The organism is Pantoea sp. PNA 14-12 (genome assembly GCF_004364735.1).
GTDB lineage: Bacteria > Pseudomonadota > Gammaproteobacteria > Enterobacterales > Enterobacteriaceae > Pantoea > Pantoea stewartii.
In genome coordinates, this window is record NZ_SOAJ01000001.1 from 1494657 (window position 1) to 1551407 (window position 56751).

General features: G+C 54.8%; 54 protein-coding genes and 1 pseudogene (2 of these 55 running past the window's edge). 24 read left to right on the forward strand and 31 right to left on the reverse strand.

All coding sequences use genetic code 11. From position 1 onward, the window contains the following. Both C7434_RS07080 and C7434_RS07085 read left to right on the forward strand, forming a co-directional pair. Positions 1 to 784 carry the 3' portion of a PTS mannose transporter subunit IID gene (locus C7434_RS07080; protein WP_033741920.1) on the forward strand. It extends 62 nt beyond the left edge of the window, so 784 of the gene's 846 nt are visible here — the last part of the coding sequence; its start codon lies beyond the left edge, outside the window; the stop codon is at positions 782 to 784. Positions 785 to 857: 73 nt separating this feature from the next. Beyond that, on the forward strand, positions 858 to 1316 hold the full coding sequence (locus C7434_RS07085; protein WP_033741922.1) for a DUF986 family protein: 459 nt from the start codon (positions 858 to 860) through the stop codon (positions 1314 to 1316). Here the strand turns inward: C7434_RS07085 and rlmA are convergent. The 5 genes and pseudogenes from rlmA to C7434_RS07110 all read right to left on the reverse strand — a co-directional run bounded on the left by rlmA (position 1313) and on the right by C7434_RS07110 (position 4447). After that, the gene (gene rlmA / locus C7434_RS07090; protein WP_033741923.1) at positions 1313 to 2122 is read right to left on the reverse strand and encodes a 23S rRNA (guanine(745)-N(1))-methyltransferase; all 810 of its coding nucleotides are present in this window, start codon (positions 2120 to 2122) and stop codon (positions 1313 to 1315) included. The two genes, C7434_RS07085 and rlmA, sit on opposite strands and share 4 nt — an antisense overlap. Before the next feature lie 136 nt (positions 2123 to 2258). Next, complete coding sequence (gene cspE / locus C7434_RS07095) at positions 2259 to 2468, reverse strand: transcription antiterminator/RNA stability regulator CspE (protein WP_001062678.1); 210 nt, start codon at positions 2466 to 2468, stop codon at positions 2259 to 2261. Between the two features lie 36 nt (positions 2469 to 2504). Beyond that, positions 2505 to 2623: pseudogene (locus C7434_RS07100) on the reverse strand (DUF2627 domain-containing protein). Positions 2624 to 3152: 529 nt separating this feature from the next. After that, positions 3153 to 4157, reverse strand: coding sequence for an MBL fold metallo-hydrolase (locus C7434_RS07105; RefSeq protein WP_033741929.1), 1005 nt, complete (start codon positions 4155 to 4157; stop codon positions 3153 to 3155). A gap of 17 nt (positions 4158 to 4174) precedes the next feature. Beyond that, positions 4175 to 4447 carry a YebO family protein gene (locus tag C7434_RS07110; RefSeq protein WP_006119471.1) on the reverse strand — a complete coding sequence of 91 codons (273 nt, stop codon included), beginning with the start codon at positions 4445 to 4447 and terminating at the stop codon, positions 4175 to 4177. A 218-nt stretch (positions 4448 to 4665) separates the two neighbouring features. On the opposite strand from C7434_RS07110, the gene C7434_RS07115 reads away from it, so the two are divergent. Next, positions 4666 to 4905, forward strand: coding sequence for a YobH family protein (locus C7434_RS07115; protein WP_033741931.1), 240 nt, complete (start codon positions 4666 to 4668; stop codon positions 4903 to 4905). Positions 4906 to 4936: 31 nt separating this feature from the next. Here the strand turns inward: C7434_RS07115 and kdgR are convergent, their stop codons facing one another. Continuing rightward, on the reverse strand, positions 4937 to 5731 hold the full coding sequence (gene kdgR / locus C7434_RS07120) for a DNA-binding transcriptional regulator KdgR (protein WP_133745266.1): 795 nt from the start codon (positions 5729 to 5731) through the stop codon (positions 4937 to 4939). Between the two features lie 184 nt (positions 5732 to 5915). Between kdgR and C7434_RS07125 the strand changes: the two genes are divergently transcribed. Continuing rightward, positions 5916 to 7289, forward strand: coding sequence for an MFS transporter (locus C7434_RS07125; protein ID WP_033741933.1), 1374 nt, complete (start codon positions 5916 to 5918; stop codon positions 7287 to 7289). Between the two features lie 37 nt (positions 7290 to 7326). Here C7434_RS07125 and htpX read toward each other — a convergent pair whose 3' ends face one another. From htpX to C7434_RS07145, 4 genes are all read right to left on the reverse strand, one after another. Next, positions 7327 to 8208, reverse strand: a complete 882-nt coding sequence (gene htpX / locus C7434_RS07130) for a protease HtpX (protein WP_033741934.1) — start codon at positions 8206 to 8208, stop codon at positions 7327 to 7329. A gap of 245 nt (positions 8209 to 8453) precedes the next feature. Beyond that, complete coding sequence (gene prc, locus C7434_RS07135) at positions 8454 to 10499, reverse strand: carboxy terminal-processing peptidase (protein WP_033741935.1); 2046 nt, start codon at positions 10497 to 10499, stop codon at positions 8454 to 8456. 19 nt (positions 10500 to 10518) lie between these two features. Beyond that, positions 10519 to 11223 carry an RNA chaperone ProQ gene (proQ, locus tag C7434_RS07140; protein ID WP_033741938.1) on the reverse strand — a complete coding sequence of 235 codons (705 nt, stop codon included), beginning with the start codon at positions 11221 to 11223 and terminating at the stop codon, positions 10519 to 10521. A gap of 96 nt (positions 11224 to 11319) precedes the next feature. Then, complete coding sequence (locus C7434_RS07145; RefSeq protein ID WP_033741940.1) at positions 11320 to 11820, reverse strand: GAF domain-containing protein; 501 nt, start codon at positions 11818 to 11820, stop codon at positions 11320 to 11322. 209 nt (positions 11821 to 12029) lie between these two features. Here C7434_RS07145 and yebS point away from each other — a divergent pair, with 209 nt between their 5' ends. The 3 genes from yebS to rsmF all read left to right on the forward strand — a co-directional run bounded on the left by yebS (position 12030) and on the right by rsmF (position 17391). Then, positions 12030 to 13274: a membrane integrity lipid transport subunit YebS gene (gene yebS, locus C7434_RS07150; RefSeq protein WP_033741942.1), complete on the forward strand. Its 1245-nt coding sequence runs from the start codon at positions 12030 to 12032 to the stop codon at positions 13272 to 13274. Continuing rightward, a complete protein-coding gene (locus tag C7434_RS07155) occupies positions 13243 to 15882 on the forward strand; it encodes a PqiB family protein (RefSeq protein WP_033741944.1) in 2640 nt (879 codons plus the stop codon). The genes yebS and C7434_RS07155 overlap by 32 nt, the downstream gene beginning before the upstream one ends. Positions 15883 to 15963: 81 nt before the next feature. Continuing rightward, positions 15964 to 17391 (forward strand): 16S rRNA (cytosine(1407)-C(5))-methyltransferase RsmF, encoded by a 1428-nt coding sequence (rsmF, locus tag C7434_RS07160; RefSeq protein WP_033741946.1) that lies wholly within the window; start codon positions 15964 to 15966, stop codon positions 17389 to 17391. Between the two features lie 144 nt (positions 17392 to 17535). On the opposite strand, the gene C7434_RS07165 is transcribed toward rsmF, so the two are convergent. The 3 genes from C7434_RS07165 to C7434_RS07175 form a co-directional block, all read right to left on the reverse strand. Then, positions 17536 to 17754 carry a DUF1272 domain-containing protein gene (locus C7434_RS07165; protein ID WP_033742218.1) on the reverse strand — a complete coding sequence of 73 codons (219 nt, stop codon included), beginning with the start codon at positions 17752 to 17754 and terminating at the stop codon, positions 17536 to 17538. A 79-nt stretch (positions 17755 to 17833) separates the two neighbouring features. Beyond that, the gene (locus C7434_RS07170) at positions 17834 to 19213 is read right to left on the reverse strand and encodes an MFS transporter (RefSeq protein ID WP_033741947.1); all 1380 of its coding nucleotides are present in this window, start codon (positions 19211 to 19213) and stop codon (positions 17834 to 17836) included. Between the two features lie 255 nt (positions 19214 to 19468). Next, positions 19469 to 21499 (reverse strand): choline transporter, encoded by a 2031-nt coding sequence (locus tag C7434_RS07175; RefSeq protein WP_033741948.1) that lies wholly within the window; start codon positions 21497 to 21499, stop codon positions 19469 to 19471. A gap of 258 nt (positions 21500 to 21757) precedes the next feature. Here C7434_RS07175 and betI point away from each other — a divergent pair, with 258 nt between their 5' ends. The 6 genes from betI (at position 21758) to C7434_RS07205 (ending at position 28056) form a co-directional block, all read left to right on the forward strand. Then, a complete protein-coding gene (gene betI, locus C7434_RS07180; protein ID WP_006120302.1) occupies positions 21758 to 22351 on the forward strand; it encodes a transcriptional regulator BetI in 594 nt (197 codons plus the stop codon). Positions 22352 to 22368: 17 nt separating this feature from the next. After that, on the forward strand, positions 22369 to 23841 hold the full coding sequence (gene betB, locus C7434_RS07185; RefSeq protein WP_006120301.1) for a betaine-aldehyde dehydrogenase: 1473 nt from the start codon (positions 22369 to 22371) through the stop codon (positions 23839 to 23841). A 23-nt stretch (positions 23842 to 23864) separates the two neighbouring features. Further along, positions 23865 to 25547 carry a choline dehydrogenase gene (gene betA / locus C7434_RS07190; RefSeq protein WP_033741949.1) on the forward strand — a complete coding sequence of 561 codons (1683 nt, stop codon included), beginning with the start codon at positions 23865 to 23867 and terminating at the stop codon, positions 25545 to 25547. A 405-nt stretch (positions 25548 to 25952) separates the two neighbouring features. Then, entirely contained in the window at positions 25953 to 26297 is a 345-nt protein-coding gene (gene mdtJ / locus C7434_RS07195; protein ID WP_006120299.1) for a multidrug/spermidine efflux SMR transporter subunit MdtJ, read from the forward strand. Beyond that, the gene (mdtI, locus tag C7434_RS07200) at positions 26284 to 26613 is read left to right on the forward strand and encodes a multidrug/spermidine efflux SMR transporter subunit MdtI (RefSeq protein WP_033741950.1); all 330 of its coding nucleotides are present in this window, start codon (positions 26284 to 26286) and stop codon (positions 26611 to 26613) included. The genes mdtJ and mdtI overlap by 14 nt, the downstream gene beginning before the upstream one ends. A 309-nt stretch (positions 26614 to 26922) precedes the next feature. Then, positions 26923 to 28056, forward strand: coding sequence for an acyltransferase (locus C7434_RS07205; RefSeq protein WP_033741951.1), 1134 nt, complete (start codon positions 26923 to 26925; stop codon positions 28054 to 28056). Positions 28057 to 28098: 42 nt separating this feature from the next. Here the strand turns inward: C7434_RS07205 and C7434_RS07210 are convergent, their stop codons facing one another. After that, a complete protein-coding gene (locus C7434_RS07210) occupies positions 28099 to 28293 on the reverse strand; it encodes a hypothetical protein (protein WP_006120296.1) in 195 nt (64 codons plus the stop codon). Positions 28294 to 28841: 548 nt separating this feature from the next. On the opposite strand from C7434_RS07210, the gene C7434_RS07215 reads away from it, so the two are divergent. Further along, positions 28842 to 30386, forward strand: coding sequence for a methyl-accepting chemotaxis protein (locus tag C7434_RS07215; protein ID WP_033741952.1), 1545 nt, complete (start codon positions 28842 to 28844; stop codon positions 30384 to 30386). Between the two features lie 56 nt (positions 30387 to 30442). Here the strand turns inward: C7434_RS07215 and C7434_RS07220 are convergent, their stop codons facing one another. The 4 genes from C7434_RS07220 to copC form a co-directional block, all read right to left on the reverse strand. After that, positions 30443 to 30901, reverse strand: a complete 459-nt coding sequence (locus C7434_RS07220; RefSeq protein WP_033741953.1) for an MEKHLA domain-containing protein — start codon at positions 30899 to 30901, stop codon at positions 30443 to 30445. 357 nt (positions 30902 to 31258) lie between these two features. Further along, positions 31259 to 31606: a YebY family protein gene (locus tag C7434_RS07225; RefSeq protein WP_033741954.1), complete on the reverse strand. Its 348-nt coding sequence runs from the start codon at positions 31604 to 31606 to the stop codon at positions 31259 to 31261. Between the two features lie 28 nt (positions 31607 to 31634). Beyond that, positions 31635 to 32510, reverse strand: a complete 876-nt coding sequence (copD, locus tag C7434_RS07230; RefSeq protein ID WP_033741956.1) for a copper homeostasis membrane protein CopD — start codon at positions 32508 to 32510, stop codon at positions 31635 to 31637. A 4-nt stretch (positions 32511 to 32514) separates the two neighbouring features. After that, on the reverse strand, positions 32515 to 32889 hold the full coding sequence (copC, locus tag C7434_RS07235; RefSeq protein WP_033741957.1) for a copper homeostasis periplasmic binding protein CopC: 375 nt from the start codon (positions 32887 to 32889) through the stop codon (positions 32515 to 32517). 150 nt (positions 32890 to 33039) lie between these two features. On the opposite strand from copC, the gene C7434_RS07240 reads away from it, so the two are divergent. Further along, positions 33040 to 33270, forward strand: coding sequence for a DNA polymerase III subunit theta (locus C7434_RS07240; RefSeq protein ID WP_006120290.1), 231 nt, complete (start codon positions 33040 to 33042; stop codon positions 33268 to 33270). Then, positions 33270 to 33938 carry an exodeoxyribonuclease X gene (exoX, locus tag C7434_RS07245; RefSeq protein ID WP_033741958.1) on the forward strand — a complete coding sequence of 223 codons (669 nt, stop codon included), beginning with the start codon at positions 33270 to 33272 and terminating at the stop codon, positions 33936 to 33938. Before C7434_RS07240 ends, exoX begins: the two co-directional genes overlap by 1 nt. Here exoX and C7434_RS07250 read toward each other — a convergent pair. Then, positions 33922 to 35994 (reverse strand): prolyl oligopeptidase family serine peptidase, encoded by a 2073-nt coding sequence (locus tag C7434_RS07250; RefSeq protein ID WP_133745267.1) that lies wholly within the window; start codon positions 35992 to 35994, stop codon positions 33922 to 33924. The two genes, exoX and C7434_RS07250, sit on opposite strands and share 17 nt — an antisense overlap. A gap of 117 nt (positions 35995 to 36111) precedes the next feature. Continuing rightward, complete coding sequence (locus tag C7434_RS07255; protein ID WP_033741961.1) at positions 36112 to 36756, reverse strand: DUF533 domain-containing protein; 645 nt, start codon at positions 36754 to 36756, stop codon at positions 36112 to 36114. Between the two features lie 172 nt (positions 36757 to 36928). Here C7434_RS07255 and purT point away from each other — a divergent pair, with 172 nt between their 5' ends. Then, positions 36929 to 38107 carry a formate-dependent phosphoribosylglycinamide formyltransferase gene (gene purT / locus C7434_RS07260; RefSeq protein ID WP_133745319.1) on the forward strand — a complete coding sequence of 393 codons (1179 nt, stop codon included), beginning with the start codon at positions 36929 to 36931 and terminating at the stop codon, positions 38105 to 38107. A gap of 37 nt (positions 38108 to 38144) precedes the next feature. Here purT and C7434_RS07265 read toward each other — a convergent pair whose 3' ends face one another. Both C7434_RS07265 and zwf read right to left on the reverse strand, forming a co-directional pair. Beyond that, a complete protein-coding gene (locus tag C7434_RS07265) occupies positions 38145 to 38783 on the reverse strand; it encodes a bifunctional 4-hydroxy-2-oxoglutarate aldolase/2-dehydro-3-deoxy-phosphogluconate aldolase (protein WP_033741962.1) in 639 nt (212 codons plus the stop codon). A gap of 189 nt (positions 38784 to 38972) precedes the next feature. Further along, positions 38973 to 40448 (reverse strand): glucose-6-phosphate dehydrogenase, encoded by a 1476-nt coding sequence (gene zwf, locus C7434_RS07270; protein WP_006120280.1) that lies wholly within the window; start codon positions 40446 to 40448, stop codon positions 38973 to 38975. An 802-nt stretch (positions 40449 to 41250) separates the two neighbouring features. Here zwf and pyk point away from each other — a divergent pair. Together pyk and C7434_RS07280 are read left to right on the forward strand one after the other, a co-directional pair. After that, complete coding sequence (pyk, locus tag C7434_RS07275; RefSeq protein ID WP_033741964.1) at positions 41251 to 42693, forward strand: pyruvate kinase; 1443 nt, start codon at positions 41251 to 41253, stop codon at positions 42691 to 42693. Positions 42694 to 42777: 84 nt separating this feature from the next. Beyond that, positions 42778 to 44010: an MFS transporter gene (locus tag C7434_RS07280; RefSeq protein WP_033741967.1), complete on the forward strand. Its 1233-nt coding sequence runs from the start codon at positions 42778 to 42780 to the stop codon at positions 44008 to 44010. 28 nt (positions 44011 to 44038) lie between these two features. Here the strand turns inward: C7434_RS07280 and lpxM are convergent, their stop codons facing one another. From lpxM to znuA, 3 genes are all read right to left on the reverse strand, one after another. After that, positions 44039 to 45013: a lauroyl-Kdo(2)-lipid IV(A) myristoyltransferase gene (gene lpxM, locus C7434_RS07285; protein WP_054687677.1), complete on the reverse strand. Its 975-nt coding sequence runs from the start codon at positions 45011 to 45013 to the stop codon at positions 44039 to 44041. A 113-nt stretch (positions 45014 to 45126) separates the two neighbouring features. Continuing rightward, positions 45127 to 46458 carry a murein DD-endopeptidase MepM gene (mepM, locus tag C7434_RS07290; protein WP_033741971.1) on the reverse strand — a complete coding sequence of 444 codons (1332 nt, stop codon included), beginning with the start codon at positions 46456 to 46458 and terminating at the stop codon, positions 45127 to 45129. Positions 46459 to 46472: 14 nt separating this feature from the next. Beyond that, entirely contained in the window at positions 46473 to 47420 is a 948-nt protein-coding gene (gene znuA, locus C7434_RS07295) for a zinc ABC transporter substrate-binding protein ZnuA (protein ID WP_039343147.1), read from the reverse strand. A gap of 77 nt (positions 47421 to 47497) precedes the next feature. Between znuA and znuC the strand changes: the two genes are divergently transcribed. Both znuC and znuB read left to right on the forward strand, forming a co-directional pair. Continuing rightward, positions 47498 to 48253 (forward strand): zinc ABC transporter ATP-binding protein ZnuC, encoded by a 756-nt coding sequence (gene znuC / locus C7434_RS07300; protein WP_033741975.1) that lies wholly within the window; start codon positions 47498 to 47500, stop codon positions 48251 to 48253. Next, complete coding sequence (gene znuB, locus C7434_RS07305) at positions 48250 to 49035, forward strand: zinc ABC transporter permease subunit ZnuB (RefSeq protein WP_033741977.1); 786 nt, start codon at positions 48250 to 48252, stop codon at positions 49033 to 49035. Before znuC ends, znuB begins: the two co-directional genes overlap by 4 nt. Here the strand turns inward: znuB and ruvB are convergent, their stop codons facing one another. The 6 genes from ruvB to aspS all read right to left on the reverse strand — a co-directional run bounded on the left by ruvB (position 49036) and on the right by aspS (position 54548). After that, positions 49036 to 50040, reverse strand: a complete 1005-nt coding sequence (gene ruvB, locus C7434_RS07310; RefSeq protein WP_006120271.1) for a Holliday junction branch migration DNA helicase RuvB — start codon at positions 50038 to 50040, stop codon at positions 49036 to 49038. 8 nt (positions 50041 to 50048) lie between these two features. Continuing rightward, complete coding sequence (gene ruvA / locus C7434_RS07315; protein ID WP_006120270.1) at positions 50049 to 50663, reverse strand: Holliday junction branch migration protein RuvA; 615 nt, start codon at positions 50661 to 50663, stop codon at positions 50049 to 50051. A 96-nt stretch (positions 50664 to 50759) separates the two neighbouring features. After that, positions 50760 to 51287, reverse strand: coding sequence for a crossover junction endodeoxyribonuclease RuvC (gene ruvC / locus C7434_RS07320; RefSeq protein ID WP_033741979.1), 528 nt, complete (start codon positions 51285 to 51287; stop codon positions 50760 to 50762). Positions 51288 to 51323: 36 nt separating this feature from the next. Further along, positions 51324 to 52067 (reverse strand): YebC/PmpR family DNA-binding transcriptional regulator, encoded by a 744-nt coding sequence (locus C7434_RS07325; protein WP_058701783.1) that lies wholly within the window; start codon positions 52065 to 52067, stop codon positions 51324 to 51326. A gap of 268 nt (positions 52068 to 52335) precedes the next feature. Continuing rightward, a complete protein-coding gene (nudB, locus tag C7434_RS07330; RefSeq protein ID WP_006120266.1) occupies positions 52336 to 52767 on the reverse strand; it encodes a dihydroneopterin triphosphate diphosphatase in 432 nt (143 codons plus the stop codon). After that, positions 52767 to 54548: an aspartate--tRNA ligase gene (gene aspS, locus C7434_RS07335; protein ID WP_033741983.1), complete on the reverse strand. Its 1782-nt coding sequence runs from the start codon at positions 54546 to 54548 to the stop codon at positions 52767 to 52769. Before aspS ends, nudB begins: the two co-directional genes overlap by 1 nt. Before the next feature lie 220 nt (positions 54549 to 54768). On the opposite strand from aspS, the gene C7434_RS07340 reads away from it, so the two are divergent. The 3 genes from C7434_RS07340 to cmoA all read left to right on the forward strand — a co-directional run. Continuing rightward, positions 54769 to 55590, forward strand: coding sequence for a DUF72 domain-containing protein (locus C7434_RS07340; protein ID WP_006120264.1), 822 nt, complete (start codon positions 54769 to 54771; stop codon positions 55588 to 55590). A gap of 52 nt (positions 55591 to 55642) precedes the next feature. Next, entirely contained in the window at positions 55643 to 56038 is a 396-nt protein-coding gene (locus tag C7434_RS07345) for an MAPEG family protein (RefSeq protein WP_058701780.1), read from the forward strand. An 80-nt stretch (positions 56039 to 56118) separates the two neighbouring features. Then, positions 56119 to 56751 carry the 5' portion of a carboxy-S-adenosyl-L-methionine synthase CmoA gene (gene cmoA / locus C7434_RS07350; protein ID WP_039343163.1) on the forward strand. 96 nt of this gene lie beyond the right edge of the window, so 633 of the gene's 729 nt are visible here — the first part of the coding sequence; it begins with the start codon at positions 56119 to 56121; the stop codon falls past the right edge of the window.

A 56751-nucleotide genomic window follows, 5' to 3' on the forward strand; every position in this document is an offset into this window, starting at 1 on the left:
ACGCTCAAACCTGTTCCAGGGTTCCTGGAACTTCGAACGTATGCAGGCGCTGGGATTCTGTTTTTCTATGGTGCCGGTGATTCGCCGTCTCTATCCTAAAAACAACGATGACCGCAAGCAGGCGATAAAACGTCACCTTGAGTTCTTTAACACACATCCTTATGTTGCGGCCCCGGTCCTGGGCGTGACCATGGCGATGGAAGAGCAGCGCGCCAATGGTGCCGCAATTGATGATGGTGCAATAAACGGCATCAAAGTGGGCCTGATGGGGCCGCTGGCTGGCGTAGGTGACCCGATTTTCTGGGGAACGGTTCGTCCGGTGTTTGCCGCCCTGGGTGCGGGCATCGCAATGAGCGGCAGTTTGCTCGGTCCATTGCTGTTCTTCATCCTGTTTAACCTGGCCCGTCTGCTCACCCGTTATTACGGTGTGGCCTACGGTTACCGTAAAGGGATTGATATCGTCAGCGATATGGGCGGTGGCTTCCTGCAAAAACTGACCGAAGGTGCCTCTATCCTTGGGCTGTTTGTCATGGGCGCGCTGGTCAATAAGTGGACGCACGTCAATATTCCGCTGGTGGTGTCACGCATTACCGACCAGACCGGCAAGACCACAGTCACTACCGTCCAGTCGATTCTGGATCAGTTAATGCCCGGCATCGTCCCGCTCCTGTTGACCTTTGCCTGTATGTGGCTGCTGCGGCGTAAGGTCAATGCCCTGTGGATCATCGTTGGTTTCTTTGCTATCGGTATCTTCGGCTACTGGATCGGCCTGCTTGGGCTGTAATCCTGACGCAATCGGGAGCAAGGCTCCCGATTTTTTTGGCGGTAACATCCACTGAAGCTCGAAAGGAAGCCCCATGTCATTGACGGACATCATCATCGCTCTCTGCATCGCTGCTCTGCTGGTGTTTGCGATCTACGACGAGGCGATTCTGCCACGACGTAAAGGCCCGACGTTGTTACGTGTGCCGCTGCAGCGCCGTCATAAAGCCGACAGCCTGATTTTTATTGGTTTACTGGTCATCCTGCTCTGGAACAACGTCACGCATCAGGGACCCGTGCTGACCACCACACTCTTGATGATGCTGTGCTTTTTGTCCTTCTGGCTGTTCTGGCTCCGCCGCCCCACGCTGGTCATGAAACGGGAGGGATTGTTCTTCGCGGGTATCTGGATCGCCTATTCCCGTATCCAGAGCATGAATCTGTCTGAAGACGGCATTTTAGTCATCCAGCTTGAACAGCGGCGCTTACTGATCGCCGTGCAGCAGCTTGACGATCTTGAACGGATTTATCAAACCCTGGTCGAGGCACGTTAGTCGCGTTGCCACAGGGTTATCACAAAATCCGCTTCGCACTGAAACTGTGTGCTTTCGGCTAACGTCTGCCAGACGTCCGGCCGCGCGCGCCAGGCAAAGGGCGTCATCTGCAATAACGTGGTGGCGGCCTGTCCGGTAAGGGCCATCGGATAGGTTAACGCATGCCGGGCACGTTGCTGAAAGCCCTGATACACTTTCCCTTCCGGTGCGTGCAGCTGAACATCGCGATAGATCAGCGCTTTGAACTGCGCCAGATGGTGCGGGCCCGGCGTAACCGTTAACAGGTATCCACCGGGTTTGATGACGCGATTAAGCTCCGCTTCATTACAGGGCGCATAGATGCGAACCACTGCATCAAGGGAATGGTCCGCAAACGGCAGACGCTGACTGGAGGCGACACAGAACAGGACCTGCGGATAGCGCTTCGCCGCGAGCCGAATGGCCATTTTGGCCACGTCCAGGCCAAAGACCTTGCCCGCTGGCGCAAAGTTATCCGCCAGCGCACCGGTGTAGTACCCTTCCCCACAGCCTGTATCCAGGATCTGAGCGGCCGGTACCTGCAGATGCTGATTCAGCACGTCAACCACCTTGTCCCGCAGGGGCTGATAGTAACCGGCCTGCAGAAAGTCACGTCGCGCCTGCATCATCTCCGCGCTGTCGCCCGGCTCGCGGGAGCCTTTATGTTGAACGGGCAGCAAATTGACATAGCCCTCTTTCGCCTGATCGAACTGATGGCGATTTTCGCAACACCAGCTGCGTTCGGTCAGGTTCAGGGAAGAGTGACAAAGTGGGCAAATCAAGGACATAAGGCGCTCCGGCATCTATCGACGCGCAGCAGTGTACTCGACAGGGAACCCGAGCGAAAGCGTAAAAAAAGCCTCGGCCAGAAGGCCAAGGCTTTAATATCTGAGACCGGGCGCAGGGCACCCGTCTGAGGCGAAATCAGATAGCAGTAACGTTAACAGCTGCCGGGCCTTTCTGGCCGTCCTGAATTTCGAACTCAACGTTTTGGCCTTCGGCCAGCGTTTTGAAGCCGTTGCCCTGAATAGCAGAGAAGTGTACGAACACGTCTTTGCTACCGTCAGCTGGAGTGATAAAACCGAAGCCTTTAGACTCGTTGAACCACTTAACCTGACCTTTAATCTTTGCCATTTTACTAATTCCTTAAAGTGTTTATTTGCCCGGAGGCTAACCTACAGATAAAACAGAGACATTACTGAATGAGGCACTGATTAAAGTTCGGCAAGGAAGCGGTATTCAACGTCAACGTCTTTACTCGTAACTTCTTTACTGAAGATGCCATACATAAACAGAACTGTACCTCGTTTAACCCACGAATTGTTATCACATATCCGCTAAATAATGGCAAGCCATTTTTAATATGTCGATCGTTAGTTTTTGCATAATTGCAGGGTAGCTCCCAGAGAATGTACTTTATGGTACAAAATGCTGCGAACCGAAACCCAGCGACCGTCATAACTTCACGATAAAATAAAGGCTTCCTGCATCCCGGATGGGATAACGTACTACTTTTCCTGCTTTTATCATGATGTATGACAATAAATAAATTACATTGCACTAATATGGCAATAATGCACCAAATAAAGGAATGGATAAGGGGAACGGTAAACCCGGACGGCTTCAGCTTGTACAGCTTTTATTATTTCGTACAAATATAAAAATTATTATTAGTAAAATCAAAAGTTGAGACTTCCCCTCCGCACTAATCATTTTCTTGACAGCTGACGTTTGAATTACCCCGAGCGCGTAAAAGAAATAAAAAGCGAATACGCCGGGGCCTTGCCGCTTCACAAACACAGGGCCCCGTATTTCGGATTAGGTCGGATTGAGATCGCTCAGACTGTGGCTCGCCCCAATTTTCCAGGGCGCAAAATTTTGCTGACCCTCGCCGCTCTGCGCGAGTGCTCGCTGGAGTTCAGCCGGGGGCGCATCCAGTGACTCATCCGCCAGTTCGAAAACGCCCCAGTGAATGGGAAGGGTCAGTGGCTGACCTATCGCGCGCCACAACGCCACCGCCTGCTGGGGATCCATGTGTTGTGCCCCCATAAACCAGCGCGGAGCATAAGCGCCTATCGGCAAAGCGGCCAGATTAAAGGGGCCATAATGCTGCGCAATCGCCAGAAGACTGTCGCTGTAGCCGCTGTCACCGGAAAACCAAAATCGCAGCGAAGCGGTCCTGATTACCCAACCGCACCACAGGGTTCGGTTGCGATTAGTAACGGTGCGCATGCTCCAGTGGCGCGCAGGGACCGCATCAAACTGTATTCCCGCAAACACTTTCTGTTGCCACCAGTCAAGCTCATGCACCTGTTTGACCCCATGACGTTTACACCACTCCGCCAGCCCCAGCGGCACCAGAAAAATAGTGTCCGGAAAGCGGCGCACAATCTGTTTGATGGTGGGCTTATCCAGATGATCGTAATGATTATGGGATATCAGGACGTAATCCAGCCGCGGTAACTGGTCAATGGCCAGCGGAGACGGCGTTTTACGTTCAGGTCCGATAAACGGCAAAGGGGAAGCCCGCCGGGACAGCGCGGGATCAATCAGAATATAGTGTTGGTTTATGCGCATCAGCAGCGCCGCATGGCCCAGCCACCAGAGACGGTCATCCTCCCCGTTCAGATCGGCAGGTTGCCACCACTGCGTAATAAACTGGTCATAGCCCTGACGAGGCGGATGGGGTAATCCCTGGGCTTTGCGTTCACGTCGCCAGCGCTGCAGGTCACCTTGCTGGCGGCTGTCGGGCTCAGGGTTACGAAACCCCTCAGCGGTGTGATGGGGTTTACTGCTGTCATACCAGGGATTTTTCCAGGCCATCCGGCCTCCATGCAGGGTTAACGTTCCGGGATTAAACGAATCAGTCCGTCGTTTTCCGACGGCGCTTCGGGGGACGGCTCATCTGCACCATTCTGCGCCTCAATCATCCGCCGCAGCAGTGCATTCTGTTTCTTTTGCTCTTCTAACAATGACGTCAATAACGCAACCTGTTCGTTCGCCCGAACGCTGGCGCGATTAACGTAAAACCACAGCATTAATGCCACAATCAGCGCCAGCAGAAAAACGCCGTAACTGATTACCGGTCCCGCATTCGCGGCTAACTCATTCATAACTGCCTCAAGATACCTGATGAAATCACAAAAAAAGAACGACCGTCTATTCTACTCCGCGCCGCCGCAAAAGATAATGGTGACGTCAGCGATATAGCGCTTTCTGCGCTTTCAGTTATCTCTGATCGCATCCTGCCTGAAAGCGAGGCATGCTAATCCTGTACATCATGTTAAGCAGCAGTCACTGGAACGCTGCGTGGGTATCATAAGGAGATACAATGAAACTCTTCATTCGGGCGATTATCGTTATCGGCATCCTCTGGCTGGCTATGCTGTTCACGGGTTACGGCGTGCTGGCGGGCAGCAACAAGAATGCCGCGGGACTGGGGCTGAAATGTAACTATCTGACCGCCAGAGGGATGGTGACCGCGCAATATCTGCATACAGACAGCGGCGTGGTGGGCGTGACGGATTGCCCGCTGCTAAAGAAAAGTAGCGAAGTGGTCGACAACGGATAACGGAGGAGCGGGCCAACTGGCCCGCTTTTTTTTAACCCCCGTCATTGCCGGTATAGCCCAGCTCTGACGAAAGACGTTGGCCCGCTTCACGTAACAGCGTCACATACTGTTGCTTGTTCGCGGCAGAAAAGCGCAGCGTGGGAAAGGAAAGGCTCAGTCCGGCGACGGCAACACCAAAGCGATCAAAAACGGGCACGGCGATGCAGCGCACGCCCACTTCCTGTTCTTCGTTATCCTCACCATAACCCTGCGCCCTGACCTGACCCAGTGCTTCGCGTAACGCGCCTGCGTCCGGTAAGGTGTTAGCGGTGTTAATAGTGAACGTCATACGCTCCAGAATGGCATTCACCTCCTCCCGACTGCGCCAGGCCAACAACACTTTTCCCAGTGCGGTGGAGTGCAGTGGATTGCGGTGACCAATACGTGAGGCCATACGCAGGTTATACAGCGAGTCAATTTTATGCACATAGACCACGCTGTCATCATCCAGCGCGCCCAGATGGGTTGTCTCTTTGGTCAGACGCGATAACTCGCGCATGTGTACATCGGCGCTGCGGATAAGATCGCTATGCTGCAACGCGTTGGATCCCACCTCAAACAGTTTCAAGGTCAGCGAATATTTCTCACTTTCCCCTTCCTGCGCGACATAACCTAATGCTTTCATGGTTTGCAGGAATCGGTAGACCGTACTTTTGGACATCATCAGCCGTTGTGCCAGCTCGGTAATACCGTGATCGCGCTCTTCGCTTAACGCCTGCAAAATCCCGAATACTTTTTGCACCGAAGAGACGGCATCCGGCTGTTTATCCTTTTCGTCAGCGGCCATTTGTCACCCTGAATACGTGTTTCAAAAAAACTGGAACAGAGTTGCAGTATAGAGTGACAGCGCCGATCCCGGCAATCTTCCGGGTTTGAAACATCTCTAAAATATATTTTTTCCGTGGGTACGATGCAATTTGGCGGCCAATTGATTAGCATGATGATATTCACACTCTTTAATATTAGCCTCTATGTCACTTTCCTCTTCTGACGGCGGACTCGCAGTACCCCAACGCTACTGGGCTATTCTGACGATCGCCATCGGCCTTATCATGGCGGTACTGGATGGATCGATTGCCAATGTCGCGCTGCCAACCATCTCACGTGAGCTACAGGCCAGTCCGGCCCAGTCAGTCTGGGTGATTAATGCTTATCAGATTGCCATTGTCGCCTCGCTACTGTCGTTGTCCTTTTTAGGCGATATCGTCGGCTACCGCCGCGTGTACCAGGCAGGGCTGGTGGTGTTTGCCATCACGTCGGTGTTTTGCGCCCTTTCGCCCTCCCTTCCCCTGCTTACGCTGGGCCGGGTGCTTCAGGGCCTGGGGGGTGCGGCGATCATGAGCGTTAACACCGCTCTGATTCGTATCATTTATCCCCCACGTTATCTGGGCCGCGGCATCGCGATCAACGCCCTGCTGGTGGCGATCTCGACGGCAGCCGGCCCCACGGTTGCGGCAGCCATCCTCTCATTTGCCAGCTGGCGCTGGTTGTTCCTGATCAACCTGCCACTGGGCGTTGTCACGCTCTGGCTGGCGTTACGTTATCTGCCGGATAACCCGCAACGGGCCAAAACACAGAAGTTTGATGTCACCAGTGCGGTAATGAATGCGCTCTTTTTCGGCCTGCTTATTTCGGCGCTGGGTGGCTTTGCCCAGGGACAATCGATCTGGCTTATCGCAGGAGAACTTATCACGCTGATTGTGGTGGGCTACTTTTTTATCCGACGCCAGCTGACGATGGCCGTGCCGTTGCTGCCAGTTGATTTGCTGCGCATCCCTATTTTTGCCCTGTCGATGTGCACCTCCGTCTGCTCTTTCTGCGCACAGATGCTGGCGATGGTATCACTGCCCTTCTACCTGCAAAGCGTGCTGGGGCGTACAGAGGTCGAAACCGGTTTATTGCTTACGCCGTGGCCGCTGGCCACCATGCTGCTCTCGCCGGTCGCGGGACGTTTAATTGAACGAGTGCATGCGGGCTTACTCGGGGGATTAGGGCTGGCCCTGTTTGCCATCGGGCTTTTTCTGCTGGCTCACTTACCTGCGAAGCCAGACGACATGGACATTATCTGGCGCATGATGCTGTGCGGGGCGGGCTTTGGCCTGTTTCAGTCCCCGAATAACCACACCATTATTACCTCCGCTCCGCGTCAACGCAGCGGTGGTGCCAGCGGTATGCTGGGCACGGCACGGTTGCTGGGTCAGAGCAGCGGTGCCGCACTGGTAGCGCTGATGTTCAACTGGCTGGGCAATGACGGCACCCATGCGGCGCTGTTACTGGCGGCTGGATTCTCAACCGCAGCGGCCCTGCTCAGTCTGTCGCGCATAAAAACACCGCGCGTACAGTGATAAAAAAAGGCGACTTCTCAGTCGCCTTTTTGCCGGGTTACTTCAGGTATTCGCCGCTACGCAGCGCTTCAATACGTTTATCTAACGGGGGATGCGACATAAACAGCTCGCTGAATGACTTCCCTTTACCGTTGATACAAAACGCCATCATGCTGCTGGGCTCCTGCGGCTCGTAGCTGGTTTTCAGGCGCTGCAGTGCCGCAATCATCTTCTCACGGCCCACCAGTTTCGCTGAACCGGCATCCGCATGGAACTCACGGTGACGAGAGAACCACATGGTAATGATGCTGGCAAGGATACCAAACACCAGTTCCAGCACCATAGAAACGGCAAAGTATACCAGCGGATTACCGTTGCTGCTTTCTTCCCCATCGCGGTTACCAGACATGAAGCCTGCCGCAATCTGCGCCAGAATACGCGAAACGAAAATCACGAAGGTGTTCACGACGCCCTGAATCAGGGTCATGGTGATCATATCGCCGTTGGCAATATGCGCGACTTCGTGCGCCAGCACCGCTTCAGCCTCGTCGCGGCTCATGTTTTGCAGCAGCCCGGTCGATACAGCCACCAGTGACGCATTACGGCGGGCACCGGTGGCAAAGGCGTTGATGTCAGGCGCGTGGTAAATCGCGACCTGCGGCATCGCAATACCGACCTGCCGGGCCTGCTGGCTAATGGTCTCTAACAACCAGCGCTCGGTTTCGTTGCGTGGTTGTTCAATCACTTCACCGCCGACCGAACGCAACGCCATCCACTTCGACATCAGCAGTGAGACAAACGCACCGCCGAAGCCAAACAGACCTGCCATAATCATCAGGCCCTGAACACTGCTTGACTGAATTCCTGTCAGGCTGAGAATCAGCCCGAATACCAACATCACTGCCAGGTTGGTCAGCAGGAAAAGAGCAATACGCATCATAACGGTTAATCATCCTCAGTAGTTCATGCGCTCATGCGCGGATACATATCCTATGAGCATTGTGCGGGTTTTCAAGCGACCTTAACGTTTAAGTGCCTAAAAAGACATAACTTTACAATATGACATAACCTTTACCGCAACCCTACTGAATGCGCGCAGTACAACACATTAACGTAACGCATCCTTGCCAGACTTATCATAAAAAAAGCACCGCAGTGCGGTGCTTTTTATTAAACCAGAACGTATCAGTTGCTTTTCGCTGCGGACGCGTCGGGAAGCGTCTTTTCCAGCTGCGCCAGATCGTTGGCAATCTTGACGGTTTCATCCAGATAAGGATCGGGTTCTTTGTAATCCTTAGGCAGGTCATCCAGGCTCTTCAGCGGCTTTTTGCCTTCGGCCTGATAGCGCGCATTAATGCGTTCCAGACGCAGCGCATCGTCTTCGTGGTTCTCTTTCTCGCGTTGAGCAAGATTGAGCGACACGATATTGCGCTTGTCCTTCATGGCATTAAAGCGGGCAATGTCCTTCATGATGTACTGGAACTCACGATCTTTCGCGATACGTTCATCATGTTCTTTCGTCAACTGCGGCACCAGCGCTTTCACATCCCCGGTTTTCGCGTAGGTGGCAGCCGTGATGCTGTCCCACGGTAAGGCGTTATCTTCAAACTTCTCGCCTGTCTCTGCCGCTTCAACGCCGGTAGGCATCAGCAGATCGGGGGTGACGCCTTTACGCTGTGTACTGCCACCGTTAATACGGTAGAACTTCTGAATCGTGTACTGAACCGATCCCAGCGCAGGCCATTCCGGACGCAGCATCTGATCGTAAATGCGGTTCAGCGAGCGATACTGCTGAACGGTGCCTTTACCAAAGGTCGGCTCGCCAACAATCAGCGCACGCCCATAGTCCTGCATTGCCGCCGCAAAGATTTCAGAGGCAGACGCACTGAAGCGGTCAACCAGCACCACCAGCGGCCCTTTATAGTACACAATGCCGTCGTTATCGCTGTCCTGACGGATGCGACCGTTATTGTCGCGCACCTGCACCACGGGGCCACTTGGGATAAACAGGCCAGACAGTGAGACCGCCTCGGTCAGTGCGCCACCGCCGTTGGTCCGCAGATCAATCACGATGCTGTCGACATTCTGCTTTTGCAGTTTCTGCAACTGCACTTTGACATCATCGGTCAGGCCCACGTAGAAGCCCGGAATATCCAGTACGCCGACTTTCTGTTTGCCCACATTGTGAATACTCATCTTAACGGCGCGATCTTCCAGACGGATTTTCTCACGCGTCAGTGTCACAATGCGGGTTTTAGTACCTTTACCGGCAGGCAGGATTTCAAGGCGAACCTTACTGCCTTTCGGTCCTTTAATTTTGGCGACGACATCATCCAGACGCCAGCCAATCACATCTTCCATTGGCTTGCCTGGCTCACCGACGCCGACAATACGATCGCCAACGGTGATGGCTTTACTTTTCGCCGCCGGGCCACCTGCGACCATAGAATTGATCACGGTATAATCGTCATCCATCTGCAGTACGGCGCCAATCCCTTCGAGCGACAGGCTCATTTCAGTATTGAACTGCTCGGTATTGCGCGGCGACAGATAGTTGGTGTGCGGATCGATTTCGTGGGCAAATGCATTCATTGCCAGCTGGAACACATCTTCGCTGTTGCTCTGTGCCAGGCGACGGATGGCGAAGTTATAGCGTTTGGTCAGCACGTCACGAATTTCTTTTTCGTCTTTTCCGGCCAGCTTCAGGCTCAACTCATCGTATTTCACCTTGGCATCCCACAGCGCATTTAATTCGTTCTGGTCTTTCGGCCAGGGCGCTTTGGAACGGTCAATATCGATGGTGTCATTACCGGTAAAGTTCATCGGGCGAGCCAGGACCGTGAGCGCGTACTGATAGCGTTCGAAGCGGCGTTTCTGGGCCAGATTATAAAGATCGTAAAAAATATCCAGCTTACCGCTACGCAGTTCGTCACCCAGCTGCGTTTTCTTGCTGGCAAACTGTGCTACATCCGACGCCAGCAGCACGTTGTGGCTGTAGTCGAGCATGTTGAGGTAGCGGTCAAAAATTTTGGCGGAAAACGCCCCGTCCAGATCGAACTGACGATAGTGAGAACGCGTGAACCGTGAGGTGACGCGCTCGCTGACGGTAGGATCCTGGGGATCTTCATGCAACTGAGGAATTTGATCGGCACGAGTGATGTTCTCGGCGGCAAAGGAAGGGCCTGACAACAGCAGGCCCGCGATCAATCCAACTTTTAACAAGGTGTTCATGCCGGGGTCAGCCTCCGTTTCAGAACTGCAGGTGTTCTGCGCGCACAATCATTGCCATGCCGGAAGCGAGCTGTACCCGGACGCCGTCTTTAGAAACTTCCAGAACGGTTGCGTCCATTGCACTTTTGCCTGCTTTAACTTTAATACTCTGGCCGGGTTGCAAAGTTGAGGTATCAGTGATGGGTTTAGCCTGCTGCTGCTCCGGACGGGGTGCCGGTTTGCGATGCTGCGATGCAGTAGGACGCTCAGCAGACTGCGGACGCGGCTTACGCGCGGCGTCACCCTCTGCGGATTTACGCGGAGCAGGTTTGCGTGGACGACGTGGCGCGCTGGCCCCTTCTTCGCCCTCACCGGCTTCACGACGCGCGGCCCGCTGCTGATCGCGTTGCGCCTGAACACGCGCTTTCGCGTCTTCCAGCTGCTTGCGGGCATGCTCAACGTGCTGCTCATCGAGAACACCGCACGGATTGCCGTCGAGATCCACGCGGGTCGCACCCGCTTTAATACCGTACAGATAGCGCCAGCTGGAGGTATAAAGACGTAATGCTGAACGTAACTGTGTTTTGCTCAGGTTCATTTCGCCCTGAACGCGCTCGACCAGATCCTGAAAGATACCGATTTTGAGCGGACGCGCTTCACCTTCAGCGCTAAAGCAGTGCGGAAAGCGCTCCGCCAGAAAGCTAATGACTTCTTTACTGCTATTCAACTTAGGTTGATTTTCCATGAAATTTCCTGATTACTACGGGTTTGCCGACCAGAGCAGGCATGAACAGGCGACATTATAATGACAACATCGCTAAATGCCATGCAATCCAGTCGATTAGCTACGCGTCAGCTGCAAATATTTTTCTAAGTCCGTGTTCGCGAGCACGTCGCAAAGCCCGTCAGTCAAGGCTACCAGCCCTTTTTCATCATCACTATCAAAGCGATTGTATTCCACACTGTCGATATCCAGCACGCCCACAACGTGACCGTTTACTTTCAGAGGAATCACAATTTCAGCATTACTGGCCGCATCGCAGGCGATGTGCCCCGGAAACGCATGCACATCATCTACACGCTGGACCTGATTTTGCGCCAGCGCTGTACCACAGACACCTTTACCCACGGGGATGCGCACACAGGCAATTTTACCCTGGAACGGGCCAAGCACCAGTGTGTCTGCTTCCGTCAGCAGGTAGAAGCCTGCCCAGTTCACGCCTTCGAGACGTTCATACAACAGCGCGCTAAAGTTACCCATCGCGGCGAGGAACGCCGTTTCTCCCGCCAGCAAGGCGCGCATATCGCGATCTAAATCGGCGTAAAAGGCAGTTTTGTTCATTATTCAACCGTTACCAGTGACATCCGGGCGGCTAACCACTCCGCCAGTTAAAAATAAGCACTAAAAATCCATAGCCATAAGGTGAATCATAGCGTTAGTTACTATAACCTTAATATTCTGTGGATCGAAGCGTGATACCCGAAACAGGTACACAGCAATGTCTTAACAACCCTTTGCGTAAATAACAATAAGCGAACCCTGCACTCTTTATGAAAATTCACGCGATTAGCGAGACATTGCCCCACGCACGTTATCAGCGTTGTCCGCAATGCGATACCCTTTTTTCCTTACCAGATGTGAAATCGCATCAGTCGGCACATTGCCCCCGTTGTAATGCACAAATTGTCAGCGGCTATGACTGGTCGATGACGCGTCTGCTGGCGATGGCGGCCACCATGCTGGTCCTGATGCCGTTCGCCTTCAGCATGCCGTTGATTGATATCCGGCTGCTGGGTATGCGCATTAACGCCAGCCTGCTGGAAGGCATTGTGCAGATGACGCTACAGGGCAACGTGTTAACGGCCTCCATGGTGGCGTTCTGCACTATCGGTGCGCCCGTCACGCTTGTGGCCGGCATTGGCTACCTGGCGCTGGGCCAGCGTTTGGGCATGAATCTGCGCCCGGTTCTGCTGATGCTGGAGAAGCTGAAAGAGTGGGTCATGCTGGACATTTTCCTGATTGGCATCGCGGTGGCGTCGATTAAAGTTCAGGAATACGCCGATCTCGAAATGGGCTACGGTCTGGTAGCCTACATTGCCCTGACCGTCCTGAGCGTGATGACGCTGATTCATCTCAATATTGAGCAGCTATGGGAACACTTTTATCCGCAACAGCCTCAGGTGACGCGACGGGAGGATCTGCAGGTTTGTCTCAACTGCCATTATACCGATGTTCCCGACGCACGAGGCCGTTGCCCCCGCTGCCATACACCGCTCGACTTCCGTCGCCGTCACAGCCTGCAAAAATCCTGGGCTGCGCTCATCGCCTCCATTGTGCTGCTGATCCCGGCCAATCTGCTGCCCATTTCGGTGGTGTACCTCAATGGCTCGCGGCGGGAAGACACGATCTTCTCCGGCATTCTTTCCCTGGCATCCGGTAATATTCCGGTCGCCGCCATCGTCTTTATCGCCAGTATCTTAGTGCCCTTTACCAAGGTTCTGGTCATGCTGGCGCTGCTTCTCAGCATTCATTTTCGCTGCGAGCAAGGCCTGAAAACCCGCATCCGTCTCCTGCGTTTTGTAACCTGGGTCGGTCGCTGGTCTATGCTGGATCTGTTTGTCATTTCGTTAACCATGTCACTGGTCAATCGTGACCAGTTACTGGCTTTTACCATGGGACCTGCCGCGTTTTACTTTGGCGCGGCTGTGATCCTGACCATTATGGCCGTTGAGTGGCTGGATAGCCGCCTGCTCTGGGATGCACATGCAACAGGAAACGCCGACTACACCGACTAATGCTACGCTGCGTAATAAGCGTAAAATTTCCCCTTTTTGGCTGCTGCCCGTTATCGCCATGCTGATTGCGGGCTGGCTGCTATGGACGAATTTTCAGGAGCGCGGCACCACAATCACCATTAATTTCCAGACGGCAGATGGGATTGTGCCCGGGCGCACGCCTGTGCGCTATCAGGGCGTGGAAGTCGGTACCGTGCAGGGCATCAACCTGAGCGACGACTATCGCAAGATCCAGATCAAAGCCAGCATCAAAAGTGATATGCGTGATGCGCTGCGTGAGAATACGCAATTCTGGCTGGTGACACCGAAAGCCTCGCTGGCCGGGGTTTCCGGCCTTGATGCGCTGGTCGGCGGTAACTACATCGGCATGATGCCGGGCGATGGTAAAGAGAGCGACACCTTCACCGCCCTGGATACGCAACCGAAATACCGTGTTAATACCGGCGAGCTGATGATTCACCTTCATGCACCGGATCTGGGCTCGCTGAATACCGGCTCACTGGTCTATTACCGCAAAATTCCGGTAGGCCGCGTGTACGACTACAGTATCAACGGTCAAAACAACGGCGTGTCAATTGACGTGCTTATCGAACGTCGCTTCGTCAACCTGGTGAAAACCAACAGCCGTTTCTGGAACGTGTCCGGCCTGAACGCCGATGTCAGCCTGAGCGGTGCCAAAGTGCAGCTGGAAAGCCTGGCGGCACTGGTCAATGGCGCGATTGCCTTTGACTCGCCCGAAGGCGCGGAAGCCGCAAAGAGCGACCAGAATTACACCCTCTATCCTGATCTGGCTCACAGCCAGCGCGGTGTGCTGATTAGCCTCGATCTGCCCAACGGCGATAACCTGTCGGCTAACCGAACGCCGCTGATGTACCAGGGTCTGGAAGTCGGTACGCTCACCAAACTGAATCTGCAGGACGGCGGCAAAGTCACCGGCGAGATGACGGTTGATCCGTCTGTGGTCGGCCTGATGCGCGAAGGCACACGCATTGAAATGCACAGTCCGAAACTCAGCCTGACTGACACCAGCCTGAGCAGTCTGCTGACCGGCAATACCTTTGAACTGGTGCCCGGCGACGGTCCACCCGTACAGCATTTTACCGTGGTTGCGCCTGACAAAACGCTGCTGCAGCAACCCAATGTGCTCACCGTAAAACTCAGCGCGCCGGAGAGCTATGGCATCGATGCGGGGCAACCGCTGATGTTATACGGTATGAAAATCGGCCAGGTCATCTCGCGCGATCTGGATGAAAATGGGGTGAATTTTGTTGTGGCAATCAATCCTGACCACCGGCAACTGGTGCACAGCGACAGTAAATTCATCGTGAACAGTCGTCTTGATGTGAAATTCGGTCTGGACGGCATGCAGGTGCTGGGAGCCAGCGCACGTGAATGGGTCGATGGCGGTATTCGTCTGGATCCCGGCAAGCGCGGCGCGCCAAAAGCCGCCTATCCGCTGTTTGCGGATGCGGAACGTGCGGAGGAAGGTATTGTGGGTGACGGTCCGTCGACCACGCTGATGCTGACCGCGAAAAGTCTGCCGGATGTTCAGGCGGGATCTGTCGTGCTGTACCGCAAGTTCCAGGTGGGCGAAATCACGAAAGTCACACCGCGCGCGGATGCGTTTGATATTGCCGTTCATATCAAACCGGAATACCGTAAGCTCCTCACCAACGAAAGTGTCTTCTGGGCGGAAGGCGGCGCACGCGTGCAGCTTAACGGCAGCGGATTAACGGTGCAGGCCTCCCCGCTGAACCGGGCTTTAAAAGGCGCGATCAGCTTTGACAACCTGACCGGGGCGAAAGTGGATAAAGGCGTAAAACGCGTGCTTTATCCGTCCGAAACGGCAGCTCGCGCGGTGGGCAGCCAGATTACCCTGCACACCTATGATGCCAGCAAACTGTCCGCGGGCATGCCGATTCGCTATCTGGGCATTAACGTGGGTCAGATCGAATCGCTGTCGCTGAGTGATGACAATAATCAGGTGGTGGCCAAAGCCGTACTTTACCCGGAATACGTGCAGAACTTCGCGCGCGTTGACAGTCGTTTCTCCGTGGTGTCGCCCGAGATTTCGGCCGCCGGGGTGAATCATCTGGAGACGATCCTGCAGCCTTACGTTAACGTTGACCCGGGTAAAGGACGCGGCGCGCGGACCTTTGAGCTGCAGGAAAGCACCATCACCGACTCGCGTTACCTCAACGGCCTGAACATCTATGTGGATGCCACCGAAGCGGGTTCTCTGTCATTAGGGACGCCGGTCCTGTTCCGGGGCGTCGAAGTCGGTACCGTGACCGGCACCTCGTTGGGTAATATGGCGGATCGCGTGCAAATCGCCCTGCGCATCAGTAAGAAATATCAGCATCTGGTACGTAATAACTCGGTGTTCTGGCTCGCCTCCGGCTATAACCTGGACTTTGGGCTGATTGGCGGTGTGGTGAAAACCGGTACCTTCCAGCAATTTATCCGCGGTGGCATTCAGTTTGCTACGCCACCGACGGTCCCGCTGGCCCCGCAGGCGAATGCGAACAAGCACTTCCTGCTGCAGGACGAACCGCCGAAAGAGTGGCGTAACTGGGGTACGGCCATTCCTGACCCGAACCAACCTTAATCCTTCCAAAACGGGCAGCCAGGCTGCCCGTTTTCTTTCCGCGTGTTACACTCCCGCCTTTGCCTCAAAGAGAACTTATCCGTGTCCGACGCCGCTTCACGTTTTCCTGCCGATTTCCTTGACCTTATGCGCCAGAGCCTGCCCGATGAGGCCAGCCTGCAGCAGTTTATCGACATTAGCCAGCAGCCGTTACGCCGCAGCCTCCGGGTCAATACGTTAAAAATCAGCGTCAGCGCGTTTCTGGCCCAAACGGCTCACTACGGCTGGCAGCTTACGCCGGTGCCGTGGTGTGAAGACGGCTTCTGGATCAGCCGGGAGGATGAAAGTTTACCGTTGGGTAGCGTGGCAGAGCATCTGAGTGGCCTGTTTTATATTCAGGAAGCCAGCTCGATGCTGCCGGTGACGGCGCTGTTTGATGCCTGTCCCGATGCACAGCATGTCATGGATATGGCGGCCGCCCCCGGCTCGAAAACAACACAGATTGCTGCCCGAATGCACAACCAGGGAATTGTCCTTGCTAATGAGTTCTCTTCCAGCCGGGTAAAAGTGCTGCACGCGAACATTACCCGCTGTGGCGTGACCAATACCGCGCTGACTCACTTTGACGCCCGCGTCTTTGGGCCTGCGCTGCCGGAACAGTTCGATGCGATCCTGCTGGATGCGCCCTGCTCTGGCGAAGGCGTGATACGTAAAGATGCGGATGCGCTGAAAAACTGGTCGCTTGCCAGCACCCACGATATCGCCCATACCCAACGCGATCTGATTGACAGCGCGTTTCATGCCCTGAAGCCTGGCGGTACGCTGGTGTATTCCACCTGCACACTCAATCCGATCGAAAACCAACAGGTTGTGGCCTGGCTGCTGGCGCGCTACCCCGCAGCCGTCGAGGTTGCGCCGCTGACGACGCTGTTTCCAGGCGCAGAACAGGCAGCCACGCCCGAAGGTTACCTGCACGTCTTTCCTCAGCTGTTTGACAGTGAAGGCTTCTTTGTCGCGCGGTTACGCAAAATCGCCTCTGTTGAGCGGCTGCCTGCGCCGACATACAAAGTCGGCAAGCTTCCGTTTACCCCCGTAAACCGCAAACTGGAAAACGATATTGTTCAGGCGGCCGCGAAGGTGGCGCTTCAGTGGGATGAGCGCCTGCAACTGTGGCAACGCGATAAAGAAATTTGGCTGTTTCCCGCCGACATCGTTCCGCTGTTAGGGCAGGTCCGTTTCTCGCGGATTGGCCTGAAACTGGCTGAAACCTTTGCGAAGGGTTATCGCTGGCAACATGAGGCCGTTGTCGCGCTGGCGTCACCACGTCCAGCGCAGACAGTGGAACTGAATGAGGCGGAAGCGGAAGCGTGGTTTCGCGGTCGCGATATCTACCCTGAAAACCCGCCCACCGTTGATGAGATGATTGTGACCTATCAGGCTCAGCCGCTGGGGCTGGCAAAACGGGTTGGTAGCCGGATTAAAAACAGCTATCCGCGCGAACTGGTGCGCGACGGTCGGCTGTTCCGTTAAGCCGTCACATCCTGCAAGTGACACTGTCACGCATGCGGCGCTGTTTTGCTGATAGCAGCGCCAGAACCGTCGTTCAGCGCGGACGGACCTGCACAAGCGGCAGGCATCGCGCCGGCGCATTCTGGGGCGATGCCCGGCGATAACTCAGGCGGTGCGCGCTTTCGACGGATGGGTCAGCAATTTGGCGGCGGGCCGGATGGGACGTCGCACTAATTCTCCCCCGCAGTTGGGACAATGCCCCTGCAGATGCTGCTCAGCGCAGGTCGCGCAGAAGGTACATTCGAACGAACAGATGCGCGCATCACGCGATGCCGCAGGCAGATCGATATCACAACGTTCACAGTTTGGGCGCAGTTCTAGCATGACATTCCCCCTTGCGGTAACGGCTTTCAGCGTGGCAAAACCCATGCTGCTTGTCGAGGATTTTCATCGCCCGTAACGCTTATCCGTCAGAAGATGTGGAACCTGACGTGGCCCTGCTGCGGCTTTCATCGTCGCGCGCCTGGGTCACGTCGCCTTCGTCCTCATTCTCACCCTCGTCCTCTGCGCCCTCCTCATCACTGGTGACCATCGCCGCCTGAATCGCCTCGTCTTCCAGCACCGGGTTAAGCGCCGCGCCTAAAGGCGAGGTAGCCAGGCTGTCCGGTAACACCACGTGGGGCAAAGGTACCTCGGTAGTCGGTAACGGAAGCGGCGCTTTCTTCACATAGCTCAGCACAGCAATCAACAGGGTGCACACCGTGAAGAACAGATAAAGCATGTTACTGCCGAAAGGCTGCATCAGCGAGCCCACCAGCAACGGGCCGATACTGGCTCCGATACCAAACGCCATCAGCAGACAGGCCGTCAGTGAAACGCGCTGCTCCGCCGCCACCTGATCGTTTGCCAGCGCCACCTGCAAAGGATAGAGGGCAAACTGCACCATGCTGGCAAGAAAGGCGATGCCGAGCACCCAGTGAAATGACAGCCTGGGCAGCAACACCAGCGGCAAACAGGCCAGCGCCAGCAGCGCCGCAATATAAAACAGCAGCCGCTGACGATCGTAACGGTCGGACAGCCAGCTTAAAGGAAACTGCGATACCAGCCCGGCAAAGATCGTCAGGCTCATAAAAATACCGGTCTGCGCATCGCTGAATCCCTTGCTGCTGGCATACACCGGCGCCAGGCCATAAAAGGCGCCGACGACCATACCGGTTAATAAGGTGGTGCTGAGCAATTTAGGAATGGTGCGAAGAAAGTAGCCCAGTTCCATCGGCGCAGGTGACATCGCGCGAACATGCGTGCGCGTCGTCAGCGCAATCGGCACCAGACAGAGGGCAAAACAGAGCGCCACGATTAACAACGTCTGAAGACCAAAGTCACTTTGTAAGGTCAGCACCACCTGACCGCTACTTAAGCCAAGGTAGGTCGCCACCATATAGAAGCCAAAGATTAGCCCACGCTGTGACGATTCCGCCTGGTCGTTAAGCCAGCTTTCCAGCACCATGTACTGGCACATCATGCACAGCCCGATGATCAGGCGCAGGAAAACCCAGAGGGGGATAAAATCTGTCAGCCCGTGTCCGATCACTGACGCCGTGATAATGCCGGCACAGGCTACATAGGCACGAATATGACCGACGCGCGCAATCAGGTTGTGACCCACCTTGCCACCGATCACCAGGCCAATATAGTTTGCCGCAATGATGGCCCCAATCAGCGCACCATTAACCTTATCATGGGCCAGACGCAGTGACACGTAGGTAGTGAGTAACCCTGAGCCCAACAGCATCAACAACGTGGTGGTGTAAAGCGGCAGAAATGTTCTAAGAATTTTTCGCATACGACTCCCTGTCCACAACAGTCATTGGTGTCCTGTAAAGTTTAAAGATAGTTGAATTTGCCCCGCTTTAGGTCGGGACAATTCCGACAGTAAACTCCCGTTGTCACGTGGACGGCAGTGATGACACATTTCCCTGTCCCCGGATGTATCGTAGGCCTCCGGCAAAACCTGACTGGCTGTGGACCATGTTTACGCGGCCGGGTTTTCCGTCAGCTATAAAAAACCCGTTAACCTGGCGGCTAACGGGCTGTGGGATCAGGCGCTGGGGAACGTAATGTTGCTGCCCGGTGCCTCTCGATGCAGATGAATAAAGTTCAAGTGGCGCTCATACTGATCGAGTATATCGATGATCACCTGCTCTTTGCTGTAATCCATCAGGTCATTACCCTGACTGCCCTCCAGCAGGAACGTCTCCAGCCGGTAATAGGTAGATTTCCCGCTGCGCGCGCGGTAGGTAAAGCCCGGAATGGAATACTGCTGTGGCCAGACCTGATAGAGGAAATCCTGCTCCTCGCCCAGTTGTACGCGCAGGTCCAGATAACCCAGAGGATGCTCCCCGTCGGCGGCCACGCGGTCCAGCGTGACGCGCGCGCCACGCAGCTCCAGCTCTTTTGCCACGTCCTCCATGGCGGGAAAGATCGTGTCATCCATCATTTTCAGGGTGTAGCGCGAGCCAGGATAGTTCATCAGGCGCGACAGCCGTTTTTTCCAGGTCAGACGGTCAGTAGCATGTGCCAGATAAGGCGCCGTATCCCGCGTCGCACTCACGCGGCGATAATCTTCCACCTTGAGCGATTTATACAGCCCTGCCATCACGAAGAAGATGACGAAACTGAACGGCAGCCCCATGATGACCGTGGTATTTTGCAGCGCCGTAATGCCGTTGGTCATCAACATACTCAGCGTCAGGACGCCGATGGCGACTGACCAGAATATACGCAGCCAGTTCGGCGCATCACTGTTGATGTCTTTCAGTTTGGAGGTGAAATTACCCAGCACCAGCGAACCGGAATCCGCCGAGGTCACATAGAACAACATACCGGTAATGGTCGCGACGGAAGCACTCAGCTTGAAGGCCGGGTACTGCGCCAAAAGACTGTAGAAACCGCGTTCCGCATGGCCCATCACTTCCTGTGCAAAACCCGCATCGCCATGAAGGATTTCATACAGGGCCGCGTTACCAAAGACCGACAGCCACAGCAGCGTAAAGGTAAAAGGAATCACCAGCGTACCGAGCACAAACTCACGAATGGTACGGCCACGGGAGATACGTGCCAGAAACAGGCCCACGAACGGCGACCAGGCCACCCACCAGGCCCAGAAAAACAGGGTCCAGCTGTTCATCCACTCTGTTGGCCGGTCAAAGGCAAACGTATTCAGCGTCATGCCCATAAAGCGATTGATGTAATCCCCTACGTTGAGCACCAGTGCGTTAAGCAGGAAGCCGGTATTGCCAGCGAACAGGACGAACAGAATCAGGCCGAGAGCCAGCGCCACATTCAGTTCCGATAAAATACGAATGCCTTTGTCAACGCCCGACGTCACGGAAATGGTGGCAATGATCACCGACAGAATAATCAATGCCGTCTGTGCCGTTAATCCTTCCGGAATATCGAACAGGACCTTCAGCCCATAGTTTAACTGCACCACACCAATTCCCAGCGTGGTAGCGATACCAAAGATCGTCCCAATTACCGCGGCAATGTCTACGCTGTGGCCGATGGGACCGTTAATGCGTTTACCAAAAATGGGATACAGGGCGGAACGGATGGTTAAGGGCAGATTGTAGCGGTAGCTGAAATAGCCAAGGGCAATCCCCATCAGGGCGTACATTGACCAGCCGGTTAAGCCATAGTGGAACAGGGTCCAGACCATCGCCTGACGGGCCGCTTCAAGCGTTTGCCCTGTCCCTTCCGGCGGCTGCATATACTGCGAAACCGGTTCCGCCACCGAGAAAAACATCAGGTCTATCCCGATACCGGCGGCAAACAGCATTGCCGACCAGCTCAGTATGCTGAATTCCGGTTTCGACTGCTCAGGCCCGAGTTTAATGGAGCCAAAACGGGAACAGGCGATATACACAACGAACACGATATAAAGCGTGGCGGCCAACATGTAATACCAGCCAAACGCTTCGGACACCCAGTTTACCGCCCTCAGTATCCAGTTGGCGGCTTCGCTGCTGAATAAAATAGTGATGAGTGAAAAGGTCAGAATCAATCCTGCGGAGGTGTAGAACACCACGGGGTTGATTCTGTCTTTTTCACTCGCTGGTGGACTCATCATCGTTTACCTCTGGTTGTTGGCTTATCAATTTTGCAAGAGTTCAAACCGGTAAAAACATCCGGTGTCCCGAGGGGTAAGTGTTTTTTACGCTTCGTTTCCTGCCGTTACATTCTGGTCAAAACTAACGAATCTGCCACACTTACCGCTTCACTTACTCAACTTTTAAGACACAGCATCCTAACAAGGTTTCTATTTATATTGAACATCCAATCAAAAAAAGATTAAATAGGGGACTGATTTTGGGTGGGAGCGAACGCAATGCCAAAGGTAGGGATGCAGCCAATACGACGTCGACAGCTGATCGATGCGACGCTGGCAACGATAAATGACGTAGGTATTAATGATGCCACCATTGCTCAGATTGCCCGACGCGCGGGCGTGTCAACTGGCATCATCAGCCACTATTTCAAGGACAAGAACGGATTGCTGGAAGCCACGATGCGCGACGTCACCCGGCAACTACGTGAGGCAGTTGCCCGTCGCCTGCAGCCGTTAGCCAACGCCCCCGCCGAAGAACGACTGCGCGCAATCGTTGAAGGAAACTTCGACGAAAGTCAGGTCGAACGCGCAGTGATGAAAGCCTGGCTGGACTTTTGGTCAAGCAGTATGCACCAGCCTCAGCTTCAACGTCTGGAACGGGTCAGTCATCGCCGTCTTTTTTCATCGCTGGCCGTGGAGTTTCGCCGCCAGTTGCCCAGGGACAGGGCCAGGCTTGCCGCTCACGGGCTGGCCGCCATGATTGATGGCCTGTGGCTACGCGCAGCATTAAGCGGCAAGCCCTTTGACCCGACGACAGCACGGACACTGACCACTCAATTTATTCGCCAGCAGTTAGCAGGCGAACACGCGTAACGGAACCAGGAGAAATTATGTCCCGATTCACCGAACAACACCTCTACATCAATGGTACTTATGTTGCCGCGACGTCTGGAGAAACCTTCCAGACGATTAATCCGGTCAACGGCGAAGTACTGGCTGATGTCCAGATTGCCGGGCGCGAGGATGTCGATCGCGCTGTGGCGGCGGCCAGAAAAGGGCAAAAAATCTGGGCAGCCATGACCGCCATGGAACGCTCACGCATTCTGCGTCGGGCCGTAGATATTCTGCGCGAGCGCAATGATGAGCTGGCTGAACTGGAAATGCTTGATACCGGTAAGCCGTTCAGTGAAACCGCCAGCGTCGACATCGTTACCGGTGCCGATGTGCTGGAGTATTACGCTGGGCTGATCCCTGCGCTGGAAGGCCAGCAAATTCCTCTGCGTGATACCGCGTTTGTGTATACCCGCCGTGAACCCTTAGGCGTGGTCGCCGGTATTGGCGCGTGGAATTACCCGATTCAGATTGCCCTGTGGAAATCTGCCCCGGCCCTCGCCGCAGGCAATGCCATGATTTTCAAACCCAGCGAGGTCACACCGCTGACGGCCCTGAAACTGGCTGAGATTTACACCGAAGCCGGTGTGCCGGACGGCGTTTTCAACGTGCTGCCCGGTACCGGCGCGGTTACCGGTCAACTGCTTACCGAGCATCCGGGTATCGATAAAGTGTCATTTACCGGCGGTGTCGTCAGCGGCAAAAAAGTCATGGCAAATGCGGCAGGATCGACCCTGAAGGACGTCACCATGGAGCTGGGCGGCAAATCCCCGCTGATCATCTTTGATGACGCCGATCTCGATCTGGCCGCCGACATCGCCATGATGGCTAACTTCTACAGTTCCGGCCAGGTATGTACCAACGGTACCCGCGTTTTTGTCCCGGCCGCATTGCAGTCTGCGTTCGAAGCCAAAATCGTAGAACGTGTTGCCCGTATCAAAGCGGGCGATCTGCGCGATCCCGAGACGAACTTTGGTCCGCTGGTCAGCTTCAGCCACCGTGACAACGTGATGCGCTTTATTGAGTCCGGTATTGCAGAAGGTGCCCGTCTGCTGTGTGGCGGTAAACGCTTAACCGGTGACGGGTTTGATCAGGGCGCGTGGGTGGCACCAACCGTATTCAGCGACTGCCGCGACGACATGAAAATTGTCCGTGAGGAAATTTTCGGGCCGGTGATGTCGATCCTGAGTTACACCTCGGAAGAGGAAGTGATACGTCGCGCTAACGATACCGAATATGGTCTGGCCGCGGGTCTGGTGACCCGGGATCTGAATCGTGCGCACCGCGTCATTCATCAGATTGAAGCGGGCATCTGCTGGATTAACACCTGGGGTGAATCTGCCGCTGAAATGCCTGTCGGCGGTTACAAGCATTCTGGCGTCGGTCGTGAAAACGGCTTGATGACGCTGCAGAATTACACCCAGGTGAAGTCGGTTCAGGTTGAGCTGACGCGCTTTCAGTCTGTCTTTTAATCCCCTTACCTGAGGAGCGACGAATGGAATTTGATTACATTATCATTGGAGCCGGATCCGCAGGGAATGTGTTGGCCACCCGACTGACTGAAGACAGTAGCGTGAATGTACTGCTGCTGGAAGCGGGTGGGCCTGATTATCGTTTCGATTTTCGGACGCAGATGCCAGCGGCCCTGGCGTACCCTTTACAGGGAAAACGGTATAACTGGGCGTATGAAACTGAGCCTGAGCCGTATATGAACAACCGCCGCATGGAGTGTGGTCGGGGTAAAGGCCTGGGCGGTTCTTCGCTGATCAACGGCATGTGTTATATCCGGGGTAACGCGATGGATCTGGACAACTGGGCAAGCATGCCCGGCCTGGAAAACTGGAGCTATCTGGACTGTCTGCCCTACTATCGCAAGTCAGAAACGCGCGATACCGGTGCCAATGACTACCACGGCGGCGATGGTCCGGTCAGCGTGACCACGCCGAAGAAAGGCAACAACGTGCTGTTTGAAGCAATGATTCAGGCAGGCGTTCAGGCCGGCTATCCGCGCACAGATGACCTGAATGGTTATCAGCAGGAAGGCTTTGGGCCGATGGACCGCTTCGTCACGCCAGAAGGCCGACGTTCCAGCACCGCGCGCGGTTATCTTGACCAGGCGAAACGCCGACCGAACCTGAAAATCGTGACCCATGCCACCACTGACCGTATTTTGTTTGAAGGCAAGCGTGCAATTGGCGTGGAATATATGATCGGTGACAGTAATACGCTGCACACCGTTCATGCGCGACGCGAAGTGCTGCTGTGTGCGGGTGCCATTGCTTCGCCACAAATCTTACAGCGCTCGGGTGTGGGATCGTCCGAACTGTTACAGCAGTTTGACATCCCAGTCGTCCATGACCTGCCGGGCGTAGGTGAGAACCTGCAGGATCACCTTGAAATGTACCTGCAGTATGAATGCAAGGAGCCCGTCTCTCTGTATCCCGCACTGAAGTGGTGGAATCAGCCGAAGATCGGCGCAGAGTGGCTGTTTAACGGCACGGGCGTGGGTGCCAGTAACCAGTTCGAAGCGGGTGGCTTTATTCGCAGCCGTGAAGAGTTTACCTGGCCGAATATTCAGTACCACTTCCTGCCGGTAGCGATTAACTACAACGGCTCGAATGCGGTCGATGCGCACGGTTTTCAGTGTCACGTAGGCTCAATGCGTTCACCCAGCCGCGGACATGTGCGCCTGAAGTCCCGCGATCCGCGTCGCCATCCCGCAATTCTGTTCAACTATATGTCGCATGAACAGGACTGGCATGAGTTCCGCGATGCGATTCGTATCACACGTGAAATCATCAATCAGCCCGCGCTGGATAAATACCGTGGCCGTGAGATCAGCCCGGGCATTGAATGCCAGACGGACGAGGAGCTGGATGAATTCGTGCGTAACCATGGCGAAACGGCTTACCATCCTTGCGGAACCTGTAAGATGGGTAACGACGAGATGGCGGTGGTTGATGGCGAAGGCCGCGTACATGGACTGGAAGGTTTGCGCGTGGTCGATGCATCCATAATGCCCTTAATTATTACGGGCAACCTGAATGCGACCACCATCATGATCGGTGAAAAAATCGCCGACTGCATCCGTGGTCGTCAACCGCTGCCGCGCAGTACCGCAGACTACTATGTTGCAGGCGATGCACCAGTGCGTAAGGCACCTGAGCGGTCAACCTGATCGCCTCCCTGACCTTAAGCCGGACAACTGTCCGGCTTATTTCTTTTTTCTGCACTTATCACCTGCATTAATCAGAATAATAAGCATGATTGCTCAGATTTATGTCAATTCAACTTACAATATCGCGCTGTGCTTTTAACGCCAGTAGTGGTATAAAGTGTGGGTGTTCATTATCGGAGGCTTTACCCGTCCACTGAAGAGAAGCAATAACGTGGATGCATTGTGAAATTATGAGCAGGATGTTCATTCCCCGTTTTACCGCCCTTTCGTTCCTCGCATTACTCAGCGTTAACGCCCTCGATCAGCACTGGCGCAGCGCGCTTTAGTCCCCTTTCCGCTCGTTTATTCCTTTCTGCCGTGGCATCACGGTGGGTTAATTACGACGCTAGTTGTGGAGAAAAAACCATGCGCGCATGGGGATTATTAGCACTCGCTATTGTTGCGGAAATCATGGGTACCCTGACCATGAAATGGTCCAGCCTGAATCAAAGCCAGAGCGGCTATCTGATTATGCTGGGCATGATTGCCTGTTCGTATATCTTCCTGAGTTTTGCCATCAAACGTATCGCACTGGGGGTCGCTTATGCCCTCTGGGAAGGTATCGGCATTATGCTGATCACGCTGTTTAGCGTGCATCTGTTTGATGAAACCGTATCGCCGCTGAAAATCTGCGGTCTGGTCACCTTGATTGTCGGCATTCTGCTGATGAAAACCGGCAGCAAGAAGGAGGCCGATCATGACCCTGCCTGATCTGATTCATTTTGCCTGGCTGGCACTGGCTGTCCTGCTGGAAATTGCCGCCAATATCATGCTCAAGTACAGCAACGGTTTTAAAAAGCCCCTGCCCGGCATCGCGTCGTTGGGCTGTGTGCTGCTGGCATTCAGTGCGCTGTCGCAGGCCGTGAAAGGTATCGATCTTTCCGTGGCTTACGCGCTCTGGGGCGGGTTTGGTCTCGTCGCCACCGTTGCTGCAGGCGGCATTCTCTTTGGTCAGCGCCTGAACCGCAAAGGCTGGGCGGGCCTGGCTCTGCTGTTGCTGGGCATGGTTATGCTGAAACTGGCCTGAGAACAGGGGACGCAGACGTCCCCTTTCCGCCCTTTACCCGTACGTCTGCAATGCCGTCCTGCCCTGCTGTTTATGAAAATACGTCCCTCTTATCCGCAGTGGCAGGCCCGTCAGAGAAAGGGGTTGACCTTTGTCATCGACAGTCACTTCTGAGCCACTCAAAGGTGTGTGTATTATCACGCAGATCGATTATTCATCATAATGTCAGAATCCTCTTACTTTTATCATTGCAGGTGGACTTGATCCGACTGTTAGGGCTTAGTGATGCCTTTGGATCCAGTATAAATAATTGATTAACGAGGTTTTACCATGTCTGCAACGCGAGGATGGTCCACGGAACTGGAAGGGTTACGGGGGATTGCTTCTCTTTGGGTACTGCTGGGACACATAAGCTTGCTTATCCATTGCCATATCACTTTACTCTCTTCTCCGGGGATTGGTGTGGATCTGTTTATCCTGCTTTCGGGCTACCTGATGGCAAAAAACTATGTCGAACGTCAGGAAAAAGAGCCATGGCAAAGCCCGGAAACCATCAAGAAATTCTGGCTACGGCGTTTTTTTCGCATCGCCCCGCTTTACTATCTGCTGCTGGCGGTCGCGCTCATCTCTGGCCCCTGGTTTGGCGAGATGCGCGACACGATCGCACATGTTTATTCGGGCACAGCGACCGATGCCTCACGCTATGCCGATCAGTCACTCATGAATGTCGTGACGCATTTCTCTTTTCTGTTTGGCGTCCTGCCCGCCTATGGCTTTAACACCACGCTGCCCGACTGGAGTATCGGGCTGGAAATGCAGTTTTATCTGCTGTTTCCCTTTATCATGCTGGCGGTTATGCGCTTCGGTTATGCCCCGGCATTGCTGTGCATCATGGCGCTGAGCTGTGCCGGCCGTTATCTGCTGCCTGACTATTACGAAGCCTTTGAAATGCCGTCCATGATTCTGATTAAACTCAATATGTTTATTTCGGGCATGCTGCTGGCGGAGGCCGTACGGCGCAAGTCCCTGCTCTATGTGGTCTTTGCCCTTGCTGGCCCGCTGGTCAGTGTGTTTATCGGGTTAGGCGCGATCAAACTTCAGGTGGTGATGGAAGCCTTGATGATTATCGGCATGGCGGCGGTGCTGTGGCAGTATCAGGAAAACAGTCTGATGGCGCGGCTCATTCAGCTTCCACGTAAGGTATTAAACAACCGCCTGAGTACATGGCTGGGCGATGTCTCTTTTTCCGTGTATTTGCTGCATCTGTTGATTGTGATTCCGGCTATCGCGCTGTTGCTGAAACAAACGGATATTGCTTACCAGAGTGATGTCACGCGTTTCCTGATTGTCTGTGCCGTATCTCTGCCGCTGACATATGGCCTGGCCTCTTTGCTGTACCAGTATGTTGAGAAACCGGGCATCAGACTGGGCAAAAAAGTGCTGGCTCCCAAACCTGCCCTGTAATACCAATATGGCTCGCCGGGGCGAGCCATTTTTATCCTCACATCATAATGCATTGCCTACATCATGCTGCTTTTCCCTCACATGCTCATCCGGTGATTCCGGCGTATCGGCAAGGCTACTGTACGTTTTCAGTCCGACGAGATGCGTCGGATCGTGCCTGCTGTGTACCAGGCTTTGTGCGGCAGAACCAAACGAGACAATCAAAAACATCCAGGCCACTGCTAATGATTTCCGCATTGTGCTATCCCATGCTGTGAATGGAGTCGCTATGGTGAAGAAATCAGGGTAAGGGAGTGTCTGATAAACTTAAAATTTTCGTCAATATTGTTACCTGCCTCACATATTTTCAGTGATCCAGGGACACGCATGACGGTCGCGGCCCTGTGCGGGCTCGGGATAATCGCCCCTCATGCTTCAGCAAAAAGACAAGCGCGTGCCCCTTACGCATCGCAAAAACGTGCTGAGCTTAACGTTTTTCGGGTCCGGATTCGGCCCAGGCTGTGCGGCGCATCAGGGTTAGGGGGGAATCACCATTTATATTTATCTATCACCTCAAAAACACATGTTTTCCCGATGTAATACATAAATAAATTCTTTGTTTTTTCATCATTTACCCCCTTCTTCGCAATGAAATCCTTTTATCTGACCATTTATTGATTAAGATCATTTTCAATGATGCAAAATAAAATATTAACGATATTTATGTAAATTTTGCATTTTCCATTAATTATTTATGCTTCTGATGCCGATAGAGAACGAAACCGCTCCTTATCAGGAATCTTACTATGAAAATCTCTACACGGCTTGCGACGGGTTTCGGCCTGCTCATTCTCCTTTTGATCCTCTGTACTGCCGTTTCTCTGACCTCCCTGCATCATGCCAAAACAGGCATGGACGATGTCGTGAACAGCAAAATGAGAAAATACCAACTTATTCTGGATATGCGTGGCGGACTGCGCGATCTGGCGATAGCCGTGCGAAACCTGGCCCTGCTCACCGACGACAAAGAAATGCAGCCAGAGTTACAGCGCCTTAATACGCAGAAAGCATTGTTCATTCAAAACCGCGAGACGCTTGAAACCATGATGCAGACTCAGTCTACAGCAGAAGAACAGGCTGCCCTGAATCATATCAGGGAACTTGAAGCACCGATGATGGCGTCCTTCGTGACGGCCGGGCAACTGGGACTAAAAAATGAGCAAACAGAAGCGACGCGCTATCTCATGACGACCCTGCGTCCACTGCAGCGAAATATGCTGGATGCTCTTAATAAAGCCACCGATATTCTGATGTATAGCAGCCGTAACGCCGTAGAAGTTAACAGCCAGTCCACCAGCCGGGCGTCGGTAACGCTGGTGCTGTTAGCCGTGCTTTCTGTCCTGTTCTCGGTAGCAACCGGCTATGTGATTACGCGTGTGCTGATGCGTCAACTGGGCGGTGAGCCCGCCCAGGCGCAGGCGCTGGCCGCTGCAATTGCGGCAGGTGACCTGACATCCAGCGTTTCGCTGCGTCGCCATGACACCACCAGCCTGCTTGCGTCCCTGGATGGTATGCAGGCGAAGCTGCGCGGGCTGGTCTCAGAAATTAAACAAACGTCGGGCAATGTTGCCCTGGCGGCAGAGGAAATCGCCCAGGGAAATACCGAACTCTCCTCGCGTACTGAACAGCAGGCTGCTGCCTTGCAGGAAACGGCGGCCAGCATGGAGCAGTTAACTGCGACGGTAAAAAGTAATACCGCCGGTGCTCAAACTACGGCCTCGACGGCGCGTGAAACGGCAGAGCTGGCCCGCAGCGGTGAGAGTGATGTCCACCGCATGTCAGAAACCATGAACGATATTTCCCTGAGCGCCGCCAAAATTCGCGATATCACCGGCGTGATAGAAGGCATTGCTTTTCAGACCAATATTCTTGCGCTGAATGCCGCCGTTGAAGCCGCGCGGGCGGGTGAACAGGGACGCGGTTTTGCGGTCGTGGCAGGCGAAGTCCGCACGCTGGCCCAGCGCAGCGCCACTGCCGCAAAAGAGATAAAATCCCTGATTGAGCAGGCGGTGGAGCAAGTGGGAAGCGGCGTCAAAGTGGCCAACGGCACGGGTGAAAGTATCCTGAAAATTGTCAGCATGGTGGGCGACCTCGCGAGTGCGATGGATGAAATTTCCCTTGCCTCCGCCGAACAGATGCAGGGCATTTCACAGGTCAGCGTCGCGGTGAGTCAGATGGACAGCGTAACGCAGAATAACGCGGCACTGGTGGAAGAATCGTCTTCGGCTTCACAATCTCTGTCCGAGCAGGCCCATGCGCTGCGCGGCATGGTAGAAGCCTTCCGCGTGTAACGCACGCCATTGCGCCACGTCATCGCAGGTAAGGTATGACGTGGCACAACGTTGTTTTACTTTCTGGACTGACGGGGACGAGGCCAGAACAAGGCGGCCTGCCCCCAGTCCGCTTCGTGTTCTTCTGACTGCCAGACTTCACCCTCGTAGATGGTGAAGGTCTCACCCTGTTTATTGACGCGCGGGCCACTATAACCTGTGGCGATGCCATTGCGCCTCACGCTGTCCAGCAAACGCTGCCGCTCCGCCCTGTCGGCAGGCCCGGCGCTGAGCCGTGAGGGCAGTTGCAGCATCTCCGCCAGGCTGTAGTGAAAACAATCCAGCGCACAGCGGTTGGCATAGACAAAAACCGGATCGGCCTCACGGTTATGCGCGAGAATACTGTACGGCGCATCCTCGTGGAGCCAGCGGTAACGATCGGCTACGTGCTCAGGACAGTATAACCCGCTGCCGGTCAGCATCCGGTAGCGGTCATCAATGCGTTTCAGTAAGGCGATTTGCTGTTCAGACGACATGCTTCTCTCCGTAACGAAAATCAGAATGCGAAACGCTAATGTGGCGGGATTACAGGGGGAGATCAAGGGCGGGAAGATGACAGTGCCTGGTGCGTTCCGGCTTATTGGCGACCGGGATAGATATTAAGACGCGTCGGGTATAAAAAAAGACCGAACACTATTCCAGGTATTCGGTCCAGGGAAAGGGCTCTCAAGGAGCCGTGCGCTAAAAGTTGGCATTCGTTCAGGCTTTCGCCTTGCCTGTAAAGCGTAGGCCAAGACAGGAGATTTTCCAGCCAGCGCAGCGGAGCTGTGCAAAAAACCGGCAGGTTTGTGATCGGCTAAACAATTTTGCCGACAACCCTGCTGTATCGCGTGTTATTTCGCGCACAGCGCCTGAGCACGATCGACGATGGGCTGCAGACTCATCATCTGACCCGGATGGGCTTTATCCGGGGCCTGAATCACGCTGATCGGCTGCGCTTTAACCTGACCGGCCTTGAACTGCGCATCCGCTTTGTCGTTGAGGGGATACTGCATCAGCGTGCTGGGGTTAATCGCAAACAGCGCGCCGTCTTTCTCGCAGGTTAACATCACCTCTTCCCGGTTAAAGGGCCACTTCTCTTTGCCAATTTCGAAGCGGCTGACGGTGATAATTTGTGCCGCCAGCGCCTGGCCAGCCAGTGTGAATAACAGCAATGCAGAGATCGCTTTTTTCAGCAACATAACGTTCCTTTCTTGAATGTCGGTCATTTCAGGTTGGCGACAGCGTAGCAAACACACTCACCAACCCCACTACGCCGCATGCCAGCACAATTTCCAGCTGAGTCATGCGAATAAACTGCTGCTGTGCGCCCAGGCCAGCGACATGAAAACGCGGAACTAATCGGTAGCGGTTCCAGAGCGCAATCATCACCATAAGGCCCACCAGCGCGACTTTACAGAGCAACAGTACAACATAACGGTTAAGCGACCAGTCACCCGGCCAGCCTGCAATCAGCAGGCTGTTTACCAGTCCGGTGACCAGCGTCAGGGCCACAGCCAGATGCCCGTAGCGGGAAAAACGCATCATCGTGCGGATTGCGGTGGTTCGGAAGGCAATGTTCCGTGCCATCTGCATCAACACCAGTAACGGCACCAGGCCACCCGTCCAAAAAGATGCGGCGATCAGATGTACAACGTGATTACCTTGTTGCGCGATGCCAGCCAGCCCCTCTCTCATCGCGGCATGGCCGATGAGCGCCAGACAACCACACTGTAGCAGACTGGTCAGCCACCCGATCCACTGCCGCTGCGGGTCACGCATCAGGATAGCGGCTACGCTGCACAACGAAAAGAGGAGTTGCCATTGCCACACCGCGCCCCAGTGTGTAGACAGCACCGCCATCCATACGTCCGGCACGGCCAGGTTGTGCCAGTCGCCACTCATCAATGCCGTCTGCGCGGCCAGCATACACAGCGCAGTCAGGAGTGCCAGGATTGCACTGCCTGTCATCAGGCGTGACAGGCGCGATATCAGCGCCGCCCGTAACGAAACGGGCGCCAGCAGCGTCGTACAAAAATGGCTGCCGACCAGTACTATAACCGCCGTAAAATGCAGTGCCCGCAGCACCACCCACAGTGTCGTCACAGGATTACTTCACGGTGAACGTATAATTTCCGTTTGTTTTATGCCCGTCCACGGACAGCACATGCCAGTTTACCTGATACGCGCCCTGAGTCAGCGGCTGAGCGAAGTTAACCCGTAACTGGTTATGCCGGGCTTTATCGCGGCTGATCTTGCCCGCAATCGTTTTATGCTGAGCATCCACCACCTCAACGCCGCTGAACGCGGGCTCAACATCTTCCGTAAAATTCAGGGTTATCTGCTGCGGCGCGGGCGATATTTCGGCTTTTGCGGCGGGGACAGAGGACGTAAGATGCGCGTGCGCCAGCGCGAACGGACTAAAAGCCAGTGTCGAGGTCGCAAACGCGATCATTGCGCCATGCGAAAGTAATGTTTTCTTCATAACATCATCCTGTTAACGCCTGGTAAGGCCATAAACGTGGCGCAAGAATACGCCGCTGCAATTTAACTGTCGAGGCCAGCAATGCTATCCTTTACCTTGCGTATGGCGGAGGAAAACATTACTTTTGCGCACGCATATCAGGAGAATATCATGAGTCATAACCTTGCCTTGCTGTCGCAGGAAGAGAAAGACAAAGTCAACGTTGATCTGGCGGCGGCAGGCGTTGCATTTAAAGAACGCTATAACATGCCTGTGGTGGCTGAAATGGTGGCCAGTGAACAACCCGAAGCCCTGCGCGACTGGTTTCGTCAGCGCTTGATGCACTATCGCCAGGCCTCTCTGAATCTGTCCCGCCTGCCCTACGAGCCTAAACAGAAATAATGTTACGTGTCATTGATACAGAAACCTGCGGGCTGCAAGGCGGCGTTGTCGAAGTGGCATCCGTGGATGTGATTGACGGCCAGATCGTCAATCCCATGAGCGATTTGGTTTCACCCGACCGCCCTATCAGCCGCCAGGCGATGGCCGTTCATCGCATCACTGAAGCGATGGTGATGGGTAAGCCGCCGATTGAAGATGCCATTACGCGCTACCACGGCAGTGCATATTATGTCGCGCACAATGCCAGCTTCGACCGCCGGATGTTGCCTGAGATGGCCGGCGACTGGATCTGCACCATGACGCTGGCACGCCAGCTGTGGCCAGGCATCAAATACGGGAATCAGGCGCTGCGGCACAGTCTGAAGCTGGAAGTGACGCCGCCCGCAGATTTACATGCTCACCGCGCACTTTACGACTGCTATGTTACGGCGGCCCTGTTGATCCGCATTATGGACCTGTCTGGCTGGAGCGCCGCTGAAATGAGCCAGCGCTCTCAGCCTGCCGCCCAGCGCGATGATGTACTGCCGTTTGGTAAGTATCGCGGCCAGGCGCTGGCCGTTATTGCCCGCAAAGATCCGGGTTATCTGAAATGGATGCTGGAGAACGTCAAAGATTTGCGCCCGCCATTGCGACAGGCGCTGCGTAAATATCTCAGTCAGCTTCCCTGAGGTCAGGCGGGGGCAGACTCCCCTGGGCCAGTGCAATGATAAAGGTCAGCTCCAGCGCGACGCCTTCGTAGGCTTTATAACGCCCTGACTTGCCCCCGTGCCCTGAGTCCATATCGGTACAGAGCAGGAGCAGTGTGTCATCCGTTTTATGTTCACGCAGTTTTGCGACCCATTTCGCCGGTTCCCAGTACTGCACCTGTGAATCGTGCAGGCCTGTGGTAACCAGCAGATGAGGACAGGGCCGGGCGTCAATATTGTCGTACGGGCTGTACTGACGAATAGCGTGGTAATACTTCGCCTCATTTGGGTTGCCCCATTCGTCATACTCGCCCGTGGTCAGCGGAATTGATTCATCAAGCATGGTGGTTAACACATCGACAAACGGCACCTGCGCAACGACGCCGTGATACAGCGTCGGTGCGAGATTGATGACCGCCCCCATCAGCAGTCCGCCCGCACTGCCGCCCATGGCATAAAGCCGGTCCGGGTGCCCGAAACCCCTTGCCACCAGTTCATGGGTAACGTCAATAAAATCGGTAAAACTGTTCATCTTGTTAAGCAGGCGACCGCCGTCATACCATTGTTGCCCCAGCTCACCGCCGCCACGCACATGCACAAGTGCATAGACAAAACCGCGATCCAGCAAACTCAGCCGGCTGACGCTAAAGTCCGCATCCATGCTGCTGCCATAGGCACCATAACCGTAAACCAGCATCGGGTTCTGTCCCTTCTGATAATACTTGCGGTTATAGACCAGCGAGACCGGCACTTCGGTGCCGTCAGTCACGGTAATCCAGTGATGTTCGCTTTTGTACTCATCCGGATTGAAGTCTTTGACGCTGCTCTGCTTTAAAATACGGCGTTCACCCGTGTCCATATCCAGTTCGAACAGCGTGGCAGGCGTGGTCATGGAGGAGTAGCCATAGCGCAGTTTACTGGTGCGTGGCGTGGGGTTGTAAGCCAGCCAGGTCACGTACGTAGGATCGTCAAATGCGATACCGCTGGTTTCGCCCGTGTGCCAGTTCATTTGCCGCAGGCTGGTAAGGCCGCGCTGGCGTTCCTCGACAACCAGCCAGCCACGGAAGAGCTGAAAGTCTTCCATCACCACATGGTCACGCGCGGGGATCACGGTTTCCCAACGCGATTCGTCGAGGTAACGCGTGCGGTACAGGCCAAAATTTTTGCCTTCACGGTTTGAGCGTATAAAAAACGTATAGTCATAGTGATCGAGGCTGTACTCGTGATCGCGTCGCCGTGGCAGAAAGACCTGTGGGAGGGCATCCGGCAAATCGGCGTCCAGCAGCTGAATTTCACTGGTATTGGTACTGTCCAGTACGATCAGGATGAACTGTTTTGAGGTGGTTTTATGAATGCTGAGGTGAAAGGTATCATCCTTTTCTTCATAAACCAGCTGGTCATCGCTTTGTGGCGTGCCCAGTTCATGCCGCCAGAGCTGGTAAGACAGCAACGTTTGCGGATGCTTGCGCACATAGTAGAGCGTGCGTGAATCATTCGCCCAGGCAAAGCTGGAAGAGGCATCATTCAGCACCTCAGGATACCAGCTCCCGTTTTCCAGATTGCGAAAGCGAATGCCGTACTGGCGGCGGGAAAGGAAATCTTCAGCCAGGGCCATGACCTGATTGTCCGGGCTGATATGCAGCGCGCCCATAGTATAAAAATCACTGTGTGAAGCCCGCTGATTGGCATCCAGCAGCAACGTCCATTCATCAGTTTCCTGATAACTGGCAGGCTGCCGGTAATAGGCGGCATATTCATTACCACTTTCATAACGGCTTTGGTAGCGGTAGCCATTTTTTACGTAGGGAACGGAATGGTCCTGAGGCGGCAGTCGGTCAATGATCTCGTGGAGAATACGGTTTTGTAATGGCTCCTGTGACGCCATGATTTTCTGACCATAGTTGTTCTCAGCACGCAGGTAGTCCAGCACATCGCTGTTTTCGCGTTTGTCATCACGCAACCAGTAGTAGTTATCGACCCGCGTCTCGCCATGCAGCGACATCTCGTAAGGTATTTTTTTCGCGTCAGGTGCTTTCATATCATCCATCCTGCTGAACATCATCAACATTAAGGGTGGCACTAATGTCTTCAGATGCCAAGTCAGGGATAGTGAGTATGAGCGTGTTCAGGGCCCTGTTACGGGCCCGGACATGGGTTAACTGGCCTTCTGCTGATCAATATCCTGCTGGATACCTTTTCGGACATCCTGCGGAATTTTTAGCGCGTCGCCCAGTGCCGACAGGTAGCTGCGCTCCATAAAATGGTCGACATCAATGGCGGCACAGCTGAGAAAATAGAGTTCCAGTGCTTCTTCTTCATTTTTAACATCCGCTGCCAGCCATTCGGGGTCCAGCGGCCGCTGCATGGCCTGCTGGATCAGTTTCTCCGCATCCTGACCATAGCCTGCCTGATGAATGTTCTGCTCAATCGTCGCACGTTCACGGTCATCAATATGCCCGTCGCTTTTGGCGGCAAACACCAAGGCCGTGACCAGTCGTTCTGCGCGCTGATCAACCGGCGTCTGTAACTCACCAAAACCCGGTTCGTCCTGATGGGTTTCACGCACCCGCTGTTTGTATTTGTTCCACAACACCGCGCCCGCTGCTGCCCCGCCGCCGATGATTAAGGCTTTGCCGCCATATTTAGTTAACAGCTTGCGTGATGATTTACTGGCCACCAGCAATCCCGCCAGGCCACCCAGCGCACCGGGGGCCAGCATCTCACTCAGCCCGCCGCCGGATTTGCCGTCACCGCTCTTTTTTGCCAGTACTGATTGAATCTGTTGCAGCCAGTTATTCATTATTTACTCCCGTTACCATCCAGAAACATCATCATTACCAAAAAGATGTCAGGAAACGTCAGAGCAGGAAAAGTAGCGCAAACGAGATGAAATGTGTGCAAGGGGTGAGAACGCAAACGTTTTCGTTTATACTGCGCGCGAATTTTGACTGGTTGACTGCTTAGGTGAAATGATGACGACTCTCGGAACTGCGCTACGCCCTGCTGCCACGCGCGTCATGCTGTTAGGCTCAGGAGAACTGGGCAAAGAAGTCGCGCTGGAATGTCAGCGTCTGGGTGTGGAAGTGATTGCGGTTGACCGCTACGCCAATGCGCCTGCGATGCATGTAGCGCACCGTAGCCATGTGATAAATATGCTGGACGGCGACGCACTGGCCGCCGTTATTGCCCAAGAGAAACCAGACTTCGTGGTGCCTGAGATTGAAGCCATCGCAACAGAGAAACTGCTGGAGCTGGAGCAGCAAGGTCAGCGCGTCGTGCCCACTGCCCGCGCTGCCCGCCTCACCATGAACCGCGAAGGCATTCGTCGTCTGGCCGCAGAGGAGCTGGCACTGCCCACTTCAACCTACCGCTTTGCCGACAGCAAAGAAAATTTTGTCGTCGCCGCCGCCGGGATTGGTTTTCCCTGCATCGTCAAACCCGTTATGAGTTCATCCGGCAAAGGCCAGAGTTTTATTCGCGATACCAGCCAGCTGGATAAGGCCTGGGATTATGCGCAACAAGGCGGTCGCGCCGGGGCGGGACGCGTTATCGTTGAAGGCGTGGTGAAGTTTGATTTTGAAATCACCCTGCTGACCATCAGGGCCGTTGACGGCATTCATTTCTGCGCCCCTATCGGTCATCGTCAGGAAGACGGCGATTACCGTGAGTCATGGCAGCCGCAGCAGATGAGCGACCTGGCGCTACAGCGTGCCCAGCATATCTCGGAAACCGTGGTCAACGCACTGGGTGGCTATGGATTATTTGGTGTGGAGCTGTTTGTATGCGGCGATGAAGTGGTATTCAGTGAAGTCTCTCCGCGTCCGCACGACACCGGCATGGTGACGCTGATCTCGCAGGATCTGTCAGAATTCGCCCTGCATGTCCGCGCGTTCCTGGGGCTGCCTGTAGGGGCCATTCGCCAGTACGGCCCTTCTGCTTCAGCCGTTATTCTGCCGCAGTTAACCAGCCAGAATGTCCGGTTTGCGAATGTAGAAGCAGCACTGGGGGCGGGTTTGCAGTTGCGCCTGTTTGGCAAGCCCGAAATTGAAGGTCAGCGTCGTTTAGGTGTTGCTCTGGCCTGCGCCGAGACAACGGAAGAGGCTGTTGCGCGCGCGGTAGCCAGTGCGGCTGCCGTCAGCGTTCAGGGTTAAGTGAGTGCGGTGAGCCTGTGGGCTCACCGTCTGCCCGTTAGCGGGCCCCCGCGACGGCCTCGCTGGCCAGTTGCGTAATACGCTGCCAGTCCCCTGCTTCCAGCGCCTCGTTCGGCACCAGCCAGGAGCCGCCGATACAAAGTACGCTTTTCAGCGCCAGATAATCACGGTAATTCGCTGGTGAGATACCGCCCGTCGGACAGAAACGCACCTGAGGGAAAGGCCCACCGATGGCCTGTAGCGCTTTTACCCCGCCGTTGGCTTCGGCCGGGAAAAATTTAAACTCTCGCAGACCGTAATCCATGCCGGTCATTAATTCTGACACCGTGCTGATGCCGGGAATAAGCGGAACTGGCCCTTCAACGGCGGCCTTGAGTAAGGACTCGGTGATACCAGGGCTGATTACAAACTGTGCGCCCGCTTCCGTCACTTCCTGGAGCTGCTGTGTGTTCAGCACCGTTCCCGCACCGACAATAGCCTCTGGCACCTGTTTGATAATGGCGCGTAAGGCATCCATCGCCACGGGCGTGCGTAAGGTCACTTCCAGCACCCTGACGCCGCCGGCGACCAGCGCCTGAGCCATGGGAACCGCATGTTCCAGCTTGTTAACCACGATTACCGGCACGACCGGTCCGGTTTTCAGAATCTGTTCTGCACTCGTTTTCCAGTTTTTCATCACTTCCCCTGGTAAATAACATTGTGATCACTGCGCCGAAGCCTTTACAGCGCCAGTCCGGTTAACAGCACGACTACCATACAGGATTCTCCGTTTCACCGTCCATCAACGGATAAAATTTTTAAAACAGCAGTTCATTTTTGAGAGGTGGTGCAAAAAAAAGCCCGCATTATGCGGGCTGGGAAGGGATTATTCGAATTCATTCCAGGAACGACCGTCTCGCGTGATCATCGCGACGGACGCCACCGGTCCCCAGGTGCCGGCCTGATAAGGTTTGGAGGAATCACCATCTGCGGCCCAGGCGTTGATGATGGAGTCAACGTATGTCCAGGCGGCTTCCACCTCGTCACGGCGCACGAACAGTGCCTGAATGCCGCGCATCGATTCCAGCAGTAAACGCTCGTACGCATCCGCCAGATGAGACTGGTTAAAGGTTTCTGAGTAGCTCAGATCCAGCTTGGTCGTCTGCAGTTTGTGTTTGTGATCCAGACCCGGCACCTTATTCAGGATCTCAATGTCCACCCCTTCATCCGGTTGCAGACGGATGGTCAGTTTGTTCTGCGGTAACTCGGAGTAAGAGTCTTTAAACAGGTTCATCTCCGGGTTTTTGAAGTACACCACGACTTCAGAACACTTGGTCGGCAAACGCTTACCGGTGCGCAGATAGAAGGGCACGCCCGCCCAGCGCCAGTTGTCGATATCGACGCGAATGGCCACAAAGGTTTCCGTAGAGCTGGTTTTGTTGGCGCCCTCTTCTTCCAGGTAGCCGGGAACTTTTTTGCCCTGCACAAAGCCGGCGGTGTACTGACCCCGCACCGTTTTCTCACGGACATTCGTCTGATCGATAGGACGCAGCGAACGCAGCACTTTCACTTTCTCATCACGAATGCTGTCGGCACTGAGATCGGAAGGCGGAGACATTGCAATCATGGTCAGCACCTGTAACAGGTGGTTCTGGATCATATCGCGCATCTGCCCGGCTTTATCGAAGTAACCCCAACGGCCTTCAATGCCCACCTCTTCAGCCACGGTAATCTGCACGTGGTCGATGGTGCGGTTATCCCAGTTGTTCACGAAGATGGAGTTTGCGAAACGCAGCGCAAGCAGGTTCAGAACCGTTTCTTTCCCCAGATAGTGGTCAATACGGAACACCTGACTCTCATCGAAATACTCGCCTACGCTGTCGTTGATTTCTTTTGACGTTTCCAGCGACGTGCCGAGCGGTTTTTCCATCACCACGCGCGCCGGTTTCGCATTGAGCTTGGCCATGCCGAGGCCCTGACAAATGGCCCCGAAGGTGCTGGGCGGCATGGCGAAATAGTTAATCGTGGTGCGGTTTTTCTGATCCAGCATCTTACCCAGTCTTGGGAAATGCGAGGTATCGTTAACATCAAGGTTACAGAAATCGAGACGGTTACTGAGCTTATCCCAGAGCGCTTCGTCAATCTTTTCCTTCATGAAGGTTTCTAACGCCTCACGCACCACTTTGGTGTATTCAGCTTTATCCCACTCTGCACGGCCAACGCCGATAATCCGGGTTTCTTCATGAATCTGACCCGCTTTCTCTAACTGATACAGCGAGGGCAACAGTTTACGACGGGCGAGATCGCCTTTGGCGCCGAAAATTACCAGATCGCATGCCTGGGCTATTTGTGTTACCGCCATTTTCCTCTCCTCGTTGCAGGATAGTCCCGGTGGCGATGCATCCTGAGCACCGGGTCCATGTTGTTATTTACTTTCAGCACAATGTACTTTTTTCCCCAGGCCAGGTAAACCAGCCCGCGGCGTCACCCTACTTACTCTGCGCGTAATTCGCGTCTGTGGTAGGTTGACCCGTGCGCTTTCGCTTATTTTTCTGTGTCAAAAATTGTCTGGCTGCAGCCAGTGCGACGCTGATTATGGCAAAAAAAGGGCCAGCCGACTTATCAGACCTTGCCCCGCGGCTGATTCTACAGGGTCACCCCGGCAGCATTGCCTTTCATCTCAGCATTTATCCATTCTAACAGATATTTACTCCCTATCTGGTCGGGATAATGCGCAGGTGCAACACTTGCCGCTTTACGCTTTTCGCTGTTACACCGGCTTCGTGGGCCAAACAACAGACGATGCCTTCCCCACCGGCAAACGAACGACCGCAACAGCCTGGTCTGTTACGCGCGGCCCTGCTGTAACTACGATACAGATGAACGGGCTGTTCATCCTGCCGCGTTGTGACACGCAGAATGGCTGCGTCACTTGCGTCTGGTCAATTAAGCTGGCGCTAGCGTCGAAGGGGGGATGACTTCCTCGGTGAGTCTCAGTATTGTATCTGACAAAAGCGCCTTTACTGGACGTCTTCCGGGCCCAGTGCCACAGTTCTGACACACTCGAATGTATAATAATACCTCTGTGTGGTAATCAGTATCTGACGGGCTAATACCTTAAAAAGTAACGATTCAGCTCAGTTCCAAAATTCAAAGGAATCTCTATGTCCCGACGTTTAAGAAGAACCAAGATCGTAACCACTCTCGGCCCAGCCACTGACCGCGACAACAATCTCGAAAAAATCATTGCTGCTGGTGCCAACGTTGTGCGTCTTAACTTTTCACACGGTACGCCCGAAGATCACCAGATGCGTGCCGATAAAGTGCGTCAGATTGCGGCAAAACTCGGTCGACATGTGGCCATTCTGGGCGATTTGCAAGGCCCTAAAATTCGTGTATCCACCTTTAAAGAAGGTAAAGTCTTCCTGAACGTGGGCGACCGGTTCCTGCTTGATGCGGCGCTGGGCAAAGGCGAAGGCGATAAAGAACGCGTCGGCATTGACTATAAAGGTCTGCCCGAGGATGTGGTACCCGGCGATATCCTGCTGCTGGATGATGGTCGCGTACAGCTGAAGGTGCTGGAGGTTCAGGGCGTCAAAGTGTTTACCGAAGTAACAGTAGGTGGCCCGCTTTCTAACAATAAAGGCATCAACAAACTGGGCGGAGGCCTGTCGGCTGAAGCCCTGACGGAGAAAGACAAAGCCGATATTATCACGGCCGCCAAAATCAACGTGGACTATCTGGCGGTGTCCTTCCCGCGTTGTGGTGAGGACATGCACTATGCCCGCCGTCTGGCGCGCGATGCGGGCTGTGACGCGTTAATGGTCGCGAAAGTAGAACGTGCCGAAGCGGTCGCCTCGCAGGAAGCCATGGATGACATCATTCTGGCCTCTGACGTGGTGATGGTTGCCCGTGGCGACCTGGGCGTGGAAATTGGCGATCCGGAACTGGTCGGGATTCAGAAAGCCCTTATACGCCGTGCGCGCCAGTTGAACCGTACCATCATCACCGCGACACAGATGATGGAATCAATGATCACCAATCCTATGCCGACGCGCGCTGAAGTCATGGACGTCGCCAACGCCGTGCTGGACGGCACCGATGCGGTAATGCTGTCAGCCGAAACCGCTGCCGGTCAGTATCCGGCGGAGACCGTTGCCGCCATGGCAAAAGTCTGTCTGGGTGCCGAGAAAATCCCAAGCGTGAATGTCTCTAAACACCGTCTGGATGTGCAGTTCGATAATATCGAAGAAGCGATCGCCATGTCAGCCATGTACACGGCGAACCACCTGCAGGGCGTGACCGCCATTATTACCATGACGGAATCCGGTCGTACGCCATTGATGACCTCACGTATCACATCAGGTTTGCCGATCTTTGCCATGTCGCGCCACGAACGTACGCTGAATATCACCGCGCTGTATCGCGGCGTGACGCCCGTGTTTTTCGACAGCGATAACGAAGGCGTGGCCACCGCCCATGACGCCGTTAATCTGCTGCGTGACAAAGGCTTCCTCGTCTCCGGTGATTTAGTAGTCGTCACGCAAGGGGATGTGATGGGGGCAACCGGCACGACTAACACCGGCCGGGTGCTGCGCGTCGATTAATACCGCTTTTCATACACATCTGTATTACCATTTAAACGCGGCTGCCTTGCAGTCGCGTTTTTTGTTTTTTCATAAGGAGGCCAGATGGCCCGTTATCAACCCATCCGCCAGTTGACCGGACGCGTGATGCTGTTTCCGCTGGCGATGGTGCTTTATGAGTTCGCCACCTATATTGCTCACGATATGATCCAACCCGGCATGTTGCTGGTCACCGCCGAATTCGACGTAGGCGATCAGTGGGTTTCCACCTCTCTCACGGCCTATTTACTGGGTGGCGTGGTTTTACAATGGCTGCTTGGCCCGTTGTCCGATAAATATGGCCGCAGGCCCGTGCTGCTGTCCGGCATTCTGTTTTTTGCTGCCGCCTGTATTCTGACCACCTGGGTCAGCGACATTGAGCAGTTCGTCAGTTTGCGTTTCCTGCAGGGAATTAGCCTGTGTTTTATTGGTGCGGTCGGCTATGCAGCCATTCAGGAAGCGTTCGAGGAAGCACTGGCCGTGCGCATTATGGCACTGATGGCGAATGTCGCCCTGCTGGCACCGCTCGCCGGGCCTCTGGCCGGCGCCGCCTGGCTCACGGTCGGAAGCTGGCGCAGTATGTTCTGGCTGTTTGCCGCCTGCAGCGCCGTGGCGTTTATCGTACTCTGGCGGGTCATGCCTGAAACCGCCGGCGATCGTCACCAGTCCATTGCGCTGCCGGTGCTGGCGCGCAATTATGGCCGACTGATAAAAGATCGTCAGGTGATGTTTGGGTCCTTTGCCATCGGACTGGTTTTCATTCCCATTCTGACCTGGGTGGCCCTGTCCCCGGTCATTCTGATGCGTGATGAAGGACTTTCACGAATGGAGTACGCCCTGCTCCAGCTGCCGGTATTTATGGCAATGATTGCCGGTAACCTGACCCTGAGCAAACTGGTTGGCCGGATGCCGATTGAGCAACCCGTGAAATTTGCCGCCTGGCCCATATTACTCGGGTTAAGCCTTGCTTTATTTGCCACGCTGATAAACACACACAGCTATTTGTTGATTACCGCAGGATTAAGCCTGTACGCGTTCGGCGGCGGGATGGTGAATGCCGGACTTTACCGGCTGACGCTCTATGCCAGCGATGAAGGTAAAGGCAGCGTCGCGGCCATGCTGGGCATGATCAGCATTTTGACACTGGCTACCGGCATTGAGCTGGCGAAGCACTTCTATTTTAGCGGTGGGGTGATCTGGTTTAGCCTGATCAACTTTATCAGTGGTGTCCTGTGGTTTGGCCTGGTGCTGATGTTTCTGCGGGAACGCAGGCGTCACGCCAAAGTAACGCCCGTCTAAATCAGAAAGGCCGCCATGCGGCCTTTCTTTATTTACGAGGATAAAGCTCGTCTCGCGAGTAGGGTTCGACATCACCCGCTTTTCGGGTTTTAAGCAGTTTCAGTATCCAGGTATATTGTTCCGGATGCGGACGCACAAACACTTCTACCTCTTCATTCATCCGGCGCGCCAGTTGACGGTCATCCGCTTCGAGTAAGTCATCCATCGGCGGACGAACGTAAATTTCCAGCTTATGCCTTTCTCCGTTATACACCGGAAACAGCGGCACGACGCGGGCGCGACAGACTTTCATCAACCGGCCAACGGCGGGTAAGGTAGCTTTGTAAGTGGCAAAGAAGTCGACAAACTCACTGTGTTCCGGCCCGTGATCCTGGTCAGGCAGATAATAGCCCCAGTAGCCCTGACGGACCGAACTGATAAACGGCTTAATGCCATCGTTGCGCGCATGCATACGACCACCAAAACGACGGCGGACACGGTTCCAGACATAGTCCACCAGCGGATCGCTCTGGTTATGGAACATCGCGGCCATCATCTGTCCCTCTGAGGCCAGCAGCATGGCCGGAATGTCCACAGCCCAGCCATGCGGCACCAGAAAAATCACGTTCTGCTTGTCGGCCTGCAGTTGATCAATAATTTCCCGACCGTGCCACTCAACCCGCTGGCGGATCTGTGCCGGATCGCGCATACCCAGCTCGGCCATCATGGCCATGGCTTGCGGTGCGGTGGCAAACATCTGATCGACGATCGCGTCACGCTGAGATTCGCTTAATTCAGGCAGGCAGTAATAGAGATTGATGAGCGCACGGCGACGCGCGCCCTTCGCCAGCTTACCAGCAAACTTGCCGAGCCCTCCCAGAAGCGGATCGCGCACGCGAGGCGGCATCAATGCAATACCCGCCAGCGCGCCAATGGCCAGCCAGCTGCCCCAGTATTTTGGCTTTAAAAAAGAACGTTCAAAAACGGGAATAAATTCAATGTTATTTTTTTTACGGGTTTCCATGCACTCGCCTCAATCAATGACGGGCTAATGATAGTGGCGACGAGTAAATTTGCAATCATCCTGCGCCAGAGATAAAAAAGTCGACGGCCATGCCGTCGACGTTATCAAAGTATTTACTTCATCCCCAACTGCGGTAACCAGCCTTTGACCTGAGCAAGATACTGCGAACGATCTTTGCCCGTCAGACCTTCCATGCGAGGCAGTTTGGCCGTCAGGGGATTAACAGCCTGATTATTAATCCAGATCTCAAAATGCAGATGCGGTCCGGTTGAACGGCCGGTATTGCCGGAGAGCGCAATGCGATCGCCACGCTTTACCTTTTGCCCCGGTTTCACCAGCACTTTTTTGAGGTGCATGTAACGCGTCATATACTGACGGCCGTGACGGATGGCCACATAGTTACCGGCGGCACCGCCGTTTTTGGCCACCACGACTTCGCCATCGCCCACAGCCAGCACAGGCGTACCAACCGGCAGCGCGAAATCGACACCTTTGTGCGGTGCAATTCGGCCCGTCACCGGATTAAGACGGCGCGGATTAAAGTTCGACGAGACACGGTACTGTTTCACGGTGGGGAAACGCATAAAGCCCCGCGCCAGGCCCGCACCGCTGCGGTCGTAATATTTGCCGTCTTCGGCCCGGAACGCGTAATAATCTTTGCCGCCGCTGCGCAAACGCACACCCAGTAGCTGGCTTTGCGCGCTCTTGCCTTCCAGCATTTCGCGCGACATCAGCACGCTGAATTTATCGCCCGCGCGTAACTTACGAAAATCCATCTGCCACTGCATGGCTTTGATCACGCTGCTGGCCTCTGCACTGCTTAAACCGGCACGCATAGCGCTGGCGGCAAAGCTGCCGCGGACTTCGCCCTGAATCACACTGTTGCGCCATTCACCCTTTTGCATCTGCGACTGCATGCTAAAGCCACCTTTATCGGTGCGCGTATAGGTGCGGGTTTCACGACGCGAGATTTCCCAGGTAAAGGTATCCAGTGCGCCGGCATCATTGAGCGTCCAGCTGAGCTGCTGACCGACCTGCAAATTACGCAGATCTTTATCGCTGGCCACCAGCGCATTAATGTCGCTCATGTCGATGCCATACTGGTTCAGTGCGCTGCTGAGCGTGTCGCCTGAGGAGACGGTGTAATCGTGCGTGCCTGCCGTATCGGCGACATCCTGATCGACGTCGTCTGAAGGCAGTTCTTCATCGGGTTCGGGCGTGGTTTGATCGATAGGTTCACTGGCTTCAGGAAGCAGTGTGCGAAACTCGTTTTTGTCTAACTCAATGGCTTTGACGATGGGCGTAACATCATCATTCGGATGGTAAACATAAGGCCGCCAGACTGCGACGGCCAGAGTAACAACGGTTAACGATCCCAGCATAACGCGGTGGGGGCGCGGCAAATTATTAAATGCGAGGGCGACAGAGCGGGCTATCTGCTGCACGTTAAACTATTCCTCTATGCTCCTTTCAGGCAGGTCTCATACTGGCTCGACAGCTGTGAGAGGAATTTCACATAGCTGTCTTTTCCTAAGCTGATGTCTGTGCCCAGTGGATCGAGCGTGCCTTTACGCACCTGCGTTCCACGGGCAACAGCATCGATGACCGCCGGCCTGAATTGTGGCTCAGCAAAGACGCAAACGGCCTTTTTCTCAACCAACTGTGTTCGAATTTGATGTAAGCGCTGTGCACCCGGTTGAATTTCTGGGTTAACGGTAAAATGCCCGGTGGGCGAGAGACCGTAGTGTTTTTCAAAGTACGTGTAAGCGTCGTGAAAAACGAAATACCCTTTATCTTTAACGGGGGCAAGCTGTGAGATAATGCGCTTATCTGTGTCCGCTAATTCTGCCTCAAAATGCTGCAGGTTGGCGTCAAGTTTGGCTTTATCCTGCGGCATAAGTTCCAATAATTTTTCATGGATTGCAACCGCGGTTTTTTGCGCGATTTCAGGTGACATCCACAAGTGCATATTAAACTCACCGTGATGGTGATGATGCTCTGCATCGTGATCGTGCTCTGCTGCCTCATGGTCATCGTGATCATCGTCTTCACCGCCCCGCAGCAACATCGTTTTTACGCCGGGAATTTGTACTATCTCAAGATTCTTTTTTTCTGGCAGGGCGGCGGCTGATTTGGTCATAAACGCTTCCATTTCTGGTCCCACCCAGACCACTAAGTCCGCGTTTTGTAAGCGTTTTACATCAGACGGACGCAGGGCATAATCATGTTCGGATGCGCCATCAGGTAGCAAGACCTCCACCGGTGTTACCCCGTCCGCAATCGCAGAGGCAATGAAGCCAACAGGCTTAATGGAGGCCACCACATTGGCATGAGCGGGCAAAGCAACGGCGGTAGCAAAAGCAAGCGCAGCCAGGGTAAAACCCACCCCTTTTTTATTATGTAACATAATGCGTCATTCCTTCGTCATCAACAGATTGGATGTGATATTATAACATTCGAAATTCTGCGCAACCTGTAAATCTTATGCCATCACTTGTCACACTTGAAAATGTCTCCATCCAGTTTGCTCAACGCACCGTCCTGTCTGGCGTGAGCCTGGCGCTTCATCCTGGTAAAATTTTGACGCTGCTGGGTCCCAATGGCGCGGGTAAATCGACGCTGGTGCGCGTGGTACTCGGCCTGCTCGCGCCCTCATCCGGTCAGGTGCATCGCAGTGCGAACCTGCGTATTGGTTATGTGCCCCAGAAACTGCACATCGATCCGACGTTACCGGTCACCGTCGAGCGTTTTATGCGTTTGTCACGTGGTGCACGTCATCAGGACATTCTGCCTGCGCTCAAACGCGTTCAGGCCGGTCACCTGCTGACCTCTCCCCTGCAGAAACTGTCCGGCGGCGAAATGCAGCGCGTCCTGCTTGCGCGTGCGCTGCTTAATCAGCCACAGTTGCTGGTGCTGGATGAGCCGACACAGGGCGTGGACGTCAATGGTCAGGTCGCGCTCTATGATTTGATTAACCAGCTTCGTCATGAGCTGAACTGTGCGGTATTGATGGTCTCTCATGATTTGCATCTGGTCATGGCCAAGACAGACGAAGTACTGTGCCTCAATCATCATATCTGCTGTTCCGGCACGCCCGAGGCTGTCTCCCAGCATCCGGAATTTATTGCCATGTTTGGGCCACGCGGCGCGCAGGAACTGGCTATCTATCGTCATCACCATAATCATCGTCACGACTTAAAGGGACGTATCGTACTTCGCAAGGGACCGGGTCCACTATGATTGAATTATTGCTACCGGGCTGGCTGGGCGGCGTCATGCTGGCGCTGGCTGCCGGTCCTCTGGGTTCGTTTGTCGTCTGGCGCAAGATGTCTTACTTTGGCGACACGCTGGCGCATGCCTCACTGCTGGGCGTTGCGTTTGGTTTAATGCTGGATGTAAATCCTTATTATGCCGTGATTCTGGTCACGGTTTGTCTGGCGCTGGGGCTGGTCTGGCTGGAACGCCGACCGCATCTGGCCATTGATACCTTGCTGGGCATTATGGCGCACAGTGCGCTGTCACTGGGACTGGTGGTCGTCAGCCTGATGTCGAATGTGCGGGTCGATTTGATGGCCTACCTGTTCGGCGATTTGCTGGCGGTCACCCCTGCCGATCTCGGGGCAATGGCTGCGGGCGTAGGTTGTGTTTTAGCGGTCATGGCCTGGCAGTGGCGCGCGTTGCTGTCGATGACCATCAGCCCCGAACTGGCGCAGGTCGATGGGGTGAATATTCAACGCACCCGGTTAATCCTGATGCTGGTGACCGCGCTGACTATTGGCGTGGCGATGAAATTTGTCGGGGCGCTGATCATCACCTCGCTGCTGATTATCCCGGCTGCGACGGCGCGACGCTTTGCACGTTCACCGGAAATGATGGCCGCAATTGCGGTGCTGATCGGGGTAATGGCAGTGACCGGCGGGTTAACCTTCTCGGCGTTTTATGACACGCCTGCGGGGCCGTCTGTGGTGCTGTGCGCAGCCATACTGTTTATCGTCAGTATGGTGCGCAAACCGGCGCTGTGATTACGCCTCTTTGGTGATACCGAAATGACGGTAAGCATGCTGCGTGGCCATCCGGCCGCGCGGTGTGCGTTGAATAAAGCCCTGCTGAATCAGGAAGGGCTCGATGACATCTTCAATCGTTTCCCGCTCTTCACCAATCGCCGCCGCAAGGTTATCCAGACCCACCGGCCCGCCGGTGAATTTATCAATAATCGCCAGCAGCAGTTTACGATCCATATAGTCGAAACCTTCGCTGTCAACGTTAAGCATGTCCAGCGCGGTCACTGAGACTTCGCCGCTTAAGTTACCGTTTGCCCGCACTTCTGCAAAATCACGCACCCGGCGTAACAGTCGGTTAGCAATACGCGGCGTGCCGCGAGAGCGACGGGCGATTTCAAGGGCTCCCTCCTCGCTCAGCGCCAGGCCCAGACAGGCGGCACTGCGCCCGACGATATGCTGCAAATCTTTCACCTGATAGAATTCCAGCCGCTGCACGATACCAAAACGATCGCGCAGGGGCGACGTCAGTGAGCCCGCGCGCGTAGTGGCACCAATCAGCGTAAACGGCGGCAGATCAAGCTTAATCGAGCGCGCTGCCGGACCCTCGCCAATCATGATATCCAGCTGATAGTCTTCCATCGCCGGATACAGCACTTCTTCAACGACCGGTGACAGGCGGTGAATCTCATCAATAAACAGCACATCATGCGGCTCAAGGTTGGTCAGCATCGCCGCCAAATCGCCCGCTTTCTCCAGCACCGGACCGGAGGTGGTGCGCAGATTGACGCCCATCTCATTAGCCACAATGTTCGCCAGGGTGGTTTTTCCCAGCCCGGGTGGGCCAAAAATCAGCAAATGGTCCAGCGCATCGCCACGCAGTTGGGCCGCTTTGATAAAAATTTCCATTTGCTCCCGCACCTGCGGCTGGCCGACATACTCGGTCAGCATCTTAGGCCGGATGGCGCGGTCGAGGCTCTCTTCTTCGCTAACGCTGGCGGCGGAGATCAGGCGATCGGCTTCAATCATGAATTACCTCAAATAGCGGCGCGGAGCGCTTCGCGAATTAATGTTTCACAATCCGCGTCAGGGCGACCCACTTTGCTGATCATGCGGCTCGCTTCCTGCGGTTTATAACCCAGGGACACCAGCGCTGCAACCGCTTCCGCTTCGGCGTCGTTGGTTTCGGGTTCCGGGCCCGGCGTGGTCAGCGTAAAGGCCGAGTCACCGCCAAACAGATCGCCATGCATCCCTTTAAAGCGATCCTTCATCTCGACAACCAGACGCTCGGCGGTTTTCTTGCCCACACCCGGCAGTTTGACCAGCGCGGCAATCTCTTCTTTTTCCACCGCCGTGACAAACTGCTGAGCGGACATGCCCGACAGAATAGCGAGCGCCAGTTTCGGCCCAACGCCGTTGACTTTTATCAGTTCGCGAAACAGGGCACGTTCCTGTTTGCTGTTAAAGCCGAACAGCAGTTGCGCGTCTTCACGAACCACAAATTGCGTAAAGATTATCGCTTCGTGATTAAGCTCAGGCAGTTCATAAAAACAGGTCATTGGCATATGGACTTCATAACCAACGCCATGCGCCTCCAGCAGGACCAGCGGTGGCTGCTTTTCCAGAATGGTTCCCCGTAAACGACCTATCACCTGATGCCTTCCTTATTCAACGTATGTGGCGGAATTTATACCATAAAAAAGGCTGGATGAATATCCAGCCTGACGGGCATACTGCGAGGATTACCGTTAGCGCTGCCGCAGCCGGCCGCGGGTCAGCACCAGCGTGTTCTCACTCATGCGCGCGGCATTCTGTGCAACATGGCAGTGCGTAATCGCGATAGCCAGCGCATCGGCGGCATCAGCCTGCGGACTGGCTGCAAGCTTCAGTAAAGATTTGACCATATGCTGAACCTGACTTTTTTCTGCCCCGCCGGTTCCGACAACCGTCTGCTTCACCTGACGTGCGGCATATTCGAACACCGGCAGGTCATGGTTTACCGCCGCGACGATGGCGGCACCGCGCGCCTGGCCAAGCTTCAGCGCCGAGTCGGCGTTCTTCGCCATAAACACCTGCTCAATGGCGAAAAAATCAGGCGAAAACTGCGTGATAATTTCGCAAACGCCAGCATAGATCAGCTTCAGGCGCGCCGGCAATTCTGTCGTATTGGTGCGGATACAGCCGCTGCCCAGATAGGTGAGCTGGCGGCCGGTCTGACGAATCACCCCGTAACCGGTGACGCGTGAACCGGGGTCAATCCCCAGGATAATAGACATGACGCGTCTCCAGCCAGCGATGAAAGCGGTACAGCATTACAGCGTTTCCGCCACCTCATCGGAGATCTCACCGTTGTGATAAACCTCCTGCACGTCGTCGCAGTCTTCCAGCATATCGATCAGACGCAGCAGTTTCGGTGCGGTTTCCGCATCCATTTCCGCTTTGGTTGACGGAATCATCGCAACTTCCGCCGTATCCGCTTTCAGACCGGCGGCTTCCAGCGCATCGCGCACGGAGCCCATCTCTTCCCAGGCGGTGAAGACATCGATAGCGCCATCATCATACGCCACCACGTCCTCTGCACCGGCTTCCAGCGCGGCTTCCATCACCGCATCTTCATCCTGACCTGGCGCGTAAGAAATCACGCCTTTTTTGCTGAACAGGTAAGAAACGGAGCCATCGGTTCCCAGGTTGCCGCCGGTTTTGGTGAACGCATGACGCACTTCACCCACCGTACGGTTTCGGTTATCACTCAGACACTCGATCATGATGGCCGATCCCCCCGGACCGTAACCTTCATAGATGATGGTTTCCATGTTGGAATCATCTTCGCCGCCCACGCCGCGTGCAATCGCACGGTTCATGGTATCGCGTGTCATGTTATTAGACAGCGCTTTGTCCATGGCAGCACGTAAACGTGGGTTAGAACCGGGATCGCCCCCACCCAGTTTCGCGGCGGTCACCAGCTCGCGAATGATTTTGGTAAAGATTTTACCGCGCTTGGCATCCTGAGCAGCCTTGCGGTGCTTGGTATTCGCCCATTTACTATGTCCAGCCATCTTGCATATTCTCCGATCTTAACAATCGCACGGGCTATCTGACTTACGATCCGCCTCCCGACAGTGCCTGCCATCCTCACGTCGTTATAAACGTTCCGGTTGCACTGCACTGACGGTCGCGGCTTCGCGATACCGATGATGCCCGACTCTTCAATTTTAATGGCGCCGGTTTATCACCGGCACCCGGTTTAGGGAACGAAGGATGAGCTTCGTCGAATTCGTGAAATTTAACGTTACTGCCGTCTGAAAAACGCGTTACGGCAGGCATTCAGATAAATTCCTCAATCGCCTGGCGGTTACTCCAGGACTTGGTCAGGGCAGCAGCAGCGGCGGGCTCAAGCCAGCGCGCGGCAAGATGCTCGGTGAGCAGCAGGTCGCGCTCTGCGGGTAACGCCAGCCTGAACCAGTGTTCCCGGTTATGCGTGATGCCCGGTGCGTAACGGTGGCGATAGTGCGGGAAAATTTCAAACTCGATCTGTTTGTGACAGTCTTCCAGCACTAGCTTTTCGTCCGCAATGTTGATGGACAGCTCCTCTGACACCTCACGCTCGGCCGCCTGGCGCGGGGTTTCCCCGACTTCCAGGCTGCCTGTGACCGACTGCCAGAAGCTGGCATCATCACGTCGCTGCAGCATTAACACCCGGCCAGTATCTTGCGCAAAAATCACCACCAGCACCGATACCGGATGTTTATTGCCCATTACTTGTTCTCTGACTTTTCTTTCTTCGGCGCCACCAGAATGCCCAGATCCAGCAACGCGGCAGGATTGGCTTCGCTCGGTGCTTCGGTCATCATGCACGCGGCGGCGGTGGTTTTCGGGAATGCGATAACATCGCGAATGTTATCGGTGCCGGTCAGCAGCATCGTCAGACGATCCAGACCAAATGCCAGGCCCGCGTGCGGTGGTGTACCGTATTTCAGCGCGTCAAGCAGGAAGCCAAACTTCAGGCGCTGCTCCTCTTCGGTGATCCCGAGGATACTGAACACCGTCTGCTGCATTTTGCTGTTGTGAATACGCACGGAACCGCCGCCCACTTCGTAGCCGTTAATCACCATGTCGTAGGCATTTGCCACCGCCTGAACCGGATCGCTGGCCAGCGCCTCTGCGGTCATGTCTTTCGGTGAGGTGAACGGATGGTGCATCGCAGCCAGACCGCCCTCTTCATCTTCCTCAAACATCGGGAAGTCGATTACCCACAGCGGTGCCCAGGCGTTTTCGTCGGTGATCCGCAAATCGCGGCCGACTTTCAGGCGCAGCGCACCCAGCGCATCCGCCACGACTTTCGCGCGATCGGCACCGAAGAAGATCAGGTCGCCATCCTGTGCGCCCGTGCGGTTCAGTATCGCTTCCACGATGTCGGCACTGAGGAACTTGGCCACCGGACTCTGCACGCCCTCGAAGCCGTTGGCACGTTCGTTAATCTTCATCCACGCCAGCCCTTTGGCCCCGTAGATTTCAACAAACTTGCCGTATTCGTCGATTTGCTTACGCGTCAGCGCCGCACCGCCGGGCACGCGCAGCGCAGCTACGCGGCCTTTCGGGTCATTAGCGGGACCCGCGAAGACCTGGAATTCGACGCTTTTCAGCAGATCGCCTACGTCCACCAGCTCCATCGGGTTGCGCAGGTCAGGCTTGTCCGAACCAAAGCGATGCATGGCTTCGGCAAAGGTCATCTGTGGAAACGCCCCCAGATCCACCCCTTTGATGTCCATCCACAGCTCACGAATCAGACGCTCCATCTTCTCACGCACCTGTTCGGCGGTCATGAAGGAGGTTTCAACGTCGATCTGGGTAAACTCTGGCTGACGATCAGCACGCAGGTCTTCATCACGGAAGCACTTAACGATCTGATAATAGCGGTCGAAGCCGGACATCATCAGCAGCTGCTTGAACAACTGCGGTGACTGCGGCAGCGCATAGAACTTCCCTTTGTGCACACGGCTGGGCACCAGATAGTCGCGCGCGCCTTCTGGCGTTGCTTTAGTCAGCATCGGCGTTTCAATATCCAGAAAGCCTTCGTTATCCATAAAGCGACGCACAAAGCTGGTGATTTTCGCACGGGTTTTCAAACGCTGCGCCATCTCCGGACGACGCAGGTCCAGATAGCGATACGTCAGACGCGCTTCTTCGCTGTTGGTCTGGTTAGAATCCAGCGGCAGAGGGTCAGCACGGTTGATGATGGTCAGCGCGTGGGCGAACACTTCCACGTCGCCGGTCGCCATGTCGCTGTTTCGGTTCTTTTCGTCACGGGCACGGACGGTACCGGTGATCTGGATACAGAATTCGTTACGCAGTTCAGATGCCAGCTGGAACGCTTCTTGATGATCGGCATCGAAAAACACCTGGGCGATGCCTTCACGGTCGCGCATATCGATAAAGATGAGGCTTCCCAGATCGCGACGGCGATTGACCCAGCCGCAAAGCGTAACTTGCTGACCCACATGAGACAGATTGAGCTGTCCACAATACTCTGTACGCATAACACTATCCTTTTAACTTCGCCGCTGCAGCAGACAGCACCAGGCCGCGTAACCTTATCAGGTGCTGTCGCAAAAAAGGCCGCTATTATAATGGAAAAAGGCTGACAGGATAAGTGGAGCCACGCTAAAGCACGGCATTTCCTGTTCCCTTTTCACCGGGTTGCGTCAATATACTGCCTTACAGGATAATTACCATCACACTCAACGACAGGAGTCAGGCGTGACACTTCGTATCGGTTTGCCGCAATGGCACCACGCACACTGGAAACGCTGGGGAATTGAAACCCTGGCGGACTACGCGCGTTATTTCCAGACCGTTGAGGGCAATACCACGCTGTATGCACTGCCGGATCCCGAAACCGTGTTGCGCTGGCGGGATATGACGCACGATCAGTTTCGCTTCTGTTTTAAATTCCCCAGCACAATCAGCCATCAGGCAGCACTGCAAAACACCGATGACTTACTGACCGACTTTTTTCGCCTGATGCATCCGCTTGCCGATCGCATCGGTCAGTACTGGCTCCAGTTGCCTGCCAGCTTTTCTCCCGCCCAACTCAGCGATCTGTGGCGTTTTCTGGATAGTCTGCCTGCCTCTTTTTCCTATGGCGTGGAAGTGCGGCATGCCGCTTTTTTCGCGAAAGGTGAGGCTGAGCGCGCGCTGAATCGTGGCCTGCTCCAGCGCGGCGTCAATCGTGTGGTGCTGGACAGCCGTCCGGTTCACGCCTCAACGTCACAAAGCGCGGCGGCGCTGCACGCCCGCCAGCAAAAGCCGCGCGTCCCGCCGCATGCGCTGTTAACAGGACCGCGCCCGATGATCCGCTTTGTCGGCAGCGATAGTCTTGAAGAAAGCCTGCCGCTGTTTCGCATCTGGCTGACGAAACTGGCTGAATGGCATACGCAAAGTGAACCGCTGGTCTTCATTCACACGCCCGACATGGGCCAGGTCTTTCCGCTGGTGCAGGCCTTGTGGCCTGAACTGCAAAAAATTGATGCCAGCATCGGTCCCGGGCCGGACTGGCCGCAACAGGATTCGCTATTCTGATAGCGACCGGCAGCATCACACCTCTGGCAAAAGTAAAAATAAGGAATCAATAATGATAAGCGCGTTATATGTGGTGATCGGGGCCTTACTGATCATGAAATTTACCCTGAATGTTGTGCGCTTACGGCGACAGCATCATGTGGCTTATGGCGATGGCGGTCATCACGATTTACACATGGCCATCCGGATTCACGGCAATGCCATTGAAACGATCCCGCTGGGGTTATTATTGCTGATTGTGCTGGAGATGAACGGCGCGAATATCTGGATGGTGCACCTGACCGGCATCCTGTTTTTCATTGGCCGGGTGTTGCATGCACAGGGCCTGCGCAGCGATGTCATGAGCAAACGCAAATATGGCATGATGCTGACGTTATTCTCGCTGTCCGGTATGGTAATTTTTAACCTGATTTACCTGCCCTGGCCACTCTTGCTCAGCTTGCGTTAATGTTAACGGCGTAAAGGGTGCAGGCCGCGGCAGTTTCTGCCAGAATAGCGCACTTTCCGCCGTCTCTTCGGATTTTCGTTATGTCTGATCGCGATCAACTCTTTTCTGCGCCCATTGAAAAACTGGGCGACTGGACGTTTGACGAGCGCGTGGCTGAAGTGTTTCCCGACATGATTCAGCGCTCAGTGCCGGGCTATTCCAACATCATTTCGATGATTGGCATGCTGGCAGAACGTTTCGTCCAGCCCAACAGCCAGGTATTTGACCTGGGCTGTTCACTAGGCGCTGCCACGCTCTCGGTGCGCCGCAATATTCACGTGCCCGGCTGTCAGATTATTGCTGTGGATAATTCGCCGGCCATGGTGGAGCGCTGCCGCCGTCATATCGATGCGTTTCGGGCGGCTACGCCGGTTACGGTCGTCGAAGCGGATATCTGCGATATCGCCATTGAGAACGCGTCACTGGTGGTGCTCAATTTCACCCTGCAGTTTCTTGAACCGCCAGCCCGCCTGACGTTGCTGACCAAAATCTGGCAGGGGCTGAATCCCGGCGGCGCGTTGGTGCTCTCTGAGAAGTTCAGCTTTGAAGATCGTGACGTCGGTGAACTGTTGTTCAACATGCATCATGACTTTAAGCGCGCCAACGGCTACAGCGAACTGGAAATCAGCCAGAAACGCAGCATGCTGGAAAATGTGATGCTCACCGATAGCGTA

Excerpts from the sequence above, each read along its gene's own strand:
- C7434_RS07085 (WP_033741922.1), top strand. The coding sequence starts at position 858 with ATGTCATTGACGGACATCATCATCGCTCTCTGCATCGCTGCTCTGCTG.
- rlmA (WP_033741923.1), bottom strand. The coding sequence starts at position 2,122 with ATGTCCTTGATTTGCCCACTTTGTCACTCTTCCCTGAACCTGACCGAA.
- cspE (WP_001062678.1), bottom strand. The coding sequence starts at position 2,468 with ATGGCAAAGATTAAAGGTCAGGTTAAGTGGTTCAACGAGTCTAAAGGC.
- C7434_RS07105 (WP_033741929.1), bottom strand. The coding sequence starts at position 4,157 with ATGGCCTGGAAAAATCCCTGGTATGACAGCAGTAAACCCCATCACACC.
- C7434_RS07110 (WP_006119471.1), bottom strand. The coding sequence starts at position 4,447 with ATGAATGAGTTAGCCGCGAATGCGGGACCGGTAATCAGTTACGGCGTT.
- C7434_RS07115 (WP_033741931.1), top strand. The coding sequence starts at position 4,666 with ATGAAACTCTTCATTCGGGCGATTATCGTTATCGGCATCCTCTGGCTG.
- kdgR (WP_133745266.1), bottom strand. The coding sequence starts at position 5,731 with ATGGCCGCTGACGAAAAGGATAAACAGCCGGATGCCGTCTCTTCGGTG.
- C7434_RS07125 (WP_033741933.1), top strand. The coding sequence starts at position 5,916 with ATGTCACTTTCCTCTTCTGACGGCGGACTCGCAGTACCCCAACGCTAC.
- htpX (WP_033741934.1), bottom strand. The coding sequence starts at position 8,208 with ATGATGCGTATTGCTCTTTTCCTGCTGACCAACCTGGCAGTGATGTTG.
- prc (WP_033741935.1), bottom strand. The coding sequence starts at position 10,499 with ATGAACACCTTGTTAAAAGTTGGATTGATCGCGGGCCTGCTGTTGTCA.
- proQ (WP_033741938.1), bottom strand. The coding sequence starts at position 11,223 with ATGGAAAATCAACCTAAGTTGAATAGCAGTAAAGAAGTCATTAGCTTT.
- C7434_RS07145 (WP_033741940.1), bottom strand. The coding sequence starts at position 11,820 with ATGAACAAAACTGCCTTTTACGCCGATTTAGATCGCGATATGCGCGCC.
- yebS (WP_033741942.1), top strand. The coding sequence starts at position 12,030 with ATGAAAATTCACGCGATTAGCGAGACATTGCCCCACGCACGTTATCAG.
- C7434_RS07155 (WP_033741944.1), top strand. The coding sequence starts at position 13,243 with ATGCAACAGGAAACGCCGACTACACCGACTAATGCTACGCTGCGTAAT.
- C7434_RS07165 (WP_033742218.1), bottom strand. The coding sequence starts at position 17,754 with ATGCTAGAACTGCGCCCAAACTGTGAACGTTGTGATATCGATCTGCCT.
- C7434_RS07170 (WP_033741947.1), bottom strand. The coding sequence starts at position 19,213 with ATGCGAAAAATTCTTAGAACATTTCTGCCGCTTTACACCACCACGTTG.
- C7434_RS07175 (WP_033741948.1), bottom strand. The coding sequence starts at position 21,499 with ATGATGAGTCCACCAGCGAGTGAAAAAGACAGAATCAACCCCGTGGTG.
- betI (WP_006120302.1), top strand. The coding sequence starts at position 21,758 with ATGCCAAAGGTAGGGATGCAGCCAATACGACGTCGACAGCTGATCGAT.
- betB (WP_006120301.1), top strand. The coding sequence starts at position 22,369 with ATGTCCCGATTCACCGAACAACACCTCTACATCAATGGTACTTATGTT.
- betA (WP_033741949.1), top strand. The coding sequence starts at position 23,865 with ATGGAATTTGATTACATTATCATTGGAGCCGGATCCGCAGGGAATGTG.
- mdtJ (WP_006120299.1), top strand. The coding sequence starts at position 25,953 with ATGCGCGCATGGGGATTATTAGCACTCGCTATTGTTGCGGAAATCATG.
- mdtI (WP_033741950.1), top strand. The coding sequence starts at position 26,284 with ATGACCCTGCCTGATCTGATTCATTTTGCCTGGCTGGCACTGGCTGTC.
- C7434_RS07205 (WP_033741951.1), top strand. The coding sequence starts at position 26,923 with ATGTCTGCAACGCGAGGATGGTCCACGGAACTGGAAGGGTTACGGGGG.
- C7434_RS07210 (WP_006120296.1), bottom strand. The coding sequence starts at position 28,293 with ATGCGGAAATCATTAGCAGTGGCCTGGATGTTTTTGATTGTCTCGTTT.
- C7434_RS07215 (WP_033741952.1), top strand. The coding sequence starts at position 28,842 with ATGAAAATCTCTACACGGCTTGCGACGGGTTTCGGCCTGCTCATTCTC.
- C7434_RS07220 (WP_033741953.1), bottom strand. The coding sequence starts at position 30,901 with ATGTCGTCTGAACAGCAAATCGCCTTACTGAAACGCATTGATGACCGC.
- C7434_RS07225 (WP_033741954.1), bottom strand. The coding sequence starts at position 31,606 with ATGTTGCTGAAAAAAGCGATCTCTGCATTGCTGTTATTCACACTGGCT.
- copC (WP_033741957.1), bottom strand. The coding sequence starts at position 32,889 with ATGAAGAAAACATTACTTTCGCATGGCGCAATGATCGCGTTTGCGACC.
- C7434_RS07240 (WP_006120290.1), top strand. The coding sequence starts at position 33,040 with ATGAGTCATAACCTTGCCTTGCTGTCGCAGGAAGAGAAAGACAAAGTC.
- exoX (WP_033741958.1), top strand. The coding sequence starts at position 33,270 with ATGTTACGTGTCATTGATACAGAAACCTGCGGGCTGCAAGGCGGCGTT.
- C7434_RS07250 (WP_133745267.1), bottom strand. The coding sequence starts at position 35,994 with ATGAAAGCACCTGACGCGAAAAAAATACCTTACGAGATGTCGCTGCAT.
- C7434_RS07255 (WP_033741961.1), bottom strand. The coding sequence starts at position 36,756 with ATGAATAACTGGCTGCAACAGATTCAATCAGTACTGGCAAAAAAGAGC.
- purT (WP_133745319.1), top strand. The coding sequence starts at position 36,929 with ATGACGACTCTCGGAACTGCGCTACGCCCTGCTGCCACGCGCGTCATG.
- C7434_RS07265 (WP_033741962.1), bottom strand. The coding sequence starts at position 38,783 with ATGAAAAACTGGAAAACGAGTGCAGAACAGATTCTGAAAACCGGACCG.
- zwf (WP_006120280.1), bottom strand. The coding sequence starts at position 40,448 with ATGGCGGTAACACAAATAGCCCAGGCATGCGATCTGGTAATTTTCGGC.
- pyk (WP_033741964.1), top strand. The coding sequence starts at position 41,251 with ATGTCCCGACGTTTAAGAAGAACCAAGATCGTAACCACTCTCGGCCCA.
- C7434_RS07280 (WP_033741967.1), top strand. The coding sequence starts at position 42,778 with ATGGCCCGTTATCAACCCATCCGCCAGTTGACCGGACGCGTGATGCTG.
- lpxM (WP_054687677.1), bottom strand. The coding sequence starts at position 45,013 with ATGGAAACCCGTAAAAAAAATAACATTGAATTTATTCCCGTTTTTGAA.
- znuA (WP_039343147.1), bottom strand. The coding sequence starts at position 47,420 with ATGTTACATAATAAAAAAGGGGTGGGTTTTACCCTGGCTGCGCTTGCT.
- znuC (WP_033741975.1), top strand. The coding sequence starts at position 47,498 with ATGCCATCACTTGTCACACTTGAAAATGTCTCCATCCAGTTTGCTCAA.
- znuB (WP_033741977.1), top strand. The coding sequence starts at position 48,250 with ATGATTGAATTATTGCTACCGGGCTGGCTGGGCGGCGTCATGCTGGCG.
- ruvB (WP_006120271.1), bottom strand. The coding sequence starts at position 50,040 with ATGATTGAAGCCGATCGCCTGATCTCCGCCGCCAGCGTTAGCGAAGAA.
- ruvC (WP_033741979.1), bottom strand. The coding sequence starts at position 51,287 with ATGTCTATTATCCTGGGGATTGACCCCGGTTCACGCGTCACCGGTTAC.
- C7434_RS07325 (WP_058701783.1), bottom strand. The coding sequence starts at position 52,067 with ATGGCTGGACATAGTAAATGGGCGAATACCAAGCACCGCAAGGCTGCT.
- nudB (WP_006120266.1), bottom strand. The coding sequence starts at position 52,767 with ATGGGCAATAAACATCCGGTATCGGTGCTGGTGGTGATTTTTGCGCAA.
- aspS (WP_033741983.1), bottom strand. The coding sequence starts at position 54,548 with ATGCGTACAGAGTATTGTGGACAGCTCAATCTGTCTCATGTGGGTCAG.
- C7434_RS07345 (WP_058701780.1), top strand. The coding sequence starts at position 55,643 with ATGATAAGCGCGTTATATGTGGTGATCGGGGCCTTACTGATCATGAAA.